Genomic DNA, 56,262 nt, shown 5'->3' on the forward strand with positions numbered 1-56,262 from the left:
CCCGGCCAGCGCGCGGCGCCGGCCCGGACCCGGCAGGTGCGAGCGGGCTGCCGTCGCGGCCGCCTCGCGAGCCGCCGCCGCCAGGGCGAGGCCGTCCACCTCCAGGTCCAGCAGCGCCGCCGCGGTCGTGCCGGCCAGTTCCGTCACCACCGGTACGAGGTCGACGGTCTCGCCGTCGGCCAGCGGCTTGAGTCCGCGGTCGAGCACGTCTGTCCAGATCGGGCGCAACCGGGCCACCGCGGCCGCTCCCAGCGCGTCGGCTGTGCCCCGCCGGGCCTGCCGGTGCTCGTCGCCGTGCTGGTCGAACAGCAGCTCACCGCCGGTGAGCCGGCCCGCGGCCCCGCCGGTGGTGCCCTCGGCGGTGCGGTCCAGCGGGATCCGGGTCAGGCCGGCCGTGTACGCTTCGGCGTCGTTGACCAGCAGCGTGCCGCCGAGCCGCAGCACCGGCCGCAGCCGTCCCGCGGCGAGCAACGCGAACAGCATCGGATGGCTGCCGAGGTAGACCAGCCGGTCCCGGGAACGAGCCCTCATCGGACGTGCACCGCGGACGGCGCGGGCCGGTACCGCCGGTCCCAGTGCCACAGCAGTGTGCGGCGGGCCCCCCATGCCCGCAGCCGGCGCAGGCTCGACTCGACGACGAGCTGCTCGGCCCGCACCACCCGCGCACTGTGCCGGCGGGCCCTGTTGAGCATCGTCACGTCCTCCGCGCCGTCACCGAGAGCCTCCCGCGGGGTGCCGCCGCAGCGTTCGTAGAGCTCCGCGGTGATCGCCACGTTGTGCCCGTGCACCAGCACGAACGGGCACCGGTAGGCCGGGGAACGGTGCCGCCACCGGCCGTAACGGGCGGCCAGCCGGACGACGGCGGGATAGAGGTGCCGCTCGGCGAGGCTCGGCCCCTCGTCGCGGCGCGGCACACTGCGCCCGCACACCAGGTCGGCCTCGTCGAGCAGCCGCCGGGCGGTCGCCACCCAGTCCCGGGCCGGCAGGCAGTCGGCGTCGGTGCGCAGCAGCCGGGTCGCACCACCGGCGATGGCATGCCGGAAACCGGTGTCGGCGGCCGTGCCCGCACCGGGCTCGGGCTCGTGCAGGACCACCACGTCACCGGAATGGGCCCGGGCGATCGCGGCCGTGCCGTCGGTCGAGCCGTTGTCCACCACGACCAGCGTGAAGTCCTGATCGGACTGCGCCGTCAACGCCGCCAGCAACCCCGGCAGCAGCGCGGCCTCGTCGTACGCCGGCACGATCACCGCGAGGTCCCTCATGCGCCGGCCGCCAGCCGGGCCGCGGCCGCGCGATCGGGCTTGCGGGACCGCCTGGCCAGCGGCACTTCGGCGAGCACGACCGCGTCCGGCCGGGCCGAACCCATCCGGGCCAGTGGCTCGCGCAACGCGGCCCGGACGGTCTCCGGCGCGGCGCCGGCCGCCGGCTGCACCACGGCCACGACCCGCTCGTCACCGTCACCCGCCGGTACGCCCACGATCACCGCCAGCTCGACGCCGGGGACGTGCAGCGCGGGCTCGTACAGACCGGGGTAGATGTTCTCGGCGCGGCGCAGGATCATGTCCTTGCACCGGCCGCCGAGGACCACCGTGCGGCCGTCGAGCCGGCCGATGTCCCCGGTCGCCACCCATGGCTGCGACGGCTCGCCGAGATAGCGGTCCGCCGCGTTGGACCCGGCGAGCAGCAGCTGGCCGTCGTCGACGCGGGCGCGCACCCCCGGGAGCAGCTCACCCACGAGATCACCCGGCCCGGTGAAGGCGGCCTTGGTGGCGCTCTCCACCGCGGCGGCCGGGAAGACCTCGGTGAGGGCGTACACGCCCCAGGCCTGCTCCGCGCCCGCGCGCCGGACCGCGGCCAGCAGCCCCGCGCTGACCGGGGCCGATCCGCTGTAGACCCGCCCGGTGAACCGGGCCCCGGCGTTCAGCGCGGCCCGCAGCTGCGGCGGCGTCAGATAGGTGGCCTGCGGCGCGAGCCGCGCGAGCTGCCGGACCAATGTCTTCGGCCGGTGCGCCGGCAACGCCACCGGCGCACCGCCGGCCAGCGACGGGACCAGCACGAAGAAGGTGCCGCCGAGCACCGGCCGGCCGGGCACGGGAAGGACCAGGTCGCGGACCGCCCGCATGCCGGCGGAGACGCTCGCCCGGGTGTGCACGACCGCGCGCGGCCGGCTGGTGGTGCCCGAGGTGAAGACCACCACCGCGTCGCCGTCGCCGTCGAAGCCCGCCGGTGCCGGCCCGCCGGCCGGGGCCAGGCCGGGTGCGGTGCCGGGCAGCCGCCGTCCGACGGTGACCGTGGGCGCCAGCGCGGCCAGGTCGGGCAGGGCCAGGTGGGCCCGGCGGGCCAGGGGAGCGGCCCAGCCGGCGACCGCCTGCGCGGTCGCGTCGGCCAGCACCAGCCGCGGCGCGGCCAGCCGCAGCCGGGACAGCAGCACCTCGGGGCCCGCGGTCGGGTCCAGCACCGCGATCCGCAGACCCAGGTGGTACGCCCCCAGCAGCACCGCCAAGGACCGGGGCCCCGGGCGCACGGCGATGCCGACGGTGTCCCCGGCCACCAGCCCGCGGGCGTGCAGGGCGGCGGCGTATCCGCTGGTCAGCCGGGCCAGGTCGGCGCGGGTGGCCCGGACCACGGTCTGCCCGGTGCGCCGCGCGCCGAGTACGGCCGGTCGGTTGTCGTCGTCCCGCAGGCCCGCGATGAGCTCGCCGAGCATCAGCGGGGATCCGCCGTGAGGGCGCCGCTGCCGCGGTCGAGATACCACTTGGCGGTGCCGACGATCCCGTACGCGGCCAGCCGGCGGGTGGAATTCTCGACCACCATCGTGCGGCTGTGCCGGATCGCCGTGGTGCTGCGGCGGACCCGGTTGAGGAACGTGCGGTCGGTGGGGGACGGGCGCCGGGGCATGCCGCCACAGGCCTCGTAGAGCGTCGCGGTGATCGCCATGTTGTTGCCCGCGTGCATCCGGTAGGGCGCCCGGTAGCCGTCCGCGCGGTGCGCCGGCCGCAGCCGCCCGAAGGCCGCCGCGAGCGCCACCAGCAGCCGGAAGAGCGCCCGCCCGGCCGGGCCGTGCTCGTCGCGGCGCGCGGTGATCCGCCCGCACATCAGCCCGGCGCCGCCGGTCAGCCCGGCCCGGGCCGCCGCCAGCCAGCCGGGCCGGGGCAGGCAGTCGGCATCCGTACGGGCGAGCATGGTGGCCCCGGCCGCGATCGCGTGCCGGAAACCGGTGTCGACCGCGCAGCCGACGCCCTTCTCCGGCTCCACGAGCACGTGCACGGGGAACGGGGCCACGAAAGCCCGCGCGATGGCCGCCGTGTCGTCGGTCGAGCCGTTGTCCACCACCAGCAGCTCGAAATCGGTGTCGGTCTGGGCGGCCAGCGCCTGCAGGGTCTGCCCGATCCGCCCGGCCTCGTTGTACGCCGGGACGACCACCCACAGCGCGGTCACGACACCTCCCAGATCATGGTCATCAGGCTCACGCCGCCGCCCAGGCCGACCAGCAGCACCTTGTCGCCGGTGCGCAGCGCCGGACGTACCCGGTCGAGCTGGACACCGAGCGTGGCGCTGGCCATGTTGCCCAGCTCCGGCACGGTGACCTCGAGCTTGTCCAAGGGCACGCCGGCCACCTCCACGAACCGCTGAAGATAGGGCAGCGTCACCTGGTGCACCAGCACCCGGGCGTAGTCGTCCCAGCCCAGGCCGGTGCGGTGGTGGACGCGTTCGACCAGGCCGAGGCCGATCTTCTCGAAGACGCCGCGCAGCTTGTGCCCGTCGCCGGTGAAGTAGGTGTGCTCGTCCCCGCGCGGATGCCGCGATCCGCCGCCGAAGATCCCGCCGACCGCCCAGTGCTGCGAGTGCGTCTCGGCGTCCACGTCCAGGATGCCGCCGGTGGCCACCGGCTCGACCAGCACGGCCGCCCCGGCGTCGCCGAAGGTGTAGCCCGCGAACGCCTGCCGGGCCTGGCGCATGCCGTCCAGCCGGGGCCGCATCGCCCGGGTCGGGGTCTCGCCGGTCACCACCAGCGCCCGGCGGGCCCGCCCGGCCAGGATCATCGAGCGGGCCAGGTCGATGCCGTTCAGGAAGCTGTTGCAGGCGTTGGTCACGTCCAGGGCGTGCGCCCGGCCACCCAGCGCCGCCTGCACGACGTGCGCGGTCGCCGGCTCGGCCATGTCCCGGGTCGCCGAGGCGAACAGCAGCAGGTCCACGTCCAGCGCGTCCAGGCCGGCCTGCTCGAGGACCCGGCGGCCGGCGGCCACGGCCAGGTCGGAGGCGTACTCGCCGTCGGCGGCGACGCGGCGGGTGGTGATGCCGGTGGCCTGCGCGAACATTCCGGCCGGCAACGGCAGGCCGCCGGCCACCCGCTCCTGCAGCTCGGCGGTCGTCATCCGCTGCTCGGGCAGGCAGCTGGCCACGGCGGTGATACCCACGCGGGGAACGGTCGTCGTCATGGGCGCCAGCCTTCAGCAGTGCCGGGGTCCGCGGCGTGAGTAGAACGGCTCATTCTTCCTAGGCCCGACGACCAGGACCAGGGGCGCAGAGCGTGGGAGGCGCCACAGGGCGGCGCGGGCGGACTTCTCTAAGCTTCCGGGCATGGAACCCATCGTCGACACGGTCGTGCTCGTGGCGATCTCCGTGCTCGGCGCGGCGCTCGCCCGGCGGCTCGGCTTCATCGCGCCCCTGGTCCTGCTGGTGGCGGGCCTCGGCCTGTCCTTCGTCCCCGGCCTGCCGGAGGTGGAGATCGAGCCGGAGCTGGTGCTGATCGGCATCCTGCCGCCCCTGCTCTACGTCGCCGCGCTGCAGACCAACGTGGTCGCCTTCCGCCGCGCCCTGCGCCCGATCCTGCTGCTCGCGGTCGGGCTGATCGTGGTCACGGCGTTCGCCGTCGGCATCGTCGTGCACGCACTGTTGCCGGAGGTGCCGCTGGCCGCCTGCATCGCGCTCGGCGCGGTGGTGGCGCCGCCCGACGCGGTCTCGGCCACCGCGATCGCCCGGCGGATCGGCCTGCCCCGCCGGGTGGTCGTCATCCTCGAGGGCGAGAGCCTGCTCAACGACGCCACCGCGCTGGTCCTGCTGCGGATCTCGATCAGCGCGCTGCTGGGTGCCACGGTCGGCTTCTGGGAGATCACCGGCCAGGTGGCGCTGAAGGCCGGCGGCGGCGTGCTGATCGGTTTCGGGGCCGCCGTCGGTCTGGCCTGGTTGCACAAGCGGATCAGCGACGCGCTGCTGGACGACGCCGTCTCGCTGCTCACCCCGTTCGTCGTGGTCATCGTGGCCGAGCGGTTGCACACCTCCAGCGTCGTGGCTGTCGTCGTGACGGGTCTCTATCTGGGGCACCGGATCCCGTACCTGCTGTCGGCGACCTCGCGGCTGCAGATGGACGCGGTCTGGCGGCTGATCACGTTCCTGCTCGAGGGTGTCGTCTTCCTCCTGGTCGGCCTGCAGATCCGCGACCTGATCAGCCGGATCGAACGCGACCTGCAGACCACGGTCACGGTCACGGCGGCGGTGTTCCTCACCCTGGTGCTCGTCCGTTTCGCCTGGATGTATCCGGCTACGTACCTGGCCCGGCTGATCCCCCGGGTCCGGGCCCGGGAGGAACGCCCGCCGCCCAGCGTGCCCACGGTGATCGCCTGGGCCGGCATGCGCGGCGTGGTCACCCTGGCCGCGGCGCTGACGCTGCCGCTCAACGAGAAAGTGCCCAACGCCGACTATCCGCGCGAGTTGTTCGTCTTCGTGGCCTTCGCGATCATCGTGCTCACCCTGCTGATCCAGGGCCCCACCCTGCCGGTGCTGGCCCGGCGCCTCGGCGTCGAGGAGGACACCACCGCCGAGGACGCCCTGGCCGAGGCGGCGGTGCAGCACGCGGCGAGCCGGGCGGCACTGGAACGGCTGGAGGCGGCGGCCGACGGCGCACCCCGGTCCGTGGTCGACCGGCTGCGGGCGCTGACCGACAGCAAGGCCAACAGCGTCTGGGAACGGCTGGGCAATCAGACGCAGGAGACCCCGTCGGCGGCGTACGGTCGGCTGCGTCGGGAGATGATTACCGCTGAGCGCCACGTCTTCAAGATCGCCCGCAACGAGGGGCGCATCTCCGAGGAGGTGCTCACCCGCGCCCAGCGCGACCTCGACCTGGAAGAGTCCCAGCTGAACCGGAGTGACGATTGACCTGCCAGCACCTCAAGGAAGCCGGGGAACCGACACCGCAGGCGCCGTACGAGGGCGGTTGCCCTGAGTGCGTGGCCGACGGCCACCACGACTGGGTGCACCTGCGCCTCTGCCTGGACTGCGGTTACGTGGCCTGCTGCGACTCGTCGCCGCGCCGGCACATGTCCGCCCACTATGAAACCGATGGCCACCCGGTGATGCGCTCCTACGAGCCGGGCGAGAACTGGAAGTGGTGCTTCGTCGACGACCTGCTCGGCGCCTGATGCGCACCCTGTTCGTCGGGGCCGGCGCGACCGGGGGCTACTTCGGCGGCCGGCTGGCCGAGGCGGGCCGGGACGTCACGTTCCTGGTCCGCCCGGCCCGCGCGGCCACGCTGGCCGGGCGCGGCCTGCGGATCCACTCCCCGGCCGGGGACAGCACCATCCCGGTCCGGACGGTCACGGCGGGCGAGATCGACGGCCCGTACGACCTGATCGTGCTGGCCGTGAAGAGCTACGGCCTGGACGGGGCCCTGCACGATCTGGAACCGGCGGTGGGACCGGGGACGGTGATCGTCCCGCTGCTCAACGGCATGCGGCACATCGACGCGCTGACCTCGGCCTTCGGCCCGGACCACGTCTACGGCGGGGTGTGCATGATCGCCGGCACACTGACCGGCGAGGGCGACGTCGTGCAGCTCACCGGATTGCAGCGGCTCGCGTACGGCCCGCTGGACGGCGGCCCGGACCCGCGCCTGGCGGCGGTGACCGAAGCTCTGTCGGGGGCGGAGTTCGACTCCGAGGGCACGACGACGATCACCCGGCAGATGTGGGAGAAATGGCTGTTCCTGGCCAGCCTCGGGGTGGTGACGACGCTGATGCGCAGCCCGGTGGGCGAGGTGCTGGCGGCGCCCGGCGGCCCGGCCTTCACCGACCGGGTGATCGCCGAAGCGGTCGCCATCGTGACCGCGGCGGGCCACCCGCCGCGGGAGCAGGCTCTGACGTTCCTGCGCGGCAGCATCACCAACGCCCGTAAAGTCCCGACGACCTCGTCGATGTACCGCGACATGCAGGCGGGCCGGCCGGTCGAGGCCGACGCGATCGTGGGAGACCTGGTCGCCCACGCGGAGCGGTTGGGCGTGGACGCGCCGTTGTACGCGGCGGCGTACACGAATCTGTCGGTCTACTCCCGCGGCCGGACCGGCTGACCCGCAGCCGTATGCTTCGCAGTCCTTGATCGGAAAGGACCGCCGTGTACGACCCGCCGCAGCCCTCGTGGGGCGCGCCGCCTCCCGGGCACCAGGGCTCGACCGCCATCGCCGTGACGGCCCGCTATTCGTGGCTGACCTTCATGCTGGGCCTGTTCAAGCCGTACCTGGCGATCAACGGTCAGCCGGTCCCGGCCCGCTGGGGGCGGACCGTGGTGCCGGTGCCGCCCGGGCAGCACCACGTCCACGTGCACGTGCCGTACCTGCTGCCGTCGCGGATCGGCACCGCCGACACCGTGGTGCCGGTCCACCCCGGCCAGGTGGCCGAGGTGGAGTACCGCGCACCGGCGATCGCCCTGCTCGACGGCGCGATCGGACCGGCGCCGCAGAAGTACCGCGGCCTGCCGGCGGCGATCGCGCTCGTGGTGGTGCCGCTGGTCCTGCTGCTCTGCGTGTGCGGCGGTCTCGGCGTGGCGGCGCTGCTCGACAACGCCGAGACCGACACCCCGGTGGCCCGGCCCACCGCCGTGGAACCGGTCCCGGCCCGGCCGCGTGCGACGACGGAGCCGGTCCCGTCGAGCAAGCCCACCCTGCGGTCCGCGCCGGACCGCAAGCTGGTCGGCCCGGCCTACGCCGCCGGGGACGACACGTACACGATGGCGTTCCCCGGCTGGCCGTTCGCGTTCCGCACACCCGGCACCTGGGGATGCGTGGCCGGCCGCCTCAGCCTTCCGGACGCGCAGGCGCGGGTGTGCATCGACGAGGGCAACCCGGGCAGCGGGCAACGGCTGCAGATCATGCTCCGGCCGTGCCCGGCTCCCTGCGGGCCGGCGGAGAGGGAGCGACTCACCACGGAATGGTTCGACCCGGGTGCGAAGAGCCGGGCGTACGACGAGAGCACCTGGTACGTGGAGACGCCGAAGGACGCCAAGGGCCGGTACACCCTCGACATGAGCCACTTCTTCACGACCTCCGGCGAGGCGTGGCAGGTGGGGGTGGGAGCGTTCGCCCCGCCGGAGAAGAAGGCGGCCGTACAGAAGATCTTCAACGACGTGCTGAGCCAGACCGCCTGACCGTCGTCACCCGGGCAGCAAGCTGCGCTCTCCACCGTGGACAGCGACCACGGTTCCGTTGACGTAGCTGCTGTGCGACCCGACCAGGAACAGCACGACATCCGCGATCTCCTCGGGATCGCCGATCCGGCCGCGCGCGGTCACCTGATCCATCGCGTCCGGGTACGCGGCCAGCAGGGGTGCCGTGCCCGGGGTGCGAACAGGCCCGGAGGCGACTCCGTTGACCCGGATGCCGGCGCCGCCGAACTCGGTGGCCCAGTAGCGGGTCAACGTCTCCAGCGCGGCCTTCGACGCCCCGTAGGCCGCCCCGACCGGCGCGACCGAGGTGGCCGCGGTCGAGCTGATGTTGACGATCGCACCGTGGCCGCGTGCGACCATGCCCGGGACCAGCGCCCCGACCAGCTGGAACGGCGCCCGGGTGTTGATCGCCAGGTGCCGGTCGAAACTGTCCGCGCTGGTGCCGGGGGTGGAGGTGAACTCGTACACCCCGGCGTTGTTCACCAGGATGTCGACCTCCCCGGCCGCCGCCGCCAGCCGCTCGACGTCGCCGGCGGCGGAGAGATCGGCGGCGACGAACCGGGCCCGGCCGCCCCGTCCGGTGATGGCGGACACCAGTTCGGCCCCGCGCTGCGCGTCCCGGCCGTGCACCACGACCTCGGCTCCGTGCTCCCCGAGCCGCTCCGCGACGGCCCGCCCGATCCCCGCCGTGGCCCCGGTCACCAGGGCTGTCTTTCCCGCAAGTGCAGACACGTCGTCTCCGTTTCTGGGTTGTTGAACCCATTCCTACCGCGAGTTTTTGGGTGGCGCAACCCATTCCGCTAGGCTGGAGACGTGACATTGACCCGCAAAGGGCAGGCGACCAGGGAACGCATCCTCGAAGCGGCGACCGTGCTCATCGCCCAGCACGGCGTGGCCGGCACGAGCACGGAGGACGTCCGGAAGGCGGCCGGCATCAGCGGGTCGCAGCTGTACCACTATTTCGCCAGCAAGCAGGCCCTGATCAGGGCGGTCATCACCCGCCAGGCCGAGGCGCCGCTGACCCCCGGCCGGCCGATCATGGGAGCGCTCGACAGTTTCGACGCGCTGCGGGCCTGGGCTGACGCCGCGATCGAACACCAGGAGCACACCAGCGGCCGGGGCGCATGCACGCTGCCCTCGCTGGCCGGGGAGCTGGGCCCGGCCGACGAGGAGACCCGCGAGGACCTGTGCAACGCCATCCAGCGCTGGCAGTCCCTGCTGCACGACGGTTTGCGAGCGATGCGCGAGCGGGGTGAGTTACGTCCGGAAGCTGATCTCGACGAGCTGTCGATGGCTCTGCTGACGGCACTGCAGGGTGGCAGCGTCCTCAGCCGGACTCTGCGAACCGCTGAACCGATGCGGGTGTCGATGAAGGCGGGGCTCGCCTACGTCCACTCCTTCACGGCCTGATCCGCCAGCACGTCCTCGGCCGCCCGGGTGACCTTGCCGTCGGTGCCCGCCGCCGCGTAGACCGCCACCGTGTCGGCCGCGATCGCCGGCCACGCGAAGTCCTCGCGGACCCGGCGCCGGCCGCGCCGGGCCAGGCGGCGGGCGAAATCGCGGTCGGCCAGGACCGATCCCACCGAGTCCGCCAGCGATGCCGGGTCCTGCGGGGCGAAGCGCACCCCGGTCACGCCGTGCTCGATGATCTCGGCCAGCCCGCCGGTCTGCGACACCGCCACCGGCGTGCCGGCCGCGGCGGCCTCCAGCGCCACCATGCCGAACGGCTCGTAGATGCTCGGCACCACGTAGCAGTCCGAGGCGCCCATCAGCGCGGTCAGGTCGTGCCCGGTGAGGAACCCGGCGAAGGTCACCTCGGGGCCGGCCATGGCCTCCAGCTCCCGCCGGTACGGCCCGTCGCCGGCCACCACGACCCGCAGCCCGGGGTGCCGCTCGCGCAGCATCGGCACCGCCGCGATCAGGTGCTGGACGCCCTTCTCGTAGACCAGCCGGCCGGCGAACGAGATCAGCGGCGCCTCGGGGGCGGCGAAGCGCAGCCGGGCCGCGGCCACCGCGCGGGGCCGGGCGTACCAGCGCAGCACGTCCACGCCGTTGTGCACCACGTCGGTGCGGTCCGGCGGCACGTCGAAGAGCCGGGCCACCTCGCGGCGCATGTACTGCGAGCAGACGATCACCCGGGACGCCTCGTGGGCCAGCCAGCGTTCGACGCCGTCGATGGTGCGGTTGTGCGCGTGCGGCAGATAGCCCTGGTGGCGGCCGGACTCGGTGGCGTGGATGGTGGCGACCAGCGGCACGTCGAGGTGTTCGCGCAGGGTGACCCCGGCGTGGGCGACCAGCCAGTCGTGCGCGTGCACCACGTCGTAGCGGCCGGTGCGGGCGGCGCGCAGGGCGGCCCGGGTCAGGGTGTGGTTGAACGCGGTGGTCCAGCCGACCAGGTTGCCGTCGGTGACCGGGAACTCCGGCGGGTCGTCCGGGGCGCGGACGATGTGCACGCCTTCCGCGTACTCCTCGCGCAGCGCGCCCGGCGCGTGCCGGGTCACCACGGTCACCTCGTGCCCGGCCGCGACCAGCGAGGTCGCCAGCGCGTGCACGTGCCGTCCCAGCCCGCCCACCAGCAGCGGCGGATACTCCCAGCTCAGCATCAGGATCCGGCTCACTGTGCGTACCCCCTGGTCCTCAGCGTCTCGGCGACCGCGCGGGCCGAGAACGGGCATCCCGAGGCCCGGTGCGGCGCGTCGCCGTCCGCGGTCTCGCTCAACGAGCCGACGCCCCAGTCGCGCAGGTGCGCCTCCAGGCCGGTCAGCAGTCCTTCGGTGGGCAGTCCGGTGGCGGCGCGGGCGTCGGCGTACGGGCCGATCAGCCACGGCCACACGGTGCCCTGGTGGTAGGCGATGTCCCGCTCGTCCCGGCCGCCGCGGTGGGTGCCCTGGTAGCCGTACTCGGTGGGGGCGAGGGTGCGCAGGCCGAGCGGGGTGAGCAGGGCGGCGCCGACCGCGGCTACGGCGGCCCGGTCCCGTTCGCGGTCGGCCGGGCCGGCCAGCGGGGCGTGCGGCAGGGACCACGCGAGCAGCTGGTTGGGCCGCAGGGACGGATCGTCGTCGAAGGCGCCCGCCCCCAGCGGGTACGCCGAGGCGGGACCGTCGATCACGTCGTACAGCCAGCCCTCGGGGGCCCGGTAGCGGGCGGCGAACGACTCGCCGGCGCGGGCCTGCCGGGCCCGCAGCTCGCCGGCGTCGCGTCCGGCCTCGTCGAGCAGGTCGCCCAGGGCGGCCAGCGCGTTCACCCAGAGCGCGTTGATCTCCACCGGCTTGCCGATCCGCGGCGTCACCGGCCCGTGCTCGGTGTAGGCGTTCATCCAGCTGCGCGCGTCGCCGTCGAGCCGGACCAGCTCGTCGGCGGGGTCGACGCTCAGCGCGCCGCGGCCGCCGAGGTGCCCGCGCAGCAGCCGGCTCAGCGGTCCGGCCAGTTCGGCGGCGAGGTCACTGTCGCCGGTGCGGGTGACGTGCCGGTCGACGGCGTGCACCAGCCACAGCGGCGCGTCCAGGGAGCCGTGCGGTCCCCAGGGGCCGCTCTGTTCACGGGCGGCCCGGGTCGCCGCCCTCGTCCGGGCGATGAGCAGCTCGCGGCCCTCGTCGGCGCGGCCGGTGTCGAGGAACAGGCCCTCGTAGCCGGTCATGGTGTCGCCCAGGTAGCTGCCGAACCACGGGTAACCCGCCACCACGTCGGGCCCGTCCGAGGCGCGGACGACGAACTGATCCGCGGCGAGCACGAGGCTCGCCCCGTACCCGTCGGCCTTGGCTGTGGTGACGAGCCCGTGGGCCCGTTCGCGGGCGGTCGCGATCACCGCCGACGCGGCCGGCGGCCGCTGGTCCGGCGGGCCGGCCCAGGCCGAGATCTCGCAGATGCCGCCCGGGGCGACCCGGTCGACGAAGGTGCCCGCGAGCCAGAGGTCCTCGGTCGCGGCCAGGCCGCGACCGGCCTCCTCCCGGTGGTACGCGCCCAGGTGCCACCCGCCACCGGGCTGCCAGCCGGGTCCGGCCAACCGGTACGCGTCCTCGACCAGCACCCCGTCACCGAGCTGGGTGGTGCGCGGAGCCGGCCCGTCGGCGTGGCGCCCGCCGTGCGCGTCGCGCCACGTGCACATGGCGGCCACGGCCAGCCCGACCGGCTCCGGAGCGCTGAGCACCCGGTGCACGACGGCCAGCGACGGTGAGCCGTGGGCCATGGCGAGCTCGCGCTCGATCACGATGTCGCCGATCCGCCAGCGCCAGCGCGGCAGCCCGTCCACGAGCGAGAAGGTCTCCAGGAGGCGGTAGCCCTGCGGGGCGATCGCGCCGGACTGCCACTCGTGGGTGTAGAGCGGGACGTGCGTTCCCGAGGGCAGCGTGAGTGTCAGGTCGAGCGACACCAGCCCGACCCGGCGTACGGCGGTCACCGGATCGGCCACCGTCAGCATCGCGTGATAGCGGCGGGTGCGCAGGCCGGACGCGGTGCCGGAGGCGAAGCCGCCCAGCCCGTCGGTGACCAGCCACTCGTGTTCCGCGCCGCCGTCGGCCGCCAGGGAACCGCAGGTCTGCGGCCCGAGAACGATCGGCATCGTCATGCGAAAAGCTCAGTCAGCGACACGATCGGCTCAATGCTCATTGTGGAACCCGTTAAACCTCTCATTTCGGGGAATACACGCAGCGAACGGGGGAAGTCTCGCTGCGTAACCGGACAGTCGCCCGGATGCCGGCCGTCGTATCGGTGAGAATGACCGCTGACACGGCCGCGCAGGATTGAGCATCGTCCGGGCGGGGAAGACACGGCCCGCCCCGGCGGCGAGGCGACGTGGCCGCAGGCACCAACGGTCGAGGGGGAGCAGCACATGCAGGTGTGGCCGGGTCACCGGTATCCACTGGGCGCGACGTACGACGGCACGGGCACCAACTTCGCGATCTTCTCGGAGGTCGCCGAGGCCGTGGAGCTGTGCCTGTTCGATCCGTCGGGCAACGAGCGGAAGGTACAGCTGCACGAGCAGGACGCCTTCGTCTGGCACGCCTACCTGCCGGGGGTCGAGCCCGGGCAGCGCTACGGCTACCGGGTGTACGGCCCGTACGACCCGTCGCGCGGCCTGCGGTGCAACCCGCACAAGCTGCTGCTGGACCCGTACGCACGGGCGGTCGACGCGGACATCGCGTGGCACCCGTCGCTGTACGCCTACGACTTCGACAACCCGGACGAGATGTCGGACCTGGACTCGGCGCCGCACATGGCCAAGGGCGTCGTGGTCAACCCGTACTTCGACTGGGGCAACGACCGGCGCCCGGACATCCCGTACCACCACTCGGTGATCTACGAGACGCACGTCAAGGGCCTGACCGAGCGGCACCCCGACGTGCCGAAGGACATGCGCGGCACGTACGCGGCCCTGGGCCACCCGGCGATCATCGAGCACCTCAAGCAGCTCGGGGTGACCGCCGTCGAGCTGATGCCGGTGCACCAGTTCGTGCACGACAACCGGCTGGCCGACCTGGGTCTGCACAACTACTGGGGTTACAACACGCTGGGCTTCTTCGCGCCGTACCACGGCTATTCGGCGATGGGCTCGCTCGGCCAGCAGACCAGCGAGTTCCGGGCCATGGTCAAGGCGCTGCACATGGCCGGGATGGAGGTCATCCTCGACGTCGTCTACAACCACACGGCGGAGGGCAACCACCTCGGTCCGACGCTGAGCCTCAAGGGCATCGACAACCGGACTTATTACCGTTTGGTGGACGATCAGCCCAATTTTTACATGGACTACACGGGTACGGGTAACAGCCTCAACGTGCGCAGCCCGCAGAGCCTCCAGCTGATCATGGACTCGCTGCGCTACTGGGTGACCGAGATGCACGTCGACGGTTTCCGCTTCGACCTCGCCTCCACCCTGGCCCGCGAGTTCTACGACGTGGACCGGCTCTCCACCTTCTTCGAGGTGGTCCAGCAGGACCCGGTGGTCGGGCAGGTCAAGCTCATCGCCGAGCCCTGGGACGTCGGCCCGGGCGGCTACCAGGTCGGCAACTTCCCGCCGAACTGGACCGAATGGAACGGCAAGTACCGCGACACCGTGCGCGACTTCTGGCGCGGCGAGCCGGCCACCCTGGCCGAGTTCGCCAGCCGCATCACCGGCTCGGCCGACCTCTACCAGGACGACGGCCGCAAGCCGTTCCACTCGATCAACTTCGTGACCGCGCACGACGGCTTCACCCTCAACGACCTGGTCTCCTACAACGACAAGCACAACGAGGCCAACAACGAGGAGAACCGCGACGGCGAGAGCCACAACCGGTCGTGGAACTGCGGCACCGAGGGCCCGACCGACGACCAGCAGGTGCTGCAACTGCGGGCCAAGCAGCGGCGCAACTTCCTGGCCACGCTGATGCTCAGCCAGGGCGTGCCGATGATCTCGCACGGCGACGAGCTGGGCCGCACCCAGCAGGGCAACAACAACGCGTACTGCCAGGACAACGAGATCAGCTGGATCGACTGGGACAACGCCGACGAGACGCTGCTGGAGTTCACCCGCAAGCTGACCGCGTTCCGGCACCGCCATCAGGTCTTCCAGCGCCGCCGCTTCTTCACCGGCCTGCCGGTGACCGCCCGCGGCGGCGGCGACCCGCTGCCCGACCTGGAGTGGTTCACCCCGGACGGCCGGCAGATGGCCGGCGACGACTGGGGCAACGACTTCGGGCGCGCGGTGGCGCTGTTCGTCAACGGTGAGGGCATCCGCGAGCGCGGCCAGTACGGCCAGCGCCACGTGGACAGCTCCTTCCTGCTCTTCTTCAACGCCCACGACGCGCCCATCGAGTTCCACACGCCCCCCACGGAGTACGGCGAGAAGTGGGAGAAGGTCATCGAGACCGCCGAGCCGTCGCCCGACCGGCCCTCGGTCGTCGAGGCGGGCTCTTCCATCCTCGTGCCGGACCGCTCGCTCATCGTCTTGGACAGGACGGTTTAAATTGCCCCCCTCTGGTACTTATCGTGTCCAGGTCCGCCCCGAATTCCCCCTGAAGTCCACGGCCGAGCTCGCCGAATACCTGGCCGATCTCGGCGTGAGCCACCTCTACACCGCGCCGTTGCTGACGGCGACGCCCGGCTCCGAGCACGGCTACGACGTCGTCGACCACAGCCAGGTCAACCCCGCGCTCGGCGGCGAGGAGGGCCGGCTGGCCCTCAAGGCCGCCCTGGACGGCGCCGGCCTGGGCCTGGTGATCGACATCGTGCCCAACCACGCGGGCGTGGGCGTGCCGTCGGCCAACCCGACCTGGTGGGATGTGCTCAAGCACGGCGAGCAGTCCGCGTACGCGAAGTTCTACGACATCGACTGGTCCCGCGGCCGGCTGCTGCTGCCGGTCCTGGCCGACGACCCGGCCGCGCTGGACGAGCTGAAGGTCGAGGGCGACGAGCTCCACTACTACGACAAGCGCTACCCGATCGCCGAGGGCACCGGCGGGGGCACCGCGCGCGAGGTGCACGACCGGCAGCACTACGAGCTGGTCAACTGGACCCGCGGCGACTCGGAGCTGACCTACCGCCGGTTCTTCGCCATCGTCGACCTGGCCGGCCTGCGGGTCGAGGACCCCGAGGTGTTCGAGGCCACCCACCGCGAGATCCTGCGCTGGTACGACGAGGGCGCCGTACAGGGCATCCGGGTCGACCACCCGGACGGCCTGCGCGACCCGGGGGACTACCTGCGGCGGCTGCACGAGCGCGCACCGGACGCCTGGCTCACGGTCGAGAAGATCCTCGAGCCCGGCGAGCAGCTCCCGGACTGGCCGGTGGCCGGCACGACGGGCTACGACGCCCTCTCCGAGATCTGCGGGGTCTTCGTCGACCCGGGCACGGAGGCGTTCTTCGACACCCTCGACCACCACCTGACCGGCGGCGAACGCAGCTGGCAGGACCTGGTGCACGAGACAAAGCTGCAGGCCGCGACCACGCTGCTGGCCGCCGAGCTGGCCCGGATGTGCCGGCTGGTGCCGGAGATCGAGGCCGCCCCGCGCGCGCTGGCCGAGCTGGCCGCCTGCTTCCCGGTCTACCGGTCCTACCTGCCCATCGGCACCCGGCACCTGGCCAAGGCGCGGTCCGAGGCGGGCCGCCGGCGCCCGGAGCTGATCCCCGCCCTGGACCAGCTCACCGCCCGCCTGCGGCGCGCCGACGACGAGCTGGCCGCACGGTTCCAGCAGTACACCGGCGCGGTCATGGCCAAGGGCGTCGAGGACACCGCGTTCTACCGGTGGACCCGGTTCACCGCCCGCAACGAGGTCGGCAACGACCCGGCCAAGTTCGGCGTGCGCCCGGACGAGTTCCACGAGTGCGCCGACGAGCGGCAGCGCCGCTGGCCCGAGACGATGACCACCCTGTCCACCCACGACACCAAGCGCAGCGAGGACGTCCGGGCCCGGCTCGCCGTCCTCAGCGAGCTGCCCGGGGACTGGACCGAGGTGGTGCGCCGCTGGGTGCGCGCGGCCCCGCTGAGCGATCCGGCCCTGGCCCACCTGATCTGGCAGGCCGCGGTCGGTGCCTGGCCGATCGACCGGGAGCGGCTGCAGGCGTACGCGCTCAAGGCCGCCCGTGAGGGCGCCGCCTCCACCACCTGGCAGCACCCGGACGACCGGTTCGAGACCGCGCTGCGCGAGATGGTCGACAAGATCTACGACGACCCGGCCCTGCACACCGAGATCGGTGACTTCGCCGCGTCGATCACCGCGCCGGGCTGGTCCAACTCGCTGGGCCAGAAGCTGGTCCAGCTGGCCGTGCCGGGCGTGCCCGACACCTACCAGGGCACCGAGCTGTGGGACTTCTCGCTGGTCGACCCGGACAACCGGCGGCCGGTCGACTTCGGCCTGCGCCGCGAGCTGCTGGGCCGCCTCGACGACGGCTGGCAGCCGCCGATCGACGAGACCGGTGCGGCGAAGCTGCTGGTGACCAGCCGTACGCTGCGATTGCGCCGGCAGCGGCCGGAGCTGTTCACCGGCTACCGGCCCGTCTTCGCCGAGGGCCGGGTGTCCGACCACGTGCTCGCCTTCGACCGTGGCGGGGTGGTGGCGGTCGCGACCCGGCTGCCGGTCGGATTGTCACGCCACGGCGGCTGGCACGACACCACGCTGACACTTGACGGCCACACCTGGACGGAAGTCTTCACGAATACCAGCTACGGCGGTAACCGCCTGGCGGTGGCCGATCTGCTGCACACCTATCCCGTCGCACTGCTGGTGAAAGAGTAATGACGCTTTTCGAAGTCTGGGTTCCCGAGAAGACCGTCCGGCTGCGGCTCGGCGGAACGGACCGTGACATGGAACGCGGCGACGACGGCTGGTGGCGCCTCGACGTGCCCGAGGCCGGGCCGGGGACCGACTACGCGTACGTGCTGCCGGATCACGACGGTGGGCTGCCCGACCCCCGCTCGGCGTGGCAGCCCGAGGGCGTGCACGGACCCAGCCGGGTCTACGACCACTCGGCCTTCGCGTGGACGGACGGCTCCTGGACCGGACGCCAGCTCCCCGGCTCGGTCCTGTACGAGCTGCACGTCGGCACGTTCACCCCGCAGGGCACCTTCGACGCGGCGATCGAGCGGCTGGACCACCTCGTCGAGCTCGGCATCGACCTGGTCGAGCTGCTGCCGGTCAACTCCTTCAACGGCGAGTACAACTGGGGCTACGACGGGGTCTGCTGGTACGCCCCGCACGAGGCGTACGGCGGCCCGGACGGGCTCAAGCGTTTCGTGGACGCCGCCCACCGCAAGGGCATCGGCGTGGTCCTGGACGTGGTCTACAACCACTTCGGGCCCAGCGGCGCGTACGCCCCGATGTTCGCGCCGTACCTCAGCGCCGCCGGCAGCAACCCGTGGGGCGACTCGGTCAACCTCGACGGTCCGCTGTCGGAGGAGGTCCGCCGCTACATCATCGACAACGTGCTCGGCTGGCTGCGGGACTACCACGTCGACGGGTTGCGGCTGGACGCGGTGCATGCGCTGGCCGACCACAACGCCGTACACCTGCTGGAGCAGATGGCGGTCGAGGTGGAGAGCCTGTCCACCCACCTCAACCGGCCGCTGTCGCTGATCGCCGAGTCGGACCTCAACGACCCGAAGCTGATCACCCCGCGCGAGGCCCACGGCTACGGCCTGCAGGGCCAGTGGGACGACGACGTGCACCACGTGCTGCACGCGCTGCTGACCGGCGAGCGGCAGGGCTACTACGGCGACTTCGGCTCGCTGGAGAGCCTGGAGACCGTGCTGACCGGTGCCTTCTTCCATGCCGGCACCTGGTCCAGCTTCCGGCAACGCCGGCACGGCCGCCCGGTCGACCGCGCCCGGATCCCGGGGCACCGGTTCGTCGCGTACCTGCAGAACCACGACCAGATCGGCAACCGGGCGATCGGCGACCGGCTGTCCGCGACCCTGTCGCCCGGGCGGCTCAAGATCGGCGCCACCCTGCTGTTCACCTCGCCGTTCACCCCGATGCTGTTCATGGGCGAGGAGTGGGCGGCCGGCAACCCGTGGCAGTTCTTCACCAGCCACCCCGAGCCGGAGCTGGCCGCGGCCGTGCAGAACGGCCGGCGCCGCGAGTTCGCCTCGCACGGCTGGGCCGAGACCGAGGTGCCGGACCCGCAGGACCCGGCCACGTTCGAGCGCTCCAAGCTGAACTGGGACGAGCGGGAGAAGCCCGGCCACGCGGAGATCCTGCAGCTGCACCGGCAGCTCATCGCGCTGCGCCGCGGCCGCGCCGACCTGTCCGACCCGCGCCTGGACAAGGTCGAGGTCTGGCACGGCGACCAGTACGTGGTGATGCGCCGCGGGGACTGCGCGGTGGCCGCGAACCTGGCGCCGGTGCCGCAGACGATCAGCCTGCGAGCGGTGCCGCGCAGCGTGCTGCTCGCGACCGAGCAGGGCGTCGTGTTGCAGCGCGACCGTGTCGAGCTCCCGCCGGAGTCGGCCGTGGTGGTCGCCTTCCGCTGAGCGGTGACCCGGCGGTCAGCGGTGCAGGTTCGTCTTGGCCACGGCCGCCGGGTTACGCCGCGCCGTCCGGGCGCCGCGCCAGCGCTGGCTCAGCGGGTAGGCCAGCGCGCGGCTGCCGTGCACCAGCCCGGTCGGATGCAGATCCGCCGGGACGTTGCGGACCGGGTCGAAGGCCAGATCGGCGTCCTGGGTGTCGGCCAGCACCGCGCCGAAGCGCAGCCGGCCGACGACCTCGACGGCAGCGCCGTCGGCCAGAGCGAGCAGCAGAACCGCGCCGTCGTGCCGGGCGGCGGCGACCACGGACTCGAGGGTACGGCCGAGCGGCCCGGCGTCCGGATCGGCCTGCACACCCAGATGGAACGTGCGCCCCGAGCCGGTCCGGTACGGCAGGATCGAGCCGTACACGGTGTCGAAGCTGCCCCGGAGCACCGGCACGTGCCGCAGCACCCGGCCCTTACCGGCGGTGGAGAAGAGCAGGTCGTGCCGTCGTCCCGCGACGGGCCCGTGCACCCGCACCGCGACCCCCAGGATGTCCGGGCGACCCGGCCGGGTGCCGATGCCCTTGGAGATCCGCAGGGTGACCGGGTGCCGGCCCGGGCGGTCGAACAGCTCCGCGCCGGTGGGCTCGAGCGTCCCCCAGATGTCCAGGTCCCCGGTGAAGGAACGGCCGTCGGGGTGCAGGAAGCGGCGGTCCCGGGAGTGCGCCACGCGCACCGCCACGGCCGCGGCGACGACGGCTGCCGTCAGGGTCGCAGCGATCCTCATGCGGCGCGCATACCCCGAACCGGTGATCGCTATGCCATCGCCGCCGGGTGAGGCGGGGCACGCCCGGTGTCGTGTCGGTGACCGCGACCCCGTTCCGTGACATTGGTCCGGCACCATGGTCGCTCCGGTACCGGAACGGGAGAACAGTGTCGACGACGGACGACGAGAACGCCGGGACGCAGGTCCGTAAAGTGGTCGTGCACCGGCGGGTGCCCGCGCCGCGCCGGCCCCGCTCGGCCCGCGCCCAGCGGGCGATCACCGGGCTGCGGCGCACCTTCACCCAGACCGACTTCCCGCCCGCCTTCGCCCGGCCGGACCGGTCGGTGCGCACCTGGGGCGGCTCGCTGGCCCCGTGGCGGCTGGTCGCGGTCGGGGTGATCATCATCCTGGTGCTGGCGTTCTCCTGGGTGCGGCTCTTCCACATCGGCCCGCCCTCGATCGAGGACCTGCGCCGCACCGCCGGCGTCGACGAGTGGCAGACGCTGCCCATCGCGGTCAAGGACGATCAGCCCGGCATCGCCGAGCGGGATCCCGAGACCGGTGTCTGGCGCGGTTTCGACATCGACATCGCGTACATGATCGCCGAGGATCTGGGCTTCCGCCGCGACGAGGTGCGCTTCTACGGCATCGAGAGCGAGGACCGGGCCCGGATGGAGGCCACCGACCTGCAGGGCCGGCCGGTGCCGGTCAAGATGGTGATCGCCAGCTACAGCATCACCGACGAGCGCGAGCGCGAGCCCAACGTCATGTTCACGCAGTCGTACCTGCACACCGAGCAGTCGGTGATCACCCTCAAAGGTCATGACAAGGTCGCCAGCCTGGAGGAGTTCAAGGACAAGGATGTCTGCTCGCTGTCCAGCTCCACCAGTGCGAAGACCGCCGACGACTCCGACGCCAAGATCACGCGGCGCAACCGGATCTCCGAGTGCTTCGACCTGTTGAACCGCGAGAAGGTCGACGCGGTCACCACCGACGCGGCCATCCTCGGCGGCTACAAGGCCCGCTACCCGGACAAGTACGACCACTGGGACCTGGGCCTGGACAAGACCGAGGCGTGGGGCGTGAGCGTCGGCGCCAACGCGGCCCTGCGTGACCTTGTCAACATCACGCTCTACCGGTCCTTCAAAGATCCGAAGGACGCGCGCTGGGAGCATGCGTACGAGAACAACATCCTGCCCGAGACGGCCCCGAACAAGGCGGCCGACGGTCAGCTCGTGCCGCTGTCCCGGCCGGGCCAGCCGGTCACCGCGCGGCCCCGGGTCCGCGAGCTGCCCTGGGAGGAGGTGCTCCCGTGACCGTGACGCCGTTCGCCCGGCCGGCCCGACGCGTGCGCCGCAACCAGCTCAACTGGGTGCTCACCGCGCTGCCCGCGTTCCCGCTGGTGCTGCTCGTGCTCCGGCTCTGGTACCTGAGCCGCCAGGACCTGCCGACGATGCTGCTGCTGGTGCAGTACATCAGCCCGCTCGGCATGATCAGCGCGCTGATCATCACGCTGATCTGGACCGTCCCGGCGGTCGTGCTGGTGCTGCGGGCCCTCGGCGGCCTGCTGCTGATCAGCTCACCGGACCAGGAGGAGGCCGCCCGGCGCTCGCTGCTGGCGCTCACCGCCCTGCGGATGCCGGACTGGGTGGTGGCGGTCGCGGTGGCGCTGGCCGGGTTCACCTGGCAGCTGCGCCTGCTGCCCACCCTGCTCATGCTGGTCGCCGTGATCCTGGCGCTGACCGCGGTGCAGCGCTACCCCGGCGAGCGCCGGATGCTGACCGTGGTCACCCTGGTGCTCCCGATCGTGCTCGGCCTGCTGATCCTGCTCTGGGTCCGGCCGGGCGTCCGGATGTCACTGGCCGCCGGCGAGTACGGCACGGCCGCCCTGCTGATCGCCCCGTCGCTGCTCGGCTGGCTGCTCACCGGGCCGCTCCCGCCCCGCGCCGCCCGGCTGGCCACCCACTGGCCGGCCGTCGGCGCGATGATCGTCGCCCCGTTCGTGATCGGCGTGGTCTTCCTGCGCGCTCCGGTGCTGCCCAACAGCGCCGTCGAGGTGGGCGCCGAGGGCGCCGCCGTCGAGGTCGTCCGCGGGCAGCTGATCACGGTCGACGACACCGCCACCACGATCCTGCGGCGCGGCGGCGAGGTGCTGTTCATCCCCAACGCCGAGGTGCGGTCCAAGACTCTGTGCCCGGAGCCGATCCGGACCCAGAACAGCCGGATCACGGTACGCGGCTGGCCCATCGACGAGTCCGCCCTCGAATGGGTGGCGCCCACCCGGCCGGTCACCGACATCGACCCGCGCTGCCTCGGCCGCCCGCAGCGACCGCGATGACCTCGGGATTTGCGCGGGTACGCACGGGTTGTCGCGACGCGCCGCCGACCACGTGCAGACAGGTTGGACCGGACCTGGCAGGCTGCACGCCATGACCTTGCACCTGCGGTGGGCGGCCGTCACCGATAGAGGCCACGTCCGGAGCAACAACCAGGACGCTTACTACGCCGGTGACCGGCTCCTCGTCGTCGCGGACGGAATGGGCGGCATGGCCGCCGGCGACGTCGCGAGCCGCCTCGCCGTCGAGGCGATGACCTCCCTCGACGTGCCGATCGACAACGACAGCCAGATGGACGCGCTGCACAAGGCGCTCGAGGTGGCGAACGGCCGGATCGCCGAGACCGTCGCCACCGACGCCGCCCTGCAGGGCATGGGCACCACGCTGACCGCCGTGATCTTCTCCGGCGACCGCGCCGCGCTGGCCCACGTCGGCGACTCCCGGGCCTATCTGCTGCGCGACGGCCGGCTCAACCAGCTCACCAAGGACGACACGTACGTGCAGATGCTGGTCGACCAGGGCCTGATCCGGCCGGAGGAGGCGGGCAGCCACCCGCGCCGCGCGGTCGTCACCCAGGCGCTGCAGGGCGAGCCGGTCAGCCCGTCGTACGTGATCGTCGAGCCCGAGCCGGGCGACCGCTGGCTGCTGTGCAGCGACGGCCTCACCACCGTCGTCTCGGCCGAGCGGATCGAGGCCGAGCTGCTCGACTGCGACGCCCCGCAGAGCTGCGCCGAGCGGCTGCTCGACCTCGCGCTGCAGGGCGGCGGCCCGGACAACATCACGGTGATCGTCGCCGATCTGGTCGCCGTCGACTGAGCGGCATGATCCCGGGGCGCCGCGGGCTTCCCGCAACGGCCCGGGGCTGCGGTACCTTACTCCGGTCGCGGGACGGCCAGCCGCGGCTCTGCTGCGGGTGGTGATGACGACGGGACGGCTGTCGGCACAGTCAGCCGTGACGCTGGCGCTCGTCGCCGCCGTCACGGCGATCGGCACGTACGCCGTGCCCGCCGGAGCCGGCCAGCGACTCTTCACCGACGCCGCCCAGTGCGCGGCCGGGGTGCTCGCCGCCGCGGTCTGCTTCGCCGCCGGGCGGGACAGGTCCGGTCACCGGCGCCGCTGGCGGATCCTGCTCGGCACCGGCCTCGCCGGCTTCGCGGCCGTACGCCTGTGGTGGACCGTCAGCGACGTGCTCGAGCCGGCCCGGGCCGTCGCCGGCGACGTGGCCGACATCGGTGTCCTGCTCCTGCCGGCCTGCACCGTCCTGGCCCTGGTCGCCGGTTCGATGGCCCTGCCCCGGCCGGTGCAGGCGTCGCTGCGCCGGGACCGGATCGTGCTGGTCATCGACAGCGTCCTGATCGCCGGCTCGCTGCTCGCGCTGGTCTGGTCGGCGGTGCCCCGGCGGATCTTCCACGAAGTGGGGGAGAACCCGTGGGTGGTGGGCTTCGCGGCGGCGTACCCGGTCACGGACCTGCTGATCGCGGTCATGGTCATGCTGCTGCTGGCCACCCGGCCGGCTTCGCGGGCGGCGCGGGTGCCGCTGCGGCTCACCGCGCTGGCCATGCTGGCGCTGGGCGTCTCCGACACGCTGCGGCTGCTCCAGCTGAGCAGCGGTGCGCTCACCCCGGTCGAGTCGGCCGGCTACCTGCTCGGGCCGGCGCTGCTCGCCCTGGCGGCGATCAGCAACCCCGGGCTGGCCGACCCGAGCCTCGACGAACAAGCCGAGGCGGAATGGCTGCACCTGCTGCTGCCGTACGTGCCGGTCGTCGCCACCGGCGTGGTCATCGCCGTGCGCACCGGCACCGGCGGGCAGCTGACCTCGTACGAGGCGTACCTCGGCTGGCTCGGCCTGGGGCTGGTGGTGGCCCGGCAGATGTTCACCATCGTCGACAACACGGTGCTGCTGGCCCGCGTCTCCGAAGGTCAGCAACGACTGCACCACCAGGCGTACCACGACTCGCTGACCGGCCTGGCCAACCGGGCCCTGTTCCGCGAACGGCTGGTGCTGGCCCTGGACGCGTATCGGCACCGCGGCGTACCGGTGGCGCTGCTCTTCGCCGACCTGGACGATTTCAAGCTCATCAACGACAGCTTCGGGCACGCCATGGGCGACCGGCTGCTGCGCGCGATCGGCGACCGGCTGGTCGCCGCGGTCGGCCCCGGCGCCCTGGTGGCCCGCCTCGGCGGTGACGAGTTCGCGGTGCTGCTCGACCACCGCGCCGCCGACGCCGAACCGGCCGGCCACCGCATCCTGGCCGCCCTGCGCGAACCGTTCGTCATCGACGGCCACACGGTCGGCATCAGCGCCAGCCTCGGCCTGGTCGTGCCCGAGCCGGGCGACCCGGAGCTCTCCGCGGACACGCTGCTGCGCCGCGCGGACGCGGCGATGTACGTCAGCAAACGCCGCGGCAAGAACGCCCTCGCCCGCTACTCCGGCGGCGCGGACGGCGGACCCAACGCGGACCTGCCGCACCTGCTGGCCCGGGCGCTGTCCGGCGCCCCGGCGGCGGCCGGCTTCGAGGTCTACTACCAGCCGATCGTCCGGCTCAGCGACGGCGCGATCGTCGCGGTGGAGGCCCTGGCCCGGTGGACCGATCCGGTGGCCGGGCCGGTCGACCCGGACGTGTTCGTGACGGTCGCGGAACGCACCGGGCTGGTCGCGGCGATCGACGACTTCGTGCTGGACCGGGCCTGCGCGGACGCGGCCGGGCTGGCCAACACGTACGGCCGGCCGATCGACGTGCACGTCAACGTCTCGGCGGCCCGGCTGGGGCAGCACGGGCTGGAGGAGGCGGTGGCCCAGGCCCTGGAACGGCACAACGTACGGCCGTCCCGGCTGGTCGTGGAGATCACCGAGACCCGCCGCATCCCGGACATGCCCCGCGCGATCGAGGTCGCGGAAAGGCTGCGCCGGCGCGGCGTACGGGTGGCCCTGGACGACTTCGGCAGCGGCTACAACGCGCTGGCGCAGTTGCACTCCCTGCCGGTGGACATCGTGAAGCTCGACTCGACCCTGACCGATGTGGACGTGTCACCGGAGCGGGCCGGGGCTCTGTGCCGTTCGGTGCTGGCCATCTGCGCTGAGCTCGGGATCGCTGTCGTGGCCGAGGGGATCGAGACGCCGGCCCGGGCCCACGCGCTGGCCGCCCTGGGGTGTCATCTGGGGCAGGGTTATCTGTTCGGTCAGCCCGGTCCGGTTCATCGGCTCACCGCGACCGTTCCCGCCCAGCCGTCCCCGCGCTCCTCACCTCACCTGGCGTCCTAGATCCGCGGCGGTCTCTTGCGGCCCCTCAGAACGCCGCGGGAATGATCTGATGCCGCGGTGCAGAACGCCTGTCCCGAGTGCGCGGGAGACTTGACCGTCGTCGAGGGCACCGCGCCGTGGTGCGGACGCTGCGAGTGGAACCTGGACGCGTTCGCGCCTGTCGACGGCGGCAACCGCGCCCCGGTCAGCGGTTCCGGGGGTTGAGGCGGCGGGTCGGCGGGGCTGTTGCCGGGTCCTCCGGCCAGGGGTGGCGCGGGTAGCGGCCGCGAAGTTCGGCTCGGACCTGGGGGTAGCCCGTCGACCAGAAGGAGGCGAGGTCCCGGGTCACCGCCACCGGCCGGCCGGCCGGGGAGAGCAGGTGCAGCAGGACCGGGATGCGGCCGTCGGCCAGGCGGGGGGCTTCGCGCCAGCCGAACGCTTCCTGGACCTTGACCGCCAGGACCGGGGCCGACGGGTCCGCGTAGTCGACTCTGACCTTGGAACCGCTCGGGACCGGGAGGCGTTCCGGGGCCACGTCGTCCAGGCGGCCCGCCACCGACCAGGGGAGCAGGCGGCGGAGGGCCCCCGCGGTATCGATCTTGGCGAGGTCGGCCCGGCGCCGGGACTGGCCCAGGGGCAGCCAGTCCTCCAGGTTCTGCAGCAGGGATTCGTCGTCGACGGCCGGCCATGGTGGGCCCAGAGCGGTGTGGGCGAAGGCCAGGCGGTCGCGAAGCTCCTGGGCCGCCCGGGACCAGGTGAGCAGGGTGAGGCCTTCGCGGCGCAGGCCGTCGAGGAGGGCGGCCTGCAGGCGGGCCGGGTCCGGCTTGTCGATGCGGCGTTCCACCAGGGTTATCGCGCCCAGGCGTTCCGTGCGGCGGACCACCACGTCGCCGTTCAGCCAGCCGATCTCCGTGCCCGATTCCAGCAGGGTCGAGGCCGCCTCGCGGGCCGTGGCTTCGTCGAGCGGGGCGGCGCTGCGGATGCGGGCGGTGCGGGCGCCCGGGGCCCGGTCCGCGTCGGCGATGGCCAGCCAGGTCGTGCCGGCCAGGCTGCTGCCGGCGGTGAGGTCGGCGGCGGTTCCGCCGGCCATCAGGTACGCGCGCCCGCCGGGCTCGCGGACCTTGGCCACCCGTTCCGGGTACGCCAGGCCGACGATCAGTCCCGCGGCCAGATCGTCGGGCAACCACTCCCGGCCGCCGTCGCCGCCCATACCGCGGCTGCTGTCGCCGTCCTTGCCCCGGCCGCCGTCGCCGCCTTTGCTCCGGCCATCGGTGCCGGTGCCGCCGCTCCTGCTGCCGCCGTCGCCCTTGCCCCGGCCGTCGGTGCTGGCGCCGCTGCCGGTGCCGCTGCTGCCGCTGTCGGGGGCGGGGATTGCCGCGGTCAGGCGGCGGACTTCTGTGCGCCAGGCCGGGTCGCCGTCGGCGCGGGCCCGGCGCCAGGCTACGGCCAGGTCGTCCGCCGTGCGGTCGGCGTCCAGGAGGGCCACCACCTCGGCGGCTCGGCGGGGGCCGATGGTGGTGGCGCCGTCCAGGAGGGCCCGGGCCAGGCGGGGGTGCAGGCCCGCGTCGGCCAGGGTCCGGCCCCGGGGGGTGATCCGGCCGTCGGCGTCCGTGGCGCCCAGGGCTCGCAGGGTGGCCGCGGCCACCTGCATCGCGCCGGTGGGCGGGGGGTCCGGGAGGCTCAGGCCGGTGCCGTCGGGGTGGCCCCACTCCGCCAGGTTCAGGGCGAACCCGGTCAGGTCCGCGGCGGCGATCTCCGGTTCCGGCTGCGCCGGCAGGCGGTCGTGCTGGGCCTGGGACCAGCAGCGGTAGACCCGGCCGGGGGCCTCACGGCCGGCCCGGCCGGCCCGCTGGGTCGCCGACGCCCGCGAGACCGGCACCGTGACCAGGGCGCCCAGGCCGCGGCTGTGGTCCATCCGGGGGACCCGGCTCAGGCCCGCGTCGACCACCGCGCGTACGCCGGGAACCGTCAGGCTGCTCTCCGCGACCGCGGTGGCCAGCACGACGCGGCGTACGGGGCTGGGGCGCAGCGCGGCGTCCTGAGTGGAGCCGGACTGCCGGCCGTGCAGGGGGACGATGTCGGCGTCGATCCCGCGGAGTCGGGACGCGACCGTCTCGATCTCGCGGGCGCCCGGCAGGAACGCCAGGACGTCGCCGTCGCCCTCGGCCAGGGCCCGCCGGATCGTCGTGGCCACGTGGTCGAGGAGTTTCGGGTCGACGCGCAGGCCGTGCGGCGGGGTGATCGGCTGCGGTGGCGGCGCCCAGTGCACCTCGACGGGGTACAGGGCGGCCTCGGCCTGCACGACGGGTGCGTCGCCCAGCACCTCGGCCAAGCGCTGGGATTCGGCGGTCGCCGATGTGGCCAGCACGTGCAGGTCGGGGCGCAGGGCCGCGCGGACCTCGATGAGGAAGGCCAGCGCCAGGTCCGAGTCCAGGTGGCGTTCGTGGCACTCGTCGAGGACCACCACCGCCGTGCCCGCCAGTTCCGGGTCGCGGTGCAGACGGCGTACCAGGACACCGGTGGTCACGACCTCGACCCGGGTCCGGGCCGAGACGCGCCGGTCACCGCGCACCGTGTAACCCACCCGCTCGCCCACCTGCTCGCCGAGCAGGGCCGCCATCCGGCGGGCCGCCGCGCGGGCCGCGACCCGGCGGGGCTCGGCCACCACCACCTTCGCGGTGGGTGCGGCCCCGGCCAGGGCCAGCGGGACCAGCGTCGTCTTGCCCGTGCCCGGGGGTGCCACCAGCACTGCGGCGCCCGCCGCGGCCAGGGCGGCGGTGACCTCCTCCAGGACCGCGCGGATGGGCAGGTCGGGCAGGGCGTCCGCGGCGATCAGCACCGGACCAGTCTCGCGCACGGCCGCCGGGAAGCCCCCGGCGCGGGGATACTGGTGCAAGATCGGGGTGTCCTGCTTGACTGTCCGTCGGCACAACAGGGGGTGAACGGGTGGACCGGGTCGAGGCGTTCAACTCCCTGCCCACCGGCCGGCTCGAGGCGGAGCTGCTCGCCGTGTGCGCCGCTCCCGCGTGGGGCCGGGCGGTCGCGGCGCTGCGGCCGTACCCGTCGAAGGAAGCTGTCCTGGCCGCGGCCGATGCGGCCGCAGCCGGCCTGAGCTGGCCCGAGGTCCTGCAGGGGTTGTCGGCGCATCCGCGGATCGGTGAGCGGGCGCAGGGCGACTCGAAGGAGGCCGCGTGGTCGCGGCGGGAGCAGTCGACGGCGGCGGGCAGCGGCGACGACGAGACCAGGGCCGCCCTGACCGCGGCGAACCATGCCTATGAGGACAGGTTCGGGCACGTGTTCCTGATCTTCGCCAGCGGCCGGACGCAGGAGGAGATCCTGGCGGCGGCCCGCGAGCGGATCGGCCACGACGAGGCGACCGAGCGGGCCGTCGTCACCGATGAGCTCCGCAAGATCGCCCTGCTGCGACTGGAAAGGCTGCTCGATGCCCTCGACTGACGGCACGGCGGCGACGTCGCACGCCAGGATCTCCACCCACATCCTCGACACGGTCACCGGTGACCCGGCCCGCGACGTGTACGTCCGCCTGGAGCGCCGCGACTCCGACGGCTGGAAGCTGATCGCCGAGGGCCGCACCGACGACGACGGCCGGCTGCGGCACCGGGTCCCGCTGCACGACTGGCAGGCCGGCGGCTACCGGCTGGTGTTCTACGTGGAGCCGTACCTGGGTGGTCAGGCCTTCTTCCCGGAGATCACCGTCGCGTTCCACGTGCACGACCCGGACCGGCACTACCACGTGCCGCTGCTGCTGAGCCGCTACGGCTACACCACCTACCGAGGGAGCTGACCCGTGGCGATCGTGCTGGGCCGCAACCGTTACGGCAAGGCGGAGACGCGCCTGGTGCACGTGCGCCGCGGCGGTGACCGCCATGACCTGGTGGACCTCAATGTGAGTGTCGCGCTCTCCGGCGATCTCGCGGCGACCCACCTGAACGGCGACAACGCCGGGGTGCTGCCCACCGACACGATGAAGAACACGGTGTACGCGTTCGCCCGCGAGCACGGTGTCGGTGCCCCCGAGGAGTTCGGCCTGCTGCTGGCCCGGCACTTCGTGACGACGCAGCCGCAGATCTCCGCAGCCCAGGTCACGCTGGAGTCGTACGGCTGGGAGCGCCTCGGCCCGCACTCGTTCCGCCGCTCGGGCGACCACGTCCGCACCGCCGTGGTGACCGTCGCGGAGCCGGGCACGCAGGTGGTCTCCGGGCTCAAGGACCTGGTCCTGCTGAACACGACGGACTCGGAGTTCCACGGCTATCCCCGCGACCGGTACACGACGCTGCCCGAGACCACCGACCGGATCCTGGCCACCGCCGTCGACGCCCGCTGGCGGCACCGGGGCGAGGCCGCCGACTGGGACGAGTCGTTCGCCGGCGCGAAGCAGGCGCTGGTCGAGGCGTTCGTGGACACCTACAGCCACTCGTTGCAGCAGACCCTGTACGCGATGGGGGAGCGGGCGCTGGAGAACCGGCCGGAGATCGCCGAGATCCGGCTGGTCCTGCCCAACAAGCATCACTACCTGATGGACCTGTCGCCGTTCGGGCTGGACAACCCGCAGGAGGTCTTCCAGGCCGGCGACCGCCCGTACGGTCTCATCGAGGGCACCGTCACCCGCGACGACATCTCCCCGGCCAGTGCGGAGTGGTATCTGTGATCGTGATCGAGAACGTCACCGTCGCGACGGTCGACGCGGACGGCACCGAGCACACCGACGGCCACGTGGTGGTCGGCGACGACGGCCGGATCGCCGCGGTCGGCGCGGGCGGCGCGGGTGCCCTGCCCGGCGCGCCGCGCCGGGTCGACGGCACCGGCTGCCTGCTCACCCCCGGCCTGGTGAACACCCACCACCACCTCTACCAGTGGGTCACCCGGGGGCTGGCCCAGGACGACAACCTGTTCGGCTGGCTCACCACGCTCTACCCGATCTGGGGCCGCATCGACGCCGAGGCGGTCGGGGCCGCCGCGGGCGCGGGCCTGGGATGGCTGGCCCTTTCCGGCTGCACGACCAGCATGGATCACCACTACGTCTTCCCGCACGACGGCGGTGACGTGCTGGCCGCCGAGATCGAGGCCGCCGGGCAGATCGGGCTGCGGTTCCACCCGACCCGTGGCTCGATGGACCTGGGCCGCTCCTCGGGCGGGCTGCCGCCGGACAACGTGGTCGAGGAGACGGACGCGGCGCTGGCGGCCACCGAGGCGGCGATCGACCGGTGGCACGACCCGTCGCCCGGGTCGATGCTGCGGATCGGCGTCTCGCCCTGTTCGCCGTTCTCCGTGACGCGGGAGCTGATGAGCGAGGCCGCCGCGCTGGCCCGGCGCAAGGGCGTCCGCCTGCACACCCACCTCGCCGAGACCGACGACGAGGAGGAGTTCTGCCGGTCCCGGTTCGGCTGCTCCCCGGTGGAGTACGCGGAACAGCTCGGCTGGCTGGGCGAGGACGTGTGGCTGGCGCACGGCGTACACCTGGACGACGCGGCCGTGGCCAAGCTCGGCGCGACCGGCACCGGGGTCGCACACTGCCCCAGCTCGAACGCCCGCCTCGGGGCCGGCCTGGCCCGGGTCCGGGACCTGCTGGACGCCGGCGCCCCGGTGGGCCTGGGCGTGGACGGCTCGGCCTCGCAGGAGGCGGCGCACCTGGGCGAGGAACTGCGTCAGGCGCTGTACGTCGCCCGGCTGCGCGGCGGCCCGGCCGCGCTGTCGGCCCGCGAGTCGCTGCGGCTGGGCACGATGGGCGGCGCCCGCTGTCTCGGCCGGGCCGACGACCTCGGCTCCATCGAGGTGGGTAAGCTCGCGGACCTGGTGCTCTGGCGCCTCGACGGGCTCGGCCACGACGGTATCGACGACAAGGTGGCGGCGCTGGTCCTCGGCCCGGCCGCGCCGGTGGAGCTGGCCCTGGTGGGCGGCCGGCCGGTGGTGGAACAAGGGCAGCTGGTCAACGCGGACGCCCGCGCGCTCACGCTGCGCGCTCGCCGGGCCCACCGTCGGCTGCTCGACGGATTTTAGGAAAAATTAAGGAAGTCGCCCCGATTAATTGTTATCAGGAAGCCGGAACGCCGCGACCTGCGGGCCATTGTCGGGCAATTCCTAAATCTTCTTTCGCGCCTTGATACAAGCCTTCTGAGCTGTGCATACTCCGTGGCGAATAGCTTTCACCACCCGGTATGGCAGCAGCGAAGGAATGGTTATGCGGACAACACCAGCCCATGTCGCCCCCGGCGAGGTGGCCAAGCGGCGCCGACGCACCACCCGCGTCGCCCTGGCCGCCGCGGTCGCCGCCGCGCTGGGCGGCAGCGGCATCTACATCGCCAACGCGAGCGCCGCCGAGACTGTCGTGGCGGGCCGCGTGCAGGCCGAGGCGTACGCCGCCCAGTCCGGTGCGCAGGTCGAGGGCACCGGCGACGCCGACGGCGGGAAGAACGTCGGCTGGCTCGCCGCCGGGGACTGGCTGCGCTACGACAACGTCCCGGTGACCGGCGCCGGCCTGTCCGCCCGGATCGCCTCGGACAACGCCACGGGTGGCTCGATCGAGCTGCACCTGGGCTCGCAGACCGGCGCGCTGCTGGCGACGTTCCCGGTCGCCCGGACCGGTGGCTGGCAGAAGTGGACGACGGTCACCGCGACGGCGAAGTCCGTACCCACGGGCCCGCAGACGGTCTTCGCCGTGCTCAAGAGCGCGCAGGCCGGCGACTTCGTGAACGTCAACTGGTTCACCTTCGGAGCGGCTGCCCCGTCCACGCCGGCGTCCTCCGCCTCGGCGCCCGCTCCCTCCGCGCCCGCACCCACCACCTCCGCCCCCGGTGGCACCCCCTCCGGTGACGGCTGGGTGACCATGGACCAGGCCAAGTGGAAGGCGCAGCTCGCCGCGTTCGAGGCGATGCAGCCCAAGCCCGTGCCGGCCGGCAACGTACGGGTGCCCGAGTTCAACGCCTCCTGCACGGTCAGCCACTCCAAGCCCGACGACCCGATCGTCTTCCCGGGCCTGTCCGGCGCCTCGCACATGCACACGTTCCTGGGCAACGACAGCACCGACGCCAACACCACGACCATGACGCTGCTGGCCAACGCCGGGTCGAGCTGCAAGCCCGGCGAGGACCGTTCCGCGTACTGGGTGCCGGAGCTCCAGGAGAACGGCAAGGCCGTCAACCCGCACGGTGTCACGGTCTACTACGGCTCCCGCCTCAAGGACCCGACCAGGACCGTGCCCTTCCCGCAGGGCTTCCGCATGATCGTCGGAGACGCCAAGCGGCAGGTGGCCACCCCGCAGGGCGCTCCCGGCCAGTTCTGGTGCGCCGGGGCCGGTGGCGAGGTCGGCCGCAGCGCGGACGGCAACTGGCCGGTCTGCGCCAAGACCGCCGAACTGACCTTCCAGCTGACCTTCCCGGACTGCTGGGACGGCGTGCACCTGGACAGCCCCGACCACAAGTCGCACGTCGGTGGGACCGGCCCGGACGGCACCTGCGCCAGCGGCAAGTTCCCGGTGGCGATCCCGTCGCTGTCCTTCGTCATCGGCTACCCGACCTCGGGCAGCGCGGCCGGCTTCAAGCTGTCCTCGGGCAACGCCTCCTCGATGCACGGCGACGCGTTCTTCGCCTGGGAGGACGAGGCGCTGGGCAGCCGGGTCAAGAACTGCATCGTCCAGAAAGCCAAGTGCGACTCGTTCGGCAACTTCTAGGTCGGCACCACCGGGTGCCCCCTCATCCCCAGGGGGCGCCCTCATCCCCAGATAGTTGAAAGCAGTGGCCCCCGTTTCCCCGCGGGGGCCACTGCCATGTCCCGGCCGACTGCCGTGCGCCGGGCGCGCGGACCGATACGGTACGGAGAGATACGCGCGTTCCGAGTCATCGCAGTGAGGGGAGTCGCCGACCGTGACCGAGATTCTGTCCGACGAGGCCGTGGCGTTCGTAGCTGACCTGAACCGGCGTTTCCGCCCGCGGCGCAACGAGTTGCTGGCCGCCCGGGCCGCCCGGCGCGCCGAGATCGCCGCCGGTGGCAGCCTGGGCTTCCTGGCCGAGACGGCCGACGTGCGCGCGGGCGACTGGACGGTGCCGGCCGCGCCCTCCGACCTCACCGACCGGCGGGTCGAGATCACCGGGCCGACCGAGCGCAAGATGACCATCAACGCCCTCAACTCCGGGGCCAAGGTGTGGCTGGCCGACCTGGAGGACGCCAACACCCCGCACTGGTCGAACGTGGTCGACGGCCAGCAGAACCTGTCCGACGCGATCCGGCGCACGATCCGGCTGGAGACGGACAAGAAGACCTATGAGCTGGGCGACGGGCCGTACCCGACCATCGTGATGCGGCCGCGCGGCTGGCACCTGGACGAGCGGCACCTGCCGGTGGACGGGGAGCCGGCCGTCGGGGCGCTGGTCGACTTCGGGCTCTACTTCTTCCACAACGCCGCCGAGCTGCTCAGCCGGGGCAGCGGGCCGTACTTCTACCTGCCCAAGATGGAGTCCCACAAAGAGGCGGCGCTCTGGAACGACGTGTTCACGTACGCCCAGGAGGCGCTGGGCATCCCGGTCGGCACCATCCGGGCCACCGTGCTGATCGAGACCATCCCGGCCGCGTTCGAGATGGACGAGATCCTGCACGCCTTGCGCCCGCACATCTCCGGCCTCAACGCCGGCCGCTGGGACTACCTGTTCAGCATCATCAAGTACTTCCGGGACAACCCGGCGATGGTGCTGCCCGACCGGGCCGCGGTGACGATGACCGCGCCGTTCATGCGGGCGTACACGGAGCTGCTGGTCTCGACCTGCCACCGGCGTGGTGCCTTCGCGATGGGTGGCATGGCCGCCTTCATCCCCAGCCGCCGCGACCCGGCGGTCAACGAGGTCGCCCTGGCCAAGGTCCGTGAGGACAAGGAACGCGAGGCCGCCGACGGCTTCGACGGCTCCTGGGTCGCCCACCCCGACCTCGTGCCGGTCTGCCGGGAGATCTTCGACCGGGTGCTCGGCGACCGGCCCAACCAGCTCGACCGCCGGCGCGACGAGGTCAGCGTGGACGCGGCGCAGCTGCTCGACGTGGCGGCCACCGGCGGCGCGGTGACGGAGGCGGGCCTGCGCGGCAACGTCTCGGTCGCCCTGCAGTACCTGGAGGCCTGGCTGCGCGGCAACGGCGCGGTCGCGATCAACAACCTGATGGAGGACGCGGCCACCGCGGAGATCTCCCGCTCCCAGGTCTGGCAGTGGATCCACAACGGGGTACGCCTCGACGACGGCACCACGATCACGGCCGAGCTGGTCGGGCGGATCGAGGACGAGGAGCTGGCCGAGATCCGCGCGGCGCTGGGTGACCAGGCCTGGGCGGGCAGCCGCTTCGACGACGCCCGCAAGCTCTTCGAGCGGGTCGCCCTGGCCGACGACTTCGCGGACTTCCTGACGACGGCCGCCTACGACTCGATCGACTGACGATGCGGCTCAGCGACGACGACTACGCCGCCCTGGACGACCGGCTCGCCGCCCACGACAGGTTCCTCGCCGCGCGGTATCCGGGGGAGCGGACCGGGCGGCAGCCGGTGCACACGGTATACATCCCGGCCGACCGGATCGGCGGCTTCCGGCAGTGGGGCGCCCAGGCGCTGGCGGCGCTGGACGACTGCCCGCCGCTGCCGTTCCCGGCCGCGCTGGCCGACCGGGTCCGGGCCAAGCTGGCCACCGAGCCGATCGAGGACCTGCGGATCGACTTCGAGGACGGCTACGGCGTCCGGGACGACGACCAGGAGGACGCGGCGGTCAAGGCGGCTGTGGCCGTGCTGGCCGCCGGACCACGGCCGCCGTTCGTCGGGATCAGGATCAAGTCGCTGGAGGCGGCCACCCGGCACCGCTCGCTGCGCACCCTGGACCTGTTCCTGTCGCTGCACCAGGAGCGGTTCACGGTGACCCTGCCCAAGGTGAGCGGCCCGGACCAGGTCACCGCGATGGTCGCGCTGTGCGAGACGCTGGAACGCGGGTACGGCCTGGCCGCCGGCACGCTGACGTTCGAGATCCAGATCGAGCTGCCGTCAGCGGTGCTCGGTGCGGACGGCACAGCGACCGTGGCCCGCCTCATCACCGTGGCCGGCGGCCGGTGCACGGGCCTGCACTACGGCACGTACGACTACAGCGCGGCGGCCGGAGTGGCGGCGGCGTACCAGGCGATGGACCATCCGGTCGCCGACTACGCCAAGGCGGTCATCCAGGCGGCGGCGGCCGGCACCGGCGTACGGCTCTCCGACGGCTCGACGAACATCCTCCCGGTCGGCTCGGACGTGGCCGTCCACGACGCCTGGGCGCTGCACCACCGCCTGGTCCGCCGCTCCCTGGAACGCGGCTTCTACCAGGGCTGGGATCTGCACCCGGCGCAGCTGCCGACCCGCTTCGCGGCCACCTACGCCTTCTTCGCCGACGGGGTCGATGCGGCCTCGATCCGCCTGCGCCGCTACCTGGACCGGCAGTCGGGCGGCATCCTCGACGAGCCGGCCACGGCCCGGGCGCTGGCCGGCTATCTGCTGCGCGGGCTGGACTGCGGGGCCCTGGACGACGCGGGCTTCACCCGGGAGGAGCTGACCGCCCTGCTCTGAGCGGCGGATCGGGGCTCAGCCGCCCGAGGTGCCGCTGGACAGCCCGGAGCCGGTGCTGCCGCGGCCGACGACGTTGGTCTTGACGGTGCCGTTGCCGACCTTGCCGGTGGAGGGCAGCTTGAACGCGCGCCGGGCCGCCCGGTCGCCGGCCGAGAAGGAGTCGCCGCCGTCGAGGTAGGTGCCCGGCTTGAGGCCCCGGGCGTAGGTGGACGAGTGGTACAGGAAGAACGACGAGGTCTCGTCGGCGTCGGCGCAGTTGTCCTCGTCGACGATCTCGCCGTCCTCGTCGGCGCAGTAGAACACCTCGTCGACCGGTTCCTGATCCTCTTCCTCTTCCTCGTCGTAGCTCTCGTCCTCGTCGTCCACCTCGCCGGTGTCCGCCACCGCGTCCGTCCCCGAGCCCGGGCCCGCGTCGTAGCCGTCATAGGTGTAGGTCGCGTCGTCGGAGTCGTCGTAGGTGTTGTCGCAGGCGGCGGTGCCGCCCGCGGCCAGGGCGAGGAACGCGGCCGTCAGGGCCACCTTGCGTGAGGTCATGCGGCGGGTCGGCACGGTCGGCACTCCACGTCCCCCTCGGGTGATGCGTCGGGAGCTGCGCCCGCTGCGCGATCTTTATACCGGCCCCCGGCGCTCCGCTCAGCCCCGATGATCCACCGGGTCGGGAACCGGACACCGGATCGTGATCTTGTGGCTCGGCTTCACCCGACGTAGCCGTGTGGCAACAGTTGGCGGTTAGGCTCGGCCCATGGTCGATCTGGTGGTGCGGTCCCGTCGTGCCGTCGTCGGTGACAGCGAGCAGCCCGCCGCGGTCTCGGTCGCCGGGGGCCGGATCGTCGCCGTGGACGACTACGCCGCCGTGCTCGAGGCCGCCGAGGACGTGGACCTGGGCGAGCTCGCGCTGCTGCCCGGCCTGGTCGACACCCACGTGCACGTCAACGAGCCCGGCCGCACCGAATGGGAGGGCTTCGCCACCGCCACCCGGGCCGCTGCCGCCGGCGGGGTCACCGCCATCGTGGACATGCCGCTCAACAGCCTGCCGCCCACCGTCGACGCCGGCGCCCTGGCCGTCAAGCAGGACGCCGCCCGCGGTCAGATCCACGTGGACGTCGGTTTCTGGGGCGGTGCGATCCCGGGCAACGCCGGCGCGCTGCCCGCCCTGCACGCCGCCGGGGTGTACGGCTTCAAGGCCTTCCTGGCCGACTCCGGCGTGCCCGAGTTCCCGCCGCTGAGCCCCGACCAGCTCGGCGAGGCCCTGCGCGCGGTCGACGCCCAGTTCGTGGTGCACGCCGAGGACCCCGACCACCTGCACGCCGCCGTGTCCTCCCCGGCGTACGCGGATTTCCTGGCCTCCCGGCCGCCCGACGCCGAGCACGCCGCCGTCGCCACCGCGATCGAGGCCGCCCGCGCCACCGGCAGGCGCGTGCACATCCTGCACCTGTCCGCCGCGAGCGCCCTGCCGCTCATCGCCCGGGCCAAGGCGGACGGCCTGCGGGTCACCGCCGAGACCTGCCCGCACTACCTGACCCTGGACGCCGCCGGGATCCCGGCCGGCGCCACCGAGTTCAAGTGCTGCCCGCCCATCCGCGACGCCGCCAACGCCGACCGGCTCTGGGCCGCGCTCGCCGACGGCCTGATCACCTGCGTGGTCAGCGACCACTCGCCGTGCACGCCCGAGCTCAAGCGGCGCGACACCGGCGACTTCGCGGCCGCCTGGGGCGGCATCGCGTCGGTGCAGCTCGGCCTGCCGGTCGTCTGGACAGCCGCCCGCGCCCGGGGACACTCCCTGGCCGACGTGGTGAGCTGGATGGCCCGGCGCCCCGCCGACCTGGTCGGGCTCACCGGCAAGGGCCGGATCACCGTGGGCGCGGACGCCGACCTGGTCGCCTTCGACCCGGCCGCGGACTTCACCGTCGATCCCGTACGGCTGCACCACCGCAACCCCGTCACGCCGTACGCGGGCCAGGTCCTGACCGGGGTGGTCCGCACGACCTGGCTGCGCGGACGGACCGTGACCGGCGACGCCCCCCGCGGCGTCTTCCTGACCCGGGAGGGTTCCTGATGGAGGAGTTCACGCTGCTGCCCGACCTGGCGTCGCGCACCTTCGGCGGCGGGGTGGTGTTCGCCAACGACGAGTTCTTCGCCGCCGCCGACCATCTCGTCGAGCCGGCCCGGCCGGTCTTCGCGCCGCGGACCTTCGGGCACAAGGGCCAGGTGTACGACGGCTGGGAGACCCGGCGCCGGCGCGAGCCCGGGCACGACACCGCGATCATCCGGCTCGGCGCGCCCGGCATCGTGCACGGCGTCGACATCGACACCGCCTTCTTCACCGGCAACTACCCGCCGCACGCGTCGGTCGAGGGCGCGGCGCTGGAGGGCTATCCGGATCCGGTCCAGCTGGCCGAGGCCCACTGGGTGCCGCTGGTGCCGCGCTCGCCGCTGGTCGGGGACAGCCAGAACCTGTTCCCGGTCGACTCCAGCCAGCGTTACACCCACATCCGGCTGAACATCTACCCCGACGGCGGGGTGGCCCGGCTGCGGGTGCACGGCGAGGTCGTGCCCGACCCGCGGCTGCTGCCGAGCGTCTTCGACGTGGCCGCGGCCGAGTACGGCGCCCGCATCGCCGGCTGCAGCAACATGTTCTACGGCCACCCGCAGAACATGATCTATCCGGGCCTGGCCCGGTCCATGGGCGACGGCTGGGAGACCTCCCGCCGCCGCGACGACGGCAACGACTGGGTGCTGGTGCAGCTGGCCGTGCCGTCGGTGATCGAGCTGGCCGAGCTGGACACCAGCCATTTCAAGGGCAACGCGCCGGGCAGCGCCACCCTGCGCGGCATCGACGCCCGCACCGGGCTGCTCGACGACCCGACCGACTGGTTCGATCTGCTGCCGCAGGTGCGGCTGTCCCCGGACACCCGGCACCGCTTCGGGGTGTCGGTGGTCCCGGTCGCCACCCACGTGCGGCTGGACATCTTCCCGGACGGCGGCATGGCCCGGCTGCGCCTGCACGGCCGCCCGGACGGCGCCGTCCTGCGCGCCCGCTTCGAGGCCGTGACGTAGGTCTGCGCCCTAGGTCAGCTCGACCGGGCCGGTGTGGTCGTCCAGCGGCAGGTCGCCGCCGGCCACCGCGGTGATGATCAGCTCCGGCATCGTCAGCCGGCCGGACAGGGTCGTGGCCAGCGCGGTGTCGGCCGCGTCCCGGCCGGTCGCGATGCGGATCAGGCTGGGCCGGGGCGCGAGCCCGGTCGCGTCCCAGACCTGCCACCGGCCGTCCAACGCGGTCTCGACCACCAGGTGGAAGTCCATCGGGGACAGTCCCGGCGCGTAGACCGCCGCGACCCGGGCCGGCACGTTCATGGCCCGGCACAGCGTGGTCATCAGGTGGGCGTAGTCGCGGCAGACGCCCCGGCCGTCGAGCAGCGTGTCCGCCGCGTCGGTGCTGGGCCCGCTGCTGCCCGCCTCGTAACTGAGGTGGTCGTGCACCCAGTCGCGGATCGCCCGGACGGTCGCGGTGGCGTCCGGCAGGCCGCTGAACAGCGTGCCCGCGAAGCCGGCCATCCTGTCCGACGGGCAGTACCGGCTGGGCCGGAACGCGACGATCCGGTCCAGCTCGGTGACGTCCGCCGGGACCGGCCGGGCGACGGCCACCTCCGCCGCGTACGTGACGGTGAGCCGGCCCTGGGGGGCCCGGACGTAGTGCTGGCGACCGGGCAGCTCCACCGCCTCCAGGCTGCGGCCGTCGCTGGACAGTGACAGGGACTCCGACACCGGGTCCGCGGCGGCGATCAGCAGGACGATCTCGGCGGCCTCGCTGACGTCGAAGACGAGCGTGGCACCGACCTGGGAGTTGTTCACGGACGTCACGGTAGCCGGATCCGGATGTCGTCCGGATTACGGCGCGGGGCGGCGGAAACGCGGTCGCCCGATCCCGGCCCGGCCGCTACCGTCCCGGCATGGGCCGAACCGTGACTCTCGTCCTCGTCGATGCCGCCGGTGCGCTGCTCGGCGCCCTGCCACCGGTCGAGGTGGAGCTGCCGTGGTGGCCCGAGGCCGCCGACGTGGTCGCCGCCACCCGGGAGCGGCACGGCCTCGACGTGCACGTGCTGCGGCTGCTCACGGCCGACCGCCCGGCCCAGCCCGGCGGCCACGTGACCTACCTGGCCCAGGTCTTCGAGCCGCCCCGCGTGCCGCTCGCGCCGGCCGACGTCGACCTGGCCCCGCACCCGCTGCGCGCCCCGTACGCCGTACCCGGCGGCCCGGCCGCCTCGGTGGCCTGGGCACTGGCCGCGCTCGGCCGCGACGATGTCACCACCGTGCAACAGCGCACCTGGAACCTGTCCATGATCTGCCACTTCGACGCCGCCGGCACCCCGGTGGCCTGGCTCAAGCAGGTGCCGCGGATGTTCGCGCACGAGCCGGCCGTGCTGGCGTTGCTGGCCGGCTTCGCGCCCGGGCTGGTGCCCACCGTCCTGGCGTCCGGCGCCCCGGGCCGGATGCTGCTCGCCCACGTGCCCGGCGAGGACCGGTACGACGCCGGCGAGGACCTCTGCGCGGAGGTCGCCGCCGACTGGCACCCGGCCCAGGTGCACTTCGCCGGCCGGATCGACGAGCTGCTGGCGGCCGGCGTGCCCGACCGGCGCTTCGACATCGACCGGCTGGCCCGGGTGGCCGAGCCGTTCCTGGACGAGATCGACGGCCTGGCGGCGGTGCTGGACGCGCTGCCCGGGCGGATCGCCGCGATCGAGGCCTGCGGACTGCCCGACACGCTGGTGCACGGCGATCTGCATCCCGGCAACGTGCGCGCCGACGGGGAGTCCCGGGTGATCGTCGACTGGGGTGACTCCACGGTCGCCCATCCGGCGTACGACATCCTGCGGCTCTGCGAGGGGCTGGAGGAGCCCGGCAAGGTGCTGCAGCAGTGGGCTCAGCGGTGGCGGACGGATGTGCCCGGCGCCGACCCCGAGCGGGCCCTCGACCTGATCAGGCCGGTCGCCGAGCTGCGTTCCGCCGCGTTGTACGCCGAGTTCCTGGACCGGATCGAGCCCGCCGAGTGGCCGTACCACCGGGCCGACGTGCCGGCGCGACTGAGCGCCGCGGCCGCCGCGGCCGTACGGTGGTGGGGTGACTGACCTGCGGCGACGCTTCGTGGAGCAGCTCCGTCGCAACGGCGCCCCGCTGACTCCCGAGCTGGCCGCCGCGTTCGCCGCGGTGCCACGGGAGCGGTTCGTCGCCGAGGGCTTCCAGCGCCGCGACGGGTCCTGGGCCCGGCCCGGCACGGCGGGTTTCCGCGACGCCGTCTACCGCGACGACGTGCTGGTCACCAAGGTCGACGGCCGGGTGGCGGTCAGCTCGTCCAGCCAGCCGTCGCTGATGGCGATCATGCTGGAGGGCCTCGAGGTGCAGCCCGGCGCCCGGGTGCTGGAGATCGGCGCGGGCACCGGCTACAACGCCGCGCTGCTGGCGGCGCTGGGCGCCCGGGTCACCAGCGTGGACGTGCAGGCCGACGTGGCGGAACGGGCCCGGGCCGCGCTGGCCGGAGCCGGCGTCGAGGGCGTACGGGTGCTCACCGGTGACGGCTACGCGGGCGCGCCGGGCGAGACCTTCGACCGGGCGATCGTGACCGTCGGGGTCGCCGGGGTCTCGCCGCAGTGGCTGGCCCAGACCCGGCCGGGCCCGATCGTCGTGCCCGTCGAGCACGCCGGCACGCACCCGGTGCTGGCGGTCCACGGATCCGCGGAGGGCCCGGTCACCGCGACGGTGATCTGCCCGTCCGGGTTCATGAGCGCCGCCGGCCCGCTGACCGCCACCCATCCGCGCTCCCATCCGCATCCGGTGCCGACCGGCGCGCTGACCGCGTTCGCGCCGTTCGCAGCACCGCGCTGGGATCCGCCGCTGGGCTCCTACGGCTACCGCGACCTCTGGTACGCGGCCGGCGTGTGGAGCAGCCGGGCCACCCACGCGGCGCTGCCCGACCGGGACGTCAGCGGCGTGGTCCTGCTCGACGAGCCGGGCACCGGCGGCGCGGCGATCCTGCCGGACGGCACGGTGCTGGCCGGGGGAGACCAGGCGACCGAGTACGCCGAGCAGGCGGTCGCGATCATCGACCGCTGGGAAGCGGCGGGCCGGCCGTCGATGCGCGCGTGGCAGATCACCCTCCAGCTGACCGGTGACCCGCAGGCGCCTATCTGGGCTCCGGCGGCCTGGTCATTGCGCCCCGCACCGGCCGGCCCTGGTCCGTCCGCTTGAGCCGGGTCCAGCCGTCCCAGCCCCGCTCGCGCATCAGCTCCACCAGTCGTGGCACCCGCGGATCGGTCTCGGCGGCCAGGTTGTCGATCAGTTCGAACGGCACCTCGTCCTTCCAGGTCTCGCCGAGGTCACCCTCGCCGGCAGCGTACGCCCGGTCCAGCAGCCCGGCCATGATGTCGGCGATCTCCGGCAGCCGTGACTCGTCGGCGGGATCGCCGTCCGCGACCTCCGACAGCACCCGGTAGAGCCGGACGAACTGCGGATTCTCCAGGTCGGCCAGCTTCGCGGTGATGGCCCCCGGGATGTACTCGGGCCACCGGGCGGCGATCAGGATCCACCCGTCCCGCTCACCCTCCAGCATCCGCTGGGACACCCCGATCTCGCGGAGGCGGTCGAGGTAGCAGCTCACGTCCGACGGCAGCACCAGGCTGTCCCCGGCCGCGAGCTGCGCGATCCGCTTACGGCTGCGCTCCAGCCGTTCGATCTCCTCCCGCAGGTCGTTGTCGATCTTCTCGACGGCCTCGGCCAGGGTGTCGGCGTCGGCCTGCAGCATCAGACCGATCTGGGACAGCGGTACGCCGGCGTCGGCGACGGTGCGGATCTTGATGAGGGCCACGACAGCCGAGGCGCCGTAGCGGCGATACCCCGACGCGTCCCGCTCCGGCTCGGGCAGCAGCCCGATCTGGTGATAGTGCCGCACCGCCCGCACCGTGACGCCGGCGTACGCCGCCAGCTGGCCGATCGTGAGCATGCTCCGATCCTCGCTCAGCTGATCCGGCGGCGGTAGGTGCGCATCGCCAGGGCCACGGTCACGACCAGGATGCCGGTGCACCAGGCCAGGGCCGTCCAGATGCCGGAGCCCACCGGCTGCTCGGTGAACAGCGCCCGGAGCGTGTTGACGATCGAGGTCACCGGCTGGTGCTCGGCGAAGGCGCGTACCGGGCCCGGCATGGACTCGGTGGGCACGAAGGCCGAGCTGATGAACGGCAGGAAGATCAGCGGGTAGGCGAACCCGCTGGCGCCGTCCACGGAGCTCGCGGTGAGGCCGGGGATCACGGCGAGCCAGGTCAGCGCCAGGGTGAACAGCACGAGGATGCCGGCGACCGCCAGCCAGCCCAGCACACCCGTACCCGAGCGGAAGCCCATCACCAGGGCGACCAGCAGGACCACCACGAGCGAGACCAGGTTGGCCACCAGCGAGGTCAGGACGTGGGCCCACAGCACGGACGCCCGGGCGATCGGCATCGACTGGAACCGCTCGAAGATGCCGCTCTGCAGGTCCAGGAACAACCGGTACGCGGTGTAGGAGATGCCCGAGGCGATCGTGATGATCAGGATGCCGGGCACCAGGTAGTTCACGTACGAGGCGGTGCCGGTCCGGATCGCGCCGCCGAGGACGTAGACGAACAGCAGCAGCATGGCGATCGGCGTGATCACCGTGGTGATGATCGTGTCGGGGCTGCGCACGATGTGGCGCAGCGAACGGCCCAGCAGGACGGCGGTGTCGCCGAGGAAATGCTTGTTCATCGCTGCTCGCCCTTCGTGGCGGTGCCGACCAGAGTGAGGAAGACGTCCTCGAGCGTGGGCTGCTTCTCGACGTACTCGACCTCGGCCGGCGGCAGCAGCCGCTTGAGCTCGTCGAGCGTGCCGTCCACGATGATCCGGCCCTCGTGCAGGATCGCGATCCGGTCGGCGAGCTGCTCGGCCTCGTCGAGGTACTGGGTGGTGAGCAGCACGGTCGTGCCGCCCTCGGCGAGCTCGCGGACGGCCTGCCACACCTCGAGGCGGGCCTGCGGGTCCAGCCCGGTGGTCGGCTCGTCGAGGAAGATCACCGGCGGATCCCCGATCAGGCTCATCGCGATGTCCAGCCGGCGGCGCATGCCCCCGGAGTACGTGCCCACCCGCCGGGCGCCCGCCTCGGTCAGCGAGAACCGGCTCAGCAGTTCGTCCGCGATCGCGCCCGCGTTCTTCAGATGCCGCAGCCGGGCCACCATGATCAGGTTCTCCCGCCCGGTGAGGATCTCGTCGACCGCCGCGAACTGCCCGGTCAGGCTGATCGACTGACGGACGTCGGCGCCCCGGGTCGCGACGTCGAACCCGTTGACCGTCGCGCTGCCGGCGTCGGCCTTGAGCAGGGTGGAGAGGATCCGCACCACCGTGGTCTTGCCGGCCCCGTTCGAGCCGAGCAGGGCGAAGATGCTGCCCCGGGCCACGTCCAGGTCCACGCCGCGCAGCACGCGCAGCTCCTTGTACGACTTCTCCAGGCCCCGCAGCTGGATCGCGGGTTCGTCCATGGGTGAGGTGCTCATGGCACCCAGCGTCCAGGGTTGACGCAGCGTCAGGGTCAAGCGTCTCGGCGATCAGGCCCGCAGATAGGCCAGGACGGCCAGTACCCGGCGGTTGGTGTCCTCGGCCGGCGGCAGGTCCAGTTTGGCCAGGATGCTGCCCACGTGCTTGCCGACGGCCGCCTCGGTCACGAACAGCCGGGCCGCTATCGCCGAGTTCGAGTGGCCCTCGGCGACCAGCCCAAGCACCTCCCGCTCGCGGGGGGACAGTGCGGCCAGCGGATCCTTGGGCCGGCGCAGCAACCGGCGGACGACCTCGGGATCGACCACCGTGCCGCCGCCGACCACCGTCCGCAGCGAGGTGGCGAATTCCTGCACGTCGACGATGCGGTCCTTGAGCAGGTAACCGACCCGCCGGCCGTCGCCGGTGTCCAGCAGCGCGGCCGCATACTCCTCCTGCACGTACTGGCTCAGCACGACGACCGCCAGGCCCGGCTGCTCCCGGCGCAGGGTGACCGCCGCCTGCAGGCCCTCGTCGGTGAAGGTCGGTGGCATCCGGATGTCGGTGATCACCAGGTCGGGCCGGTGCTCGGCGGCCGCCGCGAGCAGCGCGGGGCCGTCACCGACCGCCGCCACCACCGCGCAGCCGAAGCGGGACAGCACCCCGACCAGGCCCTCGCGCAGCAGCACACCGTCCTCGGCCAGCACCACCCGGATCAGCTCTGCCACGGAAGCTCCACCCGGACCAGGGTAGGGCCACCCGCGGGACTGGCCAGCAGCAGGCGGCCGCCGACAGCGGCCACCCGGTCCGCGAGCCCGGTCAGCCCGGTGCCGTGCGCCGGGTCGGCGCCACCGTGCCCGTCGTCGCGTACCTCCAGGACCAGCATGTCGCCCGCCTGCGCGAGCAGCAGGTCGGCGCGGCTCGCCGCGGCGTGCTTCACCACGTTGGCCAGGGCTTCCGAGGCCGCGAAGTAGGCAGTGCTCTCCAGGTGCGGGGCCGGGCGTCGCAGACCCTCCGCGACCGTCACCGTCACCGGCAGCGGCGAGCGGACGGTCAGCTCCCGTAGCGCCGCGGGCAGACCCAGATCGGCCAGCGACTGCGGCCGGATGCCGTGGATCAGCTCCCGCAGCACCACCATCAGCTCCTTGGCCTCGTCGTGCGCCTGCGCCAGCGGCGCCGCGGCCGGCGAGTCCGCGGGCACGTCCAGCCGGGCCATGCCCAGCTGCAGGGTGAGGCTGGTGAGCCGGTGCTGGGCCCCGTCGTGCAGATCCCGCTCGATGCGCCGCCGCTCCGCCTCGAACGCGTCCACCAGCCGGGCCCGCGACTGCGCCACCGCCCGCAACGCGGTGCCGTCCCGGTCGCCGAGCAGTGCCCGCGCCGTGGCGGCCTGACCGGCGGCGATCAGACCGAGCAGGTAGATCAGGACCGGGATCAGCAGCAGGCCGACGATCGAGAGCGGGATCGCCTGACCGAGGGTGCTGACCGTGAACACCCCGAACTGCCAGTTGTCCGTGCCGGACGCGGCGAACAGCGGGCTCACCAGGAAGGCGAAATCGATCAGGGCGAGGAAGGCGTACATGCCGTAGACGACCGGGACGATCAGGCCCAGGAAGGCGCCGTAGAGGACCTCCCGCCAGGTGGCCGCCTCGGTGTAGCGGATCCGCAGCCAGCTGATCGGGTCCGTGCGCAGCGGCCGGTGGGCCGACTGCACGGGCCGCTGGTCGATCAGGGCCAGCCGGCCGCGCTCGACGGCGGCGAGCGGGATCGCGACCAGCGGGCCCGCCCCGGCGAACATCGCCAGCGCGCTGACCATCACGAACAACAGCGGGCCGTCGATCACCCGGCCGTCGTTGAACCGCAGCCCGGCGACCAGCCAGGGCAGGATGAGCGTGCCGAGCCCGGCGCCGACGACACCGGCGAGCGGCAGGGTGGTCAGTCCGTAGAGGATCGCGCGCCACGGGCCCGACGAGAGCAGGTAGCGACGGCTGCGGAGGGCTTGCCAGGGATTCTCGATTGTTGACACAGCGTCACGGTAATGACCGGCGCGGGGTCGATCCCAGCCGTCCACGGCTACACCGCAGGTATGCCTGGCCCTACCAGGTGCCGGCCCGGCGGGCCCGCCACGGCCGTCCGTCCGGGTCATAGATGAGCCTGTACGCCGGGACGGCCCACACCCGCTGCCACCAGGGCAGGCGCTCGGTCTCATGGGGCACCAGCCGGCCCGGGGGACGCGGGCCCCGCGCACCGTTGGCATGCCACTCCCGCAACGCGTCGGCGGCGGCGCTGATCGTGCGCACCGCGTCGTCCGGGTCGATCAGCCCCTCGTCGTCGGTAAGGTCCAGGTGCTCCCGCATGAGGGCGAGCCGCAGGTCACGCGCGTACTTGCGGGCGCCCTCACCGTGACCGGCCGGATCCAGCGGCTCCCGCTCGTCGCGGGTGTTGTCCAGCACCGCGCACGACAGCTCACTGTCGTGGGTCCACGAGCGACGGTTGAAGTTGTCACTGCCCGTGCTGGCCCAGACGTCGTCGACCACGCAGACCTTGGCGTGCACGTAGACCGGGGTGCCCGCGTGGTTCTCCGCGTCGAAGACGTGCACCCGGTCCGGGGCGGCCCGGCGGCAGAGCTCGATGGCCTCCTCGCGGCCGACCTGGTTGGGCGGCAGGGCGAACCGGCCGTCCACGTCCGGGTGCCGGGGCACGACCGCGACCAGGTGCAGATTCTCATTGTCGTTGAGCGCGTCCGCGAAGAGCTGGGCGACCTCCTTGGACCACAGGTACTGGTCCTCGAGGTAGATCAGCCGGCGGGCCCGTTTGATGGCTTTCGTGTACCCCCGGGCGATGCTCTGCTCACCCAGCCGGGCGAAGCCGTAGGGCGGGCGCATCGCCGGATAGGTGCGCAACACCTGGATGTCGTACGGACCGCACTCCGGTGGATCCGGCGGCTGCGGCGGGAGCTCGTCGGCGTGCAGGTCGGCGCCGCGCAGCTTGTCCTCGAGCGTGGAGATCGGGCCGTGCTGGTCCAGCGGCACCTTGTCGGTCCAGCGCTCGCGGAAGGTGAGATCCAGGGCGCCGACCACCGGGCCGCGCAGGGCGAGCTGCACGTCGTGCCAGGGCGGGTTCTTGCCGTACGCGCCGGCCATCGCGATCGGCTGCGGGTCACCGTGGTGGTCGGCGTCGTCGCGCCGGCTGTGGCACAGGTCGATGCCACCGGCGAAGGCGATGTCACGCTCCGGCTCGCCGGGGTGACGGATGATCACCAGCTTCTGGTGGTGCGAGCCGCCGCGGCGGACCCGCTGGTCGAGCAGCACCTCGCCGCCCGCGGCCGCGATGTCGTCACCGAGGCTGCGGTTCTCCTCCTCGCTGTACGCCAGCTTGTCGGCGTGCGAGCGCCAGAGCAGGCCCTTGACCACGACACCGCGCTTGGCGGCAGCGGCGAACAGCTCGGCGATGGTCGGCCCCTCGTCGCGCATCCGCTCGTCCGGGTCACCCCGCCAGTCGGTGAAGAACAGGTGGTCGCCTTCGCCCAGCGCTTCCACCTCGTTCACCAGCCGGTCGAAATACGTTCTTCCGTGGATGAGCGGTTCGGCGGTGTTTCCGGAGCACCAGGTGGGTATGTCGGAGTCCGGGTTGCCACGCTCGTCCGCGGTCAGGAACCAGTCCTCCAGTGGCACGGGGCAGCCCTTCCGAGGTCGACGACGCCCTCACCGTAGGCCCCTTGACGGCCGAACGCACGCTGAAGCACGCGTCCCCCTGTGAGATGGGAAACTCCATGACCACTGAACCCCTGACCTCGACCGCCACCCCGGCCGACGCGGCCGCCGCCTCGGAGCGCGGCCTGCTCATCGCCATGCTGCTGCTGGTCCTGTGCGGCGTGGGCGCGATGCTGCTGATGTCCTGAGCTGCCGATACCGAACCGTTGCGGCATGTGACGGATTTGGGGCAGCGCTCGCTGGCGCCCCTGCCCCATACTCGTCGGCATGACGGGGGATCCGGGGTACAGCAGCGCAGTCATCGAGGTCCCGCAGGCAGAGGCGGCAGCAGGGACCAGCAGGACCGTCTGGTCGCCGACGCACGGCCCGCTCAACGTGGTGGTGCCTCCCGGCACCGTCGACGGGGCGGTCGTCTGGGTGCAGAGCCCGACCGCCGGCAACGTCGCCGTGACCATCCGGGTGTCGTCACCGTTCCCGCCCCCGCAGCCCTACCCGGGTGCTCCCGCGGCCGGGCCGGGTTACCCGCCGCCGCCGGGCCAGCCCACCCCGGGCCAGCCCTACCCGGGACAGCCGGGCCAGCCCTACCCGGGCCAGCCGCATCCCGGCCAGCCGTTCCCCGGTCAGTCGTTCCCGGGTCAGCCGTTCCCCGGCCAGCCCCAGCCCTTCCCCGGCCAGCCCCAGGCTTTCGCCGGGCCGCCGCAGGCCGCGCCGCGTAACAACAAGCGCAACGCCGTGATCGGCGGCAGCCTCGTCGTGCTGCTCGCCCTGGGCTGCTGCGGCATCGTCCGCGTCTTCAGCGGGGACGACGACGACAGCCCGCAGGCTGGCAACCGCAACGGCGTGGCCGCGACCGCCGGCAGCAGCGGCCCCAAAGCCACCGCCCCGCTCGCCCCGGCGCAGTACGCCCAGGTGCTGGCGGCCTCCGACACGGCGATCGGCACCAGCTTCCGCAAGCTCAACACCGCCGACAGCGCGGCCTTCGCCAAGGCGGCGCCGGCGGCCGTGACCACGATCCGCGCCGAGGCCGACAAGCTGCGCGCCGTCCAGCCACCCGCCGCCGCGGTGGCCGCGCACGGCCAGCTGGCCCTCGAGCTGCAGAGCCTCGGCGACATGGTCGACGAGTCGGCCTCGGCCAAGCAGGAGTGCCCGGCCGCCTCCCCGTGGGCGACGGTCCTGCAGTCCGGCTGGGCCGACGGCATCCGCGAGGACGCGAAGAAGCTGGCGGCCGCCGACCCGGCGTTCAAGTTCGGCACGTTCCTGCCGGCGGCGCCCAAGGAGAGCAAGCGCCGCCTCAAGAACGGCACCTTCATCACCCGTAAGAGCACCGGCGGCTCCGGCCACCTGAAGATCAAGAACGGCGCGGACGACACCACGGTCAGCCTGGTCCCGGTCAAGGGCAAGAAGCCCAAGCCGGTCCTGACGGTGTACGTCCGGGGCGGCGGCACCTTCACCGCGAAGGGCGTGCGCGACGGCACGTACCGCGTCTACACGGCGTCGGGCGAGGACTGGGACAAGGGCCGGAAGGGGTTCACCCGGGACTGCTCGTTCAGCAAGTTCGACGACACGTTCAAGTTCAGCACGACGTCGTTCTCGGCCTCGATCTGGACGATCACCCTGACCCCGGTGATCGGCGGTAACGCCTCGACCAGCGACGTCGACCCGAAGTCCTTCCCGAACTGACCCGCGCTGCCGTCCGCGTCAGCTCAGCTGCGGCTTTCGGTCAGCCGGTCGGTGCGGTTGCCGGGGCGGGCCGTCCACGGCCAGGCCGAGGCCGGCTTCGCGGGCGTCGATGAGCTCGTCCCAGTGCTCGCGGGCCCAGGCGCAGGCGGCGTTCATCGGCTCCAGCAGGCTGACACCCAGCGGGGTCAGGGCATAGCCGTGACCCTCGGCGCGGCGGACGAGGCCGTCGCGTTCGAGGCCGCGCAGCGAGCGGGTGAGGGTCCGTGCGGTGACGCCGGGCAGCGGCATCCGCAGCTCCGAGAAGCGTCGCGGCCCGCCCTCCAGGCAGCGGAGGATCATGCCCGCCCACTTGTCCCCGAAGCGGATCGGGGTGAGGGTCGTCGGGCAGACCGGATCGAACATGTCCGGCTCCAGCGGCGCACGCATCCGTCCACCGTAACGGCTGGTGCGGTATCCCGGGGGATACCGGAACGCCCTTCGTATCCGGGCGGATACCGGCGGGCGGCATAGCGTCCCGGCATGAGCAGAATCGTGATCTTCGGGGCGGGCGGCCGGGCCGGGCGTACCGCTGTGGCCGAGGCCCTGACGCGCGGCCATGACGTGACCGCGGTCGTCCGGGACGTCTCCCGCTATCAGGGCCCGCCGGATGCGCGGGTCGTCGCGGGCGACGTGCTGGACGCCGCGGCCCAGGCCGGCGGCGCCGACGCGGTGATCAGCGCGGTCTTTCAGAGCGGTCCCGACTTCTTCGTACGGGCGGCGAAGTCCTTGTCCACCGCCGGGGCGGGCCGAATCGTCGTGGTCGGCCTGGCCAGCGTGCTGCCCACCGCCGACGGCACCTTGTTGATGGACACCGACGGCTACCCGCAGGAGTGGCGTGACTTCTACCTCGCCCATGCGGCCGGGGTCGCCACCCTCGACGGGGACTGGGTGGTGGTCAGCCCGGCCGGCGATTTCGACCACGGCGGTCCGCGCCTCGGCGGCTACCGGGTGCTGCCCGCGGACGCCGGGTCACGGATCTCCTACGCCGACCTGGCGATCGCCCTGATCGACGAGATCGAGCACCCTCACCACCACCATGTCCACGTAGGACTGGCTGGGCAGGTGCCCGACCTGATCTGAGAGTGGCGGCCACCCGTTAACGTGCGCGGAATGCAGGATCTGGGCACCGTGACCTGGCCGCCTGAGCCGATCAGAACCGAGAGGCTCACGCTCCGGGAGAGCGCGACCCGGGACCGTACGGCCTTCGTCGAGCTGCTCGCCTCGTCCGAGGTGCACACCTATCTCGGTGGCCCCCGGCCGCGGGCCGAGCTTGAGCGCGACCTGCCCCCAGCCCCCGAGCGGTGGCCCGGCAGCTTCGTCGTTGACCTCGACGGCTCGATGATCGGCCAGGTGCTGCTCCGGAGAGCCACAGGCCATCGCCGCCCGGCCGCCGTGGGAAAGGTCGATCTCGGCTACCTGCTCCTGCCGCGGGCTTGGGGCTTCGGCTACGCCTTCGAGGCGTGCGCGGCGGCACTGGGCTGGCTGGCCGCCGCGCTCCCCGGTGAACCGGTGGTGCTCACCACCCAGACCGCGAATGTCGCCTCCATGCGGCTCGCCGCCCGGCTGGGGTTCGCCGAGGTGGAGCGGTTCGAGGCCTGGGGGGCCGAGCAGTGGCTCGGCGAGTGGTCCCGCCGTACGCCCGCGTTCAGCTGGTGTGCGGCAGGCGCTCCGCCGGGATCACACCCAGGCGGCCCTTCTGGTAGTCCTCGAACGCCTGCATGAGCTCCTCGCGGGTGTTCATGACGAACGGCCCGTAGTGCGCCACCGGCTCGCGGATCGGCCGGCCGCCCATGATGAACAGCTCCATCGCCGGGATGTTGGTGTCCTGGGTCTTGTCCGCGCTGACCCGGATCGAGTCGCCGGCGCCGTGGGACGCCAGCTGGCCGATCTGGATCGGGCGCTGCTCCACGCCGACCGTGCCGCGGCCGGCCAGCACGTAGACCAGCGCGTTGTAGTCCGGCTGCCAGGGCAGGTCGAGCTGGGCGCCCGGCTGCAGGGTGACGTGGGCCAGGTTGATCGGGGTGAACGTCGAGCCGGGGCCGGCGTGCCCGGCCACCTCGCCGGCGATCACGCGGATCAGGCTGCCGCCGTCCGGGGTGGTCAGCAGGGCCGACTCGCGGCCGCGGATGTCCTGGTACTTCGGGGCGATCATCTTGGCCGCGCGGGGCAGGTTGACCCACAGCTGCAGGCCGTGGAAGAGCCCGCCGCTGGTGACCAGCTTCTCCGGCGGGGCCTCGATGTGCAGGATGCCGCCGCCCGCGGTCATCCACTGGGTGTCGCCGTTGGTGATCGTGCCGCCGCCACCGAGGGAGTCCTGGTGGTCCATGGTGCCGTCGATCATGTAGGTGACGGTCTCGAAGCCGCGGTGCGGGTGCCACGGGGTGCCCTTGGGCTCGCCCGGCGCGTAGTCGACCTCGCCCATCTGGTCGAGGTGGATGAACGGGTCGAGCTCGTTCATCGGTACGCCCGCGAAGGCGCGCCGGACCGGGAAGCCCTCGCCCTCGAAGCCGGACGGGGCGGTGGTGAGCCGGCGCACGGGCCGGTAGCTGGTGGTGGCCGGGTCGAGCCGCGGCAGGCGCGGCAGGACCAGGACGTCGTCGACGGTGATCGCTGGCATGATCTTCTCCCTCAGACTGCGACCGGCTGCGTGCGCAGTCGGGGACCCAGGCGTCCGAAGACGCGGGTGATGGTGGCGAGCTCGGCATCGTCGAGGTCGTCGATGAACGTCTCCCGCACAGTGGCGAGATGTAGCGGCGCGGCGGCGGTCAGCGCGGCCATCCCGGCGTCGGTCAGCACGGCCTCCTGGCCGCGGCCGTCGTCGGAGCAGCTCTGCTTCCGGACCAGGCCGCGCTTGACCATCGTGGTGATCTGGTAGGTGCACCGGCTGGGCGAGAAGACCAGACGGCCGGCCAGCTCACCCATCCGCAGCCGGTGCTCCGGCGCCTCGGAGAGCACGACCAGCACGTGGTAGTCCGCCATGCTCAGGCCGGTGCCGGCCCGCAGGTCGTCCTCGAGGCGGTTGTGCAGCGCCCAGCTGCTCTCCACGAAGGCGCGCCAGGCGGCCTGCTGGGTGGCGCTGAGCGGTTCGGTCATGCCTGGAACCATACTCCTTCAAATCTGAAATAACAGGGGTACGGCGGTGTCGATCGTCACTGGCGGCGCAGCAGGAGCAGGGCGGCCAGCAGGGGGAGCGTGATCAGGAAGGCGAGCCGCAGATCCACCACGTCGGCGAGCCGGGCCAGCGCCGCCGGGGCCGCCAGGATCGCCGTACCGGAAGCGAGCGCGCCCAGCGACGCGGCGTGCGCGGCGCTCAGCCGGGGGGTCGCGACCAGCCCGGCCAGGGCCACCGGATAGAGGGTCGCCACGCCCGCGCCGGCCACGACCAGGCCCGCGGTGATCGCGGCCGCGCCACCGGCGACGACGACCACGACCGCGCCCGCCGCGGTGACCGCGGCGCCGATCGGCACCACCGGGATCCGGCGGATCAGGGCGGGGCCGGCCAGCCGGCCCAGCGCCATGCCGATCGGGAAGGCCGTGCCGAGCGCGGCGGCGGTTCCGGGCGCCGGTCCCGCGGCGGCGAGCCGGGCCACGGCCCAGATGGTGAAGCAGAATTCCACCGAGACGGCCAGCACCACGACGCCCCAGCGCCGCGACACCGCGCCGGCCGCGGGCCGGACACCCGGTCGCGGTCCTGATCCGGTCGCGGCCGGGCGGGCGGTCGCGGCGAGAAAGAGCAGCGGAGGTACGACGGCCAGCAGCGCCAGCCGCCCACTGACCACCCCGGTGGCGTTGAGGCCGCCGATCGCTGCCGGGGCGAGGACCGCCGCGGTGCTGGACGCCGCGTTGACCTTGGTGAGCTGCACAGCCGCCTGGGTCCCGGCCAGCAGGGCCGGGGTGACCAGGGCGAACGCCGCCCCGCCGGCGCCCAGCAGCAGAGCTCCGGCGACCGCCACGCCGGGGACGGGGGCGAGCGCGAGCAGCGTCGCGCCGCCCGCTACCGCCAGCGAGCCACCGACCAGGGCCGGACGCGGACTGCTCCGCAACAGCAGCGGTCCGGCCGGGGCCATCGCGAGCAGGCCGAAGCCGAAGGTGGCGGGCAGCCAGGCCAGCGCCTCCGGGGCCACGCCGAAGTCACCGGCCAGCAGCACGAGACACGCGCCGAGGGCGGTGATCGCGTAGCCGAGCGCTGCCTGCGCGATGCCGGCCTGCCTGACATTGCTGTCCATGCGACGACTTCCTGACTGGCTCGGCCGATGCGGCCACCGGCGCGCGGGCTGGGCCGGGCCGGGCCGGGTCGGACGGTGGATTGCCGGCCGGGCGGCGACGCCGGGTCGGCGTGCGGTGTGCTGGCCGGGCGGCGGCGCCTGGTCGGGTGTGCGGTTTGCCGGCTGGGCGGCGGCTTGGTCGGAGTGCGGTTCGCTGGCCGGGCGGCGGCCTGGTCAGGCGTGCGCTTTGCCGGCGGCGGCCAGGAGCTGGGTCAGGGCGCCCAGGTCGGCGATGGGCAGGTCGCCGTCGACACCCTTGAGGGTGGCCACCTGAGCACCGGCGGCCCGGCCCGCGGTGACCCCGACCTCCGCGTCCTCGACCACCAGGCAGTGCTCCGGCGCGACGCCCAGCAGCTCGGCGGCGCGCAGGTAGCCCTCCGGGTCCGGCTTGCCGGCCCGGACGTCCTCGACCGTGACCAGCAGCGGCGCCGCGATGCCGGCCGCGCCCAGCCGGGCCTTGGCCAGCCGGACGTCTGCGCTGGTCACGATGGCCCACGGCAGTCGCAGCGCCGCCAGCAGCCTATGCGCGCCGGGTGTGGCCACGACGTCGGACAGGTCGTCGTACTGCAGGGCCAGCTGGCGGGCCGCGGCCTCGGCGACGCCGGTCCCGGTGAGGTCCGGGCGGACCAGCCGGACCGTACGCTCGGCCGGGGCGCCGTGCGCGACAGCCAGGACAGCAGCCGGGTCCACGGCGTACTCGTCGGCCCACACCCGCCAGGCGCGTTCGACGGCCGCGTCGGAATCGACCAGGGTGCCGTCCATGTCGAAGAGCACCGCCTCGATGATGGTCAGGTCCACGCCGTCCTCCATTATCCTCGTCGTACGAGCATAAGGTGGTGAACCCCCGCCATGGCAAGTCCCGTCCGTCGCCGCGCCCAGGAGACCCGCTGGCACACGGCGTCCCAGGTGCTCGCCTGGCTGCGGCTGCATCCCGGTGCCACCCGCGCCGCCCTGGCCCACGATCTGCAGCTCACCAGCGGTCTGGCCACCGAGCTCACCGGCCGGATGCGGGCGCTGAGCCTGCTCGCCGAGACGCCCGCGCCGCCGCAGGGCCGGGGCCGGCCGACCACCGTGCTCGGCGCCCATCCCGCCGGTCCGGTCGTGCTGGCGATCGACCTCCGCATGGCCGACTGGCGGCACGCGGTCGCCGGCGTCGACGGGCAGCTGCGCGACGTCACCGGCTCCCGGCACGTCAGCCGGGACCCGGAGACCGTGCTCGCCGACATCCGCCGGGTGATCGACGCTGTGCTGGACCGCTACGGGCACCGGCTGCGCGCGGTCGCCCTCGCCGTCGCCGGGTCGATCCACGACGGCCGGCTCGCCCAGTCCGCGACGCTGGGCTGGCGGGACGTCGACCTGACCGCGCTCACCGCCGGCGGCACCGTCCCGCTGCTGCCCGGCAACGACGCCACGCTCGCCGGGCTGGCCGAGGCCCGCACCGGGGCCGCGGTGGGGGCACGGGCGGCGTTGCACCTGATGGTCGAGGTCGGCATCGGCGGGGCGTTCACGGTGGACGGGCAACCATCGACCGGTGCGCACGGTGCTGCGGGTGAGTACGGCCATCAGCCGTACGGGAACCGGTCCTTGCCCTGTCCGTGCGGGGCGCGCGGCTGCTGGGATCTCGAGATCGACGGCCGCGCCCTGGCCCGGCACCTCGGCGTGCCCGCCCCGGCCGACCCCCGCGGGTTCGCCCGGCAGGTCCTGGACCGCTCGCCGCGCGACCCCGCCACCCGCCGGGCCCTGGCGGCTGTCGCGGGCGCGCTC

50 protein-coding genes and 1 pseudogene (1 of these 51 only partly in view) are annotated in these 56,262 nt (G+C 73.2%); 28 read left to right on the forward strand and 23 right to left on the reverse strand.

The features are described from left to right. From ACWEOZ_RS35590 to ACWEOZ_RS35610, 5 genes and pseudogenes are all read right to left on the reverse strand, one after another. A pseudogene (locus ACWEOZ_RS35590) lies at window positions 1-531 on the reverse strand (cytochrome P450); the annotation flags it as partial. Beyond that, complete coding sequence (locus ACWEOZ_RS35595; RefSeq protein WP_451915058.1) at window positions 528-1,262, reverse strand: glycosyltransferase family 2 protein; 735 nt, start codon at window positions 1,260-1,262, stop codon at window positions 528-530. The gene ACWEOZ_RS35595 and the pseudogene ACWEOZ_RS35590, both read right to left, overlap by 4 nt. Continuing rightward, window positions 1,259-2,707, reverse strand: a complete 1,449-nt coding sequence (locus tag ACWEOZ_RS35600) for a class I adenylate-forming enzyme family protein (RefSeq protein WP_451915059.1) — start codon at window positions 2,705-2,707, stop codon at window positions 1,259-1,261. Before ACWEOZ_RS35600 ends, ACWEOZ_RS35595 begins: the two co-directional genes overlap by 4 nt. Then, window positions 2,707-3,438, reverse strand: a complete 732-nt coding sequence (locus tag ACWEOZ_RS35605) for a glycosyltransferase family 2 protein (protein ID WP_451915060.1) — start codon at window positions 3,436-3,438, stop codon at window positions 2,707-2,709. The genes ACWEOZ_RS35600 and ACWEOZ_RS35605 overlap by 1 nt, the downstream gene beginning before the upstream one ends. Further along, the gene (locus ACWEOZ_RS35610; RefSeq protein ID WP_451915061.1) at window positions 3,435-4,439 is read right to left on the reverse strand and encodes a 3-oxoacyl-ACP synthase III family protein; all 1,005 of its coding nucleotides are present in this window, start codon (window positions 4,437-4,439) and stop codon (window positions 3,435-3,437) included. Before ACWEOZ_RS35610 ends, ACWEOZ_RS35605 begins: the two co-directional genes overlap by 4 nt. Window positions 4,440-4,581: 142 nt before the next feature. Between ACWEOZ_RS35610 and ACWEOZ_RS35615 the strand changes: the two genes are divergently transcribed. Genes ACWEOZ_RS35615 through ACWEOZ_RS35630 form a run of 4 tightly spaced genes read left to right on the forward strand, consistent with a single transcriptional unit; the run spans window position 4,582 to window position 8,415 of the window. Then, entirely contained in the window at window positions 4,582-6,156 is a 1,575-nt protein-coding gene (locus ACWEOZ_RS35615; protein WP_451915062.1) for a Na+/H+ antiporter, read from the forward strand. Then, entirely contained in the window at window positions 6,153-6,419 is a 267-nt protein-coding gene (locus ACWEOZ_RS35620; protein WP_451915063.1) for a UBP-type zinc finger domain-containing protein, read from the forward strand. The genes ACWEOZ_RS35615 and ACWEOZ_RS35620 overlap by 4 nt, the downstream gene beginning before the upstream one ends. Further along, entirely contained in the window at window positions 6,419-7,342 is a 924-nt protein-coding gene (locus ACWEOZ_RS35625; RefSeq protein ID WP_451915064.1) for a ketopantoate reductase family protein, read from the forward strand. Before ACWEOZ_RS35620 ends, ACWEOZ_RS35625 begins: the two co-directional genes overlap by 1 nt. 44 nt (window positions 7,343-7,386) lie before the next feature. Then, window positions 7,387-8,415, forward strand: a complete 1,029-nt coding sequence (locus ACWEOZ_RS35630; RefSeq protein ID WP_451915065.1) for a hypothetical protein — start codon at window positions 7,387-7,389, stop codon at window positions 8,413-8,415. 6 nt (window positions 8,416-8,421) lie between these two features. Here the strand turns inward: ACWEOZ_RS35630 and ACWEOZ_RS35635 are convergent, their stop codons facing one another. Next, window positions 8,422-9,165: an SDR family NAD(P)-dependent oxidoreductase gene (locus tag ACWEOZ_RS35635; protein ID WP_451915066.1), complete on the reverse strand. Its 744-nt coding sequence runs from the start codon at window positions 9,163-9,165 to the stop codon at window positions 8,422-8,424. 81 nt (window positions 9,166-9,246) lie between these two features. Here ACWEOZ_RS35635 and ACWEOZ_RS35640 point away from each other — a divergent pair, with 81 nt between their 5' ends. Continuing rightward, window positions 9,247-9,843, forward strand: coding sequence for a TetR/AcrR family transcriptional regulator (locus tag ACWEOZ_RS35640; protein WP_451915067.1), 597 nt, complete (start codon window positions 9,247-9,249; stop codon window positions 9,841-9,843). On the opposite strand, the gene ACWEOZ_RS35645 is transcribed toward ACWEOZ_RS35640, so the two are convergent. Continuing rightward, window positions 9,819-11,051 (reverse strand): glycosyltransferase family 4 protein, encoded by a 1,233-nt coding sequence (locus ACWEOZ_RS35645; RefSeq protein ID WP_451915068.1) that lies wholly within the window; start codon window positions 11,049-11,051, stop codon window positions 9,819-9,821. The genes ACWEOZ_RS35640 and ACWEOZ_RS35645 overlap by 25 nt on opposite strands. Continuing rightward, the gene (locus ACWEOZ_RS35650) at window positions 11,048-12,997 is read right to left on the reverse strand and encodes an amylo-alpha-1,6-glucosidase (RefSeq protein ID WP_451915069.1); all 1,950 of its coding nucleotides are present in this window, start codon (window positions 12,995-12,997) and stop codon (window positions 11,048-11,050) included. Before ACWEOZ_RS35650 ends, ACWEOZ_RS35645 begins: the two co-directional genes overlap by 4 nt. A 264-nt stretch (window positions 12,998-13,261) precedes the next feature. Between ACWEOZ_RS35650 and glgX the strand changes: the two genes are divergently transcribed. The 3 genes from glgX to treZ are packed head-to-tail and all read left to right on the forward strand — an operon-like array spanning window position 13,262 to window position 19,375. Beyond that, window positions 13,262-15,373, forward strand: coding sequence for a glycogen debranching protein GlgX (gene glgX / locus ACWEOZ_RS35655; RefSeq protein ID WP_451915070.1), 2,112 nt, complete (start codon window positions 13,262-13,264; stop codon window positions 15,371-15,373). Between the two features lies 1 nt (window position 15,374). After that, on the forward strand, window positions 15,375-17,642 hold the full coding sequence (gene treY / locus ACWEOZ_RS35660; protein ID WP_451915071.1) for a malto-oligosyltrehalose synthase: 2,268 nt from the start codon (window positions 15,375-15,377) through the stop codon (window positions 17,640-17,642). Next, window positions 17,642-19,375 (forward strand): malto-oligosyltrehalose trehalohydrolase, encoded by a 1,734-nt coding sequence (gene treZ, locus ACWEOZ_RS35665; protein ID WP_451915072.1) that lies wholly within the window; start codon window positions 17,642-17,644, stop codon window positions 19,373-19,375. The genes treY and treZ overlap by 1 nt, the downstream gene beginning before the upstream one ends. Before the next feature lie 15 nt (window positions 19,376-19,390). Here the strand turns inward: treZ and ACWEOZ_RS35670 are convergent, their stop codons facing one another. Continuing rightward, the gene (locus ACWEOZ_RS35670; protein ID WP_451915073.1) at window positions 19,391-20,140 is read right to left on the reverse strand and encodes a hypothetical protein; all 750 of its coding nucleotides are present in this window, start codon (window positions 20,138-20,140) and stop codon (window positions 19,391-19,393) included. 146 nt (window positions 20,141-20,286) lie between these two features. Here ACWEOZ_RS35670 and ACWEOZ_RS35675 point away from each other — a divergent pair, with 146 nt between their 5' ends. From ACWEOZ_RS35675 to ACWEOZ_RS35690, 4 genes are all read left to right on the forward strand, one after another. Next, window positions 20,287-21,435: a transporter substrate-binding domain-containing protein gene (locus tag ACWEOZ_RS35675; protein WP_451915074.1), complete on the forward strand. Its 1,149-nt coding sequence runs from the start codon at window positions 20,287-20,289 to the stop codon at window positions 21,433-21,435. Beyond that, window positions 21,432-22,457 carry a hypothetical protein gene (locus tag ACWEOZ_RS35680; protein ID WP_451915075.1) on the forward strand — a complete coding sequence of 342 codons (1,026 nt, stop codon included), beginning with the start codon at window positions 21,432-21,434 and terminating at the stop codon, window positions 22,455-22,457. The genes ACWEOZ_RS35675 and ACWEOZ_RS35680 overlap by 4 nt, the downstream gene beginning before the upstream one ends. A gap of 91 nt (window positions 22,458-22,548) precedes the next feature. Beyond that, window positions 22,549-23,271: a PP2C family protein-serine/threonine phosphatase gene (locus tag ACWEOZ_RS35685; RefSeq protein ID WP_451915076.1), complete on the forward strand. Its 723-nt coding sequence runs from the start codon at window positions 22,549-22,551 to the stop codon at window positions 23,269-23,271. A 136-nt stretch (window positions 23,272-23,407) separates the two neighbouring features. Further along, window positions 23,408-25,717 carry a putative bifunctional diguanylate cyclase/phosphodiesterase gene (locus ACWEOZ_RS35690; RefSeq protein WP_451915077.1) on the forward strand — a complete coding sequence of 770 codons (2,310 nt, stop codon included), beginning with the start codon at window positions 23,408-23,410 and terminating at the stop codon, window positions 25,715-25,717. A gap of 184 nt (window positions 25,718-25,901) precedes the next feature. On the opposite strand, the gene ACWEOZ_RS35695 is transcribed toward ACWEOZ_RS35690, so the two are convergent. After that, window positions 25,902-28,529 (reverse strand): ATP-dependent RNA helicase, encoded by a 2,628-nt coding sequence (locus ACWEOZ_RS35695; protein ID WP_451915117.1) that lies wholly within the window; start codon window positions 28,527-28,529, stop codon window positions 25,902-25,904. Window positions 28,530-28,642: 113 nt separating this feature from the next. Here ACWEOZ_RS35695 and uraD point away from each other — a divergent pair, with 113 nt between their 5' ends. The 7 genes from uraD to ACWEOZ_RS35730 all read left to right on the forward strand — a co-directional run bounded on the left by uraD (window position 28,643) and on the right by ACWEOZ_RS35730 (window position 36,275). Continuing rightward, window positions 28,643-29,152, forward strand: a complete 510-nt coding sequence (uraD, locus tag ACWEOZ_RS35700; protein ID WP_451915078.1) for a 2-oxo-4-hydroxy-4-carboxy-5-ureidoimidazoline decarboxylase — start codon at window positions 28,643-28,645, stop codon at window positions 29,150-29,152. Beyond that, the gene (uraH, locus tag ACWEOZ_RS35705; RefSeq protein WP_451915079.1) at window positions 29,139-29,501 is read left to right on the forward strand and encodes a hydroxyisourate hydrolase; all 363 of its coding nucleotides are present in this window, start codon (window positions 29,139-29,141) and stop codon (window positions 29,499-29,501) included. Before uraD ends, uraH begins: the two co-directional genes overlap by 14 nt. A gap of 3 nt (window positions 29,502-29,504) precedes the next feature. Then, window positions 29,505-30,365, forward strand: a complete 861-nt coding sequence (gene pucL / locus ACWEOZ_RS35710; RefSeq protein ID WP_451915080.1) for a factor-independent urate hydroxylase — start codon at window positions 29,505-29,507, stop codon at window positions 30,363-30,365. Continuing rightward, on the forward strand, window positions 30,362-31,714 hold the full coding sequence (locus tag ACWEOZ_RS35715) for an 8-oxoguanine deaminase (RefSeq protein ID WP_451915081.1): 1,353 nt from the start codon (window positions 30,362-30,364) through the stop codon (window positions 31,712-31,714). Before pucL ends, ACWEOZ_RS35715 begins: the two co-directional genes overlap by 4 nt. Before the next feature lie 181 nt (window positions 31,715-31,895). Beyond that, window positions 31,896-33,383 carry a DUF1996 domain-containing protein gene (locus tag ACWEOZ_RS35720; RefSeq protein ID WP_451915082.1) on the forward strand — a complete coding sequence of 496 codons (1,488 nt, stop codon included), beginning with the start codon at window positions 31,896-31,898 and terminating at the stop codon, window positions 33,381-33,383. A gap of 193 nt (window positions 33,384-33,576) precedes the next feature. Then, on the forward strand, window positions 33,577-35,124 hold the full coding sequence (gene aceB, locus ACWEOZ_RS35725) for a malate synthase A (RefSeq protein WP_451915083.1): 1,548 nt from the start codon (window positions 33,577-33,579) through the stop codon (window positions 35,122-35,124). A 2-nt stretch (window positions 35,125-35,126) separates the two neighbouring features. Beyond that, window positions 35,127-36,275, forward strand: coding sequence for a DUF6986 family protein (locus tag ACWEOZ_RS35730; protein ID WP_451915084.1), 1,149 nt, complete (start codon window positions 35,127-35,129; stop codon window positions 36,273-36,275). A gap of 15 nt (window positions 36,276-36,290) precedes the next feature. On the opposite strand, the gene ACWEOZ_RS35735 is transcribed toward ACWEOZ_RS35730, so the two are convergent. Next, window positions 36,291-36,809: a hypothetical protein gene (locus ACWEOZ_RS35735; RefSeq protein ID WP_451915085.1), complete on the reverse strand. Its 519-nt coding sequence runs from the start codon at window positions 36,807-36,809 to the stop codon at window positions 36,291-36,293. 208 nt (window positions 36,810-37,017) lie between these two features. Here ACWEOZ_RS35735 and allB point away from each other — a divergent pair, with 208 nt between their 5' ends. Both allB and alc read left to right on the forward strand, forming a co-directional pair. After that, entirely contained in the window at window positions 37,018-38,331 is a 1,314-nt protein-coding gene (gene allB / locus ACWEOZ_RS35740; protein WP_451915086.1) for an allantoinase AllB, read from the forward strand. Then, the gene (alc, locus tag ACWEOZ_RS35745; protein ID WP_451915087.1) at window positions 38,331-39,332 is read left to right on the forward strand and encodes an allantoicase; all 1,002 of its coding nucleotides are present in this window, start codon (window positions 38,331-38,333) and stop codon (window positions 39,330-39,332) included. Before allB ends, alc begins: the two co-directional genes overlap by 1 nt. A gap of 9 nt (window positions 39,333-39,341) precedes the next feature. Here alc and ACWEOZ_RS35750 read toward each other — a convergent pair whose 3' ends face one another. Beyond that, complete coding sequence (locus tag ACWEOZ_RS35750; protein WP_451915088.1) at window positions 39,342-40,127, reverse strand: transglutaminase-like domain-containing protein; 786 nt, start codon at window positions 40,125-40,127, stop codon at window positions 39,342-39,344. Window positions 40,128-40,225: 98 nt separating this feature from the next. Between ACWEOZ_RS35750 and ACWEOZ_RS35755 the strand changes: the two genes are divergently transcribed. Both ACWEOZ_RS35755 and ACWEOZ_RS35760 read left to right on the forward strand, forming a co-directional pair. Continuing rightward, window positions 40,226-41,401, forward strand: coding sequence for a phosphotransferase family protein (locus ACWEOZ_RS35755; protein WP_451915089.1), 1,176 nt, complete (start codon window positions 40,226-40,228; stop codon window positions 41,399-41,401). Then, window positions 41,394-42,518, forward strand: coding sequence for a protein-L-isoaspartate O-methyltransferase family protein (locus tag ACWEOZ_RS35760; protein WP_451915090.1), 1,125 nt, complete (start codon window positions 41,394-41,396; stop codon window positions 42,516-42,518). Before ACWEOZ_RS35755 ends, ACWEOZ_RS35760 begins: the two co-directional genes overlap by 8 nt. Here ACWEOZ_RS35760 and ACWEOZ_RS35765 read toward each other — a convergent pair. The 6 genes from ACWEOZ_RS35765 to ACWEOZ_RS35790 all read right to left on the reverse strand — a co-directional run bounded on the left by ACWEOZ_RS35765 (window position 42,454) and on the right by ACWEOZ_RS35790 (window position 48,475). Then, window positions 42,454-43,269: a MerR family transcriptional regulator gene (locus ACWEOZ_RS35765; protein ID WP_451915091.1), complete on the reverse strand. Its 816-nt coding sequence runs from the start codon at window positions 43,267-43,269 to the stop codon at window positions 42,454-42,456. The two genes, ACWEOZ_RS35760 and ACWEOZ_RS35765, sit on opposite strands and share 65 nt — an antisense overlap. A 14-nt stretch (window positions 43,270-43,283) precedes the next feature. Next, window positions 43,284-44,045 (reverse strand): ABC transporter permease, encoded by a 762-nt coding sequence (locus ACWEOZ_RS35770; RefSeq protein ID WP_451915092.1) that lies wholly within the window; start codon window positions 44,043-44,045, stop codon window positions 43,284-43,286. Further along, window positions 44,042-44,827 (reverse strand): ABC transporter ATP-binding protein, encoded by a 786-nt coding sequence (locus tag ACWEOZ_RS35775; RefSeq protein WP_451915093.1) that lies wholly within the window; start codon window positions 44,825-44,827, stop codon window positions 44,042-44,044. Before ACWEOZ_RS35775 ends, ACWEOZ_RS35770 begins: the two co-directional genes overlap by 4 nt. Before the next feature lie 51 nt (window positions 44,828-44,878). Next, window positions 44,879-45,532, reverse strand: a complete 654-nt coding sequence (locus tag ACWEOZ_RS35780) for a response regulator (protein WP_451915094.1) — start codon at window positions 45,530-45,532, stop codon at window positions 44,879-44,881. After that, on the reverse strand, window positions 45,520-46,827 hold the full coding sequence (locus ACWEOZ_RS35785; RefSeq protein ID WP_451915095.1) for a sensor histidine kinase: 1,308 nt from the start codon (window positions 46,825-46,827) through the stop codon (window positions 45,520-45,522). The genes ACWEOZ_RS35780 and ACWEOZ_RS35785 overlap by 13 nt, the downstream gene beginning before the upstream one ends. Window positions 46,828-46,897: 70 nt before the next feature. Further along, on the reverse strand, window positions 46,898-48,475 hold the full coding sequence (locus ACWEOZ_RS35790) for a phospholipase D family protein (protein ID WP_451915096.1): 1,578 nt from the start codon (window positions 48,473-48,475) through the stop codon (window positions 46,898-46,900). A gap of 98 nt (window positions 48,476-48,573) precedes the next feature. On the opposite strand from ACWEOZ_RS35790, the gene ACWEOZ_RS35795 reads away from it, so the two are divergent. Both ACWEOZ_RS35795 and ACWEOZ_RS35800 read left to right on the forward strand, forming a co-directional pair. After that, window positions 48,574-48,702: a hypothetical protein gene (locus tag ACWEOZ_RS35795; protein ID WP_281421014.1), complete on the forward strand. Its 129-nt coding sequence runs from the start codon at window positions 48,574-48,576 to the stop codon at window positions 48,700-48,702. Between the two features lie 79 nt (window positions 48,703-48,781). Next, a complete protein-coding gene (locus tag ACWEOZ_RS35800) occupies window positions 48,782-50,194 on the forward strand; it encodes a hypothetical protein (protein WP_451915097.1) in 1,413 nt (470 codons plus the stop codon). An 18-nt stretch (window positions 50,195-50,212) separates the two neighbouring features. Here ACWEOZ_RS35800 and ACWEOZ_RS35805 read toward each other — a convergent pair whose 3' ends face one another. Beyond that, entirely contained in the window at window positions 50,213-50,620 is a 408-nt protein-coding gene (locus ACWEOZ_RS35805; RefSeq protein ID WP_451915098.1) for a winged helix-turn-helix transcriptional regulator, read from the reverse strand. A gap of 93 nt (window positions 50,621-50,713) precedes the next feature. Here ACWEOZ_RS35805 and ACWEOZ_RS35810 point away from each other — a divergent pair, with 93 nt between their 5' ends. Next, window positions 50,714-51,313: an NAD(P)-dependent oxidoreductase gene (locus ACWEOZ_RS35810; protein WP_451915099.1), complete on the forward strand. Its 600-nt coding sequence runs from the start codon at window positions 50,714-50,716 to the stop codon at window positions 51,311-51,313. Between the two features lie 30 nt (window positions 51,314-51,343). Next, complete coding sequence (locus ACWEOZ_RS35815; protein WP_451915100.1) at window positions 51,344-51,955, forward strand: GNAT family N-acetyltransferase; 612 nt, start codon at window positions 51,344-51,346, stop codon at window positions 51,953-51,955. Here the strand turns inward: ACWEOZ_RS35815 and ACWEOZ_RS35820 are convergent. The 4 genes from ACWEOZ_RS35820 to ACWEOZ_RS35835 form a co-directional block, all read right to left on the reverse strand. Continuing rightward, window positions 51,879-52,850 (reverse strand): pirin family protein, encoded by a 972-nt coding sequence (locus ACWEOZ_RS35820; protein ID WP_451915101.1) that lies wholly within the window; start codon window positions 52,848-52,850, stop codon window positions 51,879-51,881. The two genes, ACWEOZ_RS35815 and ACWEOZ_RS35820, sit on opposite strands and share 77 nt — an antisense overlap. Window positions 52,851-52,861: 11 nt before the next feature. After that, window positions 52,862-53,326, reverse strand: a complete 465-nt coding sequence (locus ACWEOZ_RS35825; protein WP_433720165.1) for a MarR family transcriptional regulator — start codon at window positions 53,324-53,326, stop codon at window positions 52,862-52,864. Between the two features lie 56 nt (window positions 53,327-53,382). Further along, entirely contained in the window at window positions 53,383-54,459 is a 1,077-nt protein-coding gene (locus ACWEOZ_RS35830; RefSeq protein ID WP_451915102.1) for a hypothetical protein, read from the reverse strand. Window positions 54,460-54,672: 213 nt separating this feature from the next. Further along, entirely contained in the window at window positions 54,673-55,296 is a 624-nt protein-coding gene (locus tag ACWEOZ_RS35835) for an HAD-IA family hydrolase (RefSeq protein ID WP_451915103.1), read from the reverse strand. 51 nt (window positions 55,297-55,347) lie between these two features. On the opposite strand from ACWEOZ_RS35835, the gene ACWEOZ_RS35840 reads away from it, so the two are divergent. Beyond that, window positions 55,348-56,262 carry the 5' portion of an ROK family protein gene (locus ACWEOZ_RS35840; protein ID WP_451915104.1) on the forward strand. Its footprint extends 267 nt past the window's final position, so 915 of the gene's 1,182 nt are visible here — the first part of the coding sequence; its start codon is at window positions 55,348-55,350; the stop codon falls past the right edge of the window.

The sequence above is a fragment of the Actinoplanes sp. NPDC004185 genome (assembly GCF_053603475.1).

What these genes read in the sequence shown, in the direction of transcription:
- ACWEOZ_RS35735 (WP_451915085.1), bottom strand. Translation starts at nt 36,809, where the DNA reads ATGACCTCACGCAAGGTGGCCCTGACGGCCGCGTTCCTCGCCCTGGCC.
- glgX (WP_451915070.1), top strand. Translation starts at nt 13,262, where the DNA reads ATGCAGGTGTGGCCGGGTCACCGGTATCCACTGGGCGCGACGTACGAC.
- ACWEOZ_RS35670 (WP_451915073.1), bottom strand. Translation starts at nt 20,140, where the DNA reads ATGAGGATCGCTGCGACCCTGACGGCAGCCGTCGTCGCCGCGGCCGTG.
- ACWEOZ_RS35685 (WP_451915076.1), top strand. Translation starts at nt 22,549, where the DNA reads ATGACCTTGCACCTGCGGTGGGCGGCCGTCACCGATAGAGGCCACGTC.
- alc (WP_451915087.1), top strand. Translation starts at nt 38,331, where the DNA reads ATGGAGGAGTTCACGCTGCTGCCCGACCTGGCGTCGCGCACCTTCGGC.
- ACWEOZ_RS35615 (WP_451915062.1), top strand. Translation starts at nt 4,582, where the DNA reads ATGGAACCCATCGTCGACACGGTCGTGCTCGTGGCGATCTCCGTGCTC.
- ACWEOZ_RS35825 (WP_433720165.1), bottom strand. Translation starts at nt 53,326, where the DNA reads ATGACCGAACCGCTCAGCGCCACCCAGCAGGCCGCCTGGCGCGCCTTC.
- ACWEOZ_RS35770 (WP_451915092.1), bottom strand. Translation starts at nt 44,045, where the DNA reads ATGAACAAGCATTTCCTCGGCGACACCGCCGTCCTGCTGGGCCGTTCG.
- ACWEOZ_RS35595 (WP_451915058.1), bottom strand. Translation starts at nt 1,262, where the DNA reads ATGAGGGACCTCGCGGTGATCGTGCCGGCGTACGACGAGGCCGCGCTG.
- uraH (WP_451915079.1), top strand. Translation starts at nt 29,139, where the DNA reads ATGCCCTCGACTGACGGCACGGCGGCGACGTCGCACGCCAGGATCTCC.
- ACWEOZ_RS35600 (WP_451915059.1), bottom strand. Translation starts at nt 2,707, where the DNA reads ATGCTCGGCGAGCTCATCGCGGGCCTGCGGGACGACGACAACCGACCG.
- ACWEOZ_RS35800 (WP_451915097.1), top strand. Translation starts at nt 48,782, where the DNA reads ATGACGGGGGATCCGGGGTACAGCAGCGCAGTCATCGAGGTCCCGCAG.
- ACWEOZ_RS35820 (WP_451915101.1), bottom strand. Translation starts at nt 52,850, where the DNA reads ATGCCAGCGATCACCGTCGACGACGTCCTGGTCCTGCCGCGCCTGCCG.
- allB (WP_451915086.1), top strand. Translation starts at nt 37,018, where the DNA reads ATGGTCGATCTGGTGGTGCGGTCCCGTCGTGCCGTCGTCGGTGACAGC.
- ACWEOZ_RS35805 (WP_451915098.1), bottom strand. Translation starts at nt 50,620, where the DNA reads ATGCGTGCGCCGCTGGAGCCGGACATGTTCGATCCGGTCTGCCCGACG.
- ACWEOZ_RS35775 (WP_451915093.1), bottom strand. Translation starts at nt 44,827, where the DNA reads ATGAGCACCTCACCCATGGACGAACCCGCGATCCAGCTGCGGGGCCTG.
- ACWEOZ_RS35810 (WP_451915099.1), top strand. Translation starts at nt 50,714, where the DNA reads ATGAGCAGAATCGTGATCTTCGGGGCGGGCGGCCGGGCCGGGCGTACC.
- ACWEOZ_RS35650 (WP_451915069.1), bottom strand. Translation starts at nt 12,997, where the DNA reads ATGACGATGCCGATCGTTCTCGGGCCGCAGACCTGCGGTTCCCTGGCG.
- ACWEOZ_RS35720 (WP_451915082.1), top strand. Translation starts at nt 31,896, where the DNA reads ATGCGGACAACACCAGCCCATGTCGCCCCCGGCGAGGTGGCCAAGCGG.
- ACWEOZ_RS35815 (WP_451915100.1), top strand. Translation starts at nt 51,344, where the DNA reads ATGCAGGATCTGGGCACCGTGACCTGGCCGCCTGAGCCGATCAGAACC.
- ACWEOZ_RS35755 (WP_451915089.1), top strand. Translation starts at nt 40,226, where the DNA reads ATGGGCCGAACCGTGACTCTCGTCCTCGTCGATGCCGCCGGTGCGCTG.
- ACWEOZ_RS35610 (WP_451915061.1), bottom strand. Translation starts at nt 4,439, where the DNA reads ATGACGACGACCGTTCCCCGCGTGGGTATCACCGCCGTGGCCAGCTGC.
- ACWEOZ_RS35625 (WP_451915064.1), top strand. Translation starts at nt 6,419, where the DNA reads ATGCGCACCCTGTTCGTCGGGGCCGGCGCGACCGGGGGCTACTTCGGC.
- ACWEOZ_RS35730 (WP_451915084.1), top strand. Translation starts at nt 35,127, where the DNA reads ATGCGGCTCAGCGACGACGACTACGCCGCCCTGGACGACCGGCTCGCC.
- ACWEOZ_RS35830 (WP_451915102.1), bottom strand. Translation starts at nt 54,459, where the DNA reads ATGGACAGCAATGTCAGGCAGGCCGGCATCGCGCAGGCAGCGCTCGGC.
- ACWEOZ_RS35765 (WP_451915091.1), bottom strand. Translation starts at nt 43,269, where the DNA reads ATGCTCACGATCGGCCAGCTGGCGGCGTACGCCGGCGTCACGGTGCGG.
- ACWEOZ_RS35795 (WP_281421014.1), top strand. Translation starts at nt 48,574, where the DNA reads ATGACCACTGAACCCCTGACCTCGACCGCCACCCCGGCCGACGCGGCC.
- treZ (WP_451915072.1), top strand. Translation starts at nt 17,642, where the DNA reads ATGACGCTTTTCGAAGTCTGGGTTCCCGAGAAGACCGTCCGGCTGCGG.